Origin of the sequence: Leptothoe kymatousa TAU-MAC 1615 (assembly GCF_018739865.1) — a bacterium.
GTDB lineage: Bacteria > Cyanobacteriota > Cyanobacteriia > Phormidesmidales > Phormidesmidaceae > Leptothoe > Leptothoe kymatousa.
In genome coordinates, this window is the sequence record NZ_JADOER010000008.1 from 1 (window position 1) to 57671 (window position 57671).

Here is a 57671-nt window from a genome sequence, read left to right on the forward strand (position 1 = left end):
CCGAGTTGATTGGCACCCGTCACCCACCTTACCCAAATGGGCAGTCATCATTGGGTGACGGGTGTTTATTTATGTGCACACGCCTTAGGCTATGTTGATATCTTTGCTGATGTAGATCGTGACGGTACCTTTGACCCCATCGGCGGTCAAGCTACCATCCCAAATTCAAATGGGTCTATTGTTCTGATTGACAAAGACGAGGCTGATTTTAGCTCCGGTTCCCTAGGGCGTTGGCTATGGATTCATGAGCTAGGCCATGCCGTGGGTGGTTTTAATGACGTGACTGTGGGGATTAACGCTGACACCCGTTACCCTATTGCTAGTGAACAAAACAATCAAGGCATAGATGGCCAGGTGCTTGGCCAGTGGCAAGACAATCAACAATATACGGTGATGTCGTACAATCCCCACCCCTATATGCGTGGGGTTAGCCCCAGCACCTTGGGCCTGTACGACATTGCGGCCATTCAGGCCCTATATGGTGCCAACTGGAGCCACAATGCAGGCAACAATACCTATAGTTGGGGGCGCAATGAAACCTTTATTGAAACCATTTGGGATGGAGGGGGCAATGACACCATTAATGCCTCTAACCAAACCCGGCGTTCTATCATCAATCTGGGGGCTGGGCGTTTCAGTTCCATTGGTTCCCTCAACGGTGTCAGCAATGCGTTGAGCAATTTGGCCATTGCCTACGGAGTAACCATTGAAAATGCCTTTGGTGGCAGTGGCAGTGACAGCATCACCGGCAACAACATTGGCAATGTCCTGCTTGGTCTGGGCGGGAACGACTCAATTTTTGCCCTGGGCGGCAATGACATTATTTATGGGGGGACCGGCAATGACATTATTTATGCAGGGGCAGGTAATGACAGCGTCTATGGAGGAGCCGGTAACGACAGGGTCTATGGTGGCACTGGCAATGACTATGTGGTCGGCGATAGTGGGGATGACGTGATGGCTGGTGGTGCCGGGAGTGACATTCTGATTGGCGGCTGGGGCAACGACACGATTAATGGCACCACCTATGTCTCCCAAGGAACGGGGGAACGGGACATTTTAACGAGCGGTAGCTATGGCGATCGGGATACCTTTGTGCTGGGCCAGTATGGCCGCGTGTTCTATAACGATCGGGGCAATGCTGACTATGCCCTGATCCGAGACTTTGATGTTTACGATGTCTTTGGTGAGGCTGCAGACAAAATCCAATTGCTGGGCAGTGCCGCATCCTACAAACTCTCGAATGTATCCATCAATGGTTTGGCTGGGGCAGGTATCCACGTTGCTGGCGATCTCATTGGCCTGGTTCAAAATGTAAATGCGGCTAGCCTGAACTTGGCCAACGCATATCAGTTTACCTACGTTTAGCCGCTCAGCTGAGACGATTATTTTAAGGGGTCTGGCGAGCTGGTCTTAGCCAGATTTTAATTATCGAGCTTGCCGAAAGTTGTTTTCTGAACTGAGTGGTCTTGCATGATAAGACCACTCAGCGCTGCTGTTAATCATCGGGGGTATTGACCTGCATCAAAACGACCACAGCTCCCTGGGGATCCAAAATGGTCGTAAAGCGACCCGGTTCAATGTCCATGGGGTCCATTAAAACGCTGCCACCCAGTCGATTTACCACAGCTAACGACGCATCCAAATCTGCCACATTAAAATACACCACCCACCTAGGAGGAACATTGTCGGGCATCGGGGCTTTAGCCATATCAAACATGCCGCAGTTCATATGTCCCTTCACACTGGCGCTGATGTAGTTCGGTGGTGCTTCATCCACCTCTAGCTCCCAACCAAAAACAGATTTGTAGAATTCTGCGGCCCTCTCTGCCCCTCTGGTTTGCAACTCTGTCCAACAAAAGGTGTTGACCTCATTAACCCGTTCCGCACCAATGTGCTCCGTGGCCTGCCAGAGACTGACCACGGCCCCAGTGGGATCCTTAATTATGGCCATCCGACCCGCTTGCATAACATCAAAAGGGGCCATTTCAATGGTGGCGCCGTTCTCCTGACAGCTTTGTACGGTGGTGTCTAAATCTTTGACGGTGATGTAGCTTTGCCAGCTCGGGGGCATGTCCATGGTGGGGGGAATGGCGGAGATGGCCGCCACCGAGCGATCGCCTTTATAGGCCATGGAGTAGACGCCCCCCATATCCGTTGGCTTGTCCTTAAAGGTCCAACCAAATAGTTCTGCGTAGAACTGCTTTGCCGCTTCCTGTTCGCTGGTCATTAGGTCTACCCAGCTGAACACACCATTTTCATAGCTGTTTCGGATACCCATTGCCACTGTCTCCACATATCAAGCAATACAAATATACTAATCATGATTTTGGCAAGTGGGAAGATGTATTGTGTTAAGAAACTTGATTTGATTGTCGATATGGGGCGCGACTTTCTAGGCAGATAGCCGATTTTTTGGTGGCGGATCTCTAAAAATAGTATGGCTATTGCTCTGAAAAATCAGGAACGGTAGCGTAAGAAAATAGAAGGCATCGTAGGAACCGTAAAGATTCCATGGTGGTGTCCCACATTGCATAGGGAAACGACTATCCTATGGCAGGGTTTTAACAGCAACGCCCTAAAGGAAGTATTAAATGAGCACGATTACGACTGAAAACCAGCAGCATTTGGCCTATATTTTGGCCGATGGCGATTCTCAGGTGTCCGTAGTACCGGAACGGGGCGGTATTGTGACTAGTTGGAAGATCAATGGCAAGGAGGTGTTCTATTTAGATGCAGAACGCTTCAAGGACCCTAGTTTGTCTGTGCGTGGAGGGATTCCGCTGCTATTTCCCATCTGTGGCAACCTCGTAGACGACGCCTATAGCTTTAAGGGGGAAACCTACCCCATGAAGCAACATGGCTTTGGTCGCACCCTGCCCTGGGAAGTAACCCAGCAGTCTACTGAGGATGGCGCTAGTATTACAATTACCCTCAAGAGTAGTGAAGAGACCCGCGCCGTTTATCCCTTTGATTTTCAGCTAGATTATATATATACCCTTAAAGGTAATACCCTAGAACAGCGTTTCCGACACACCAATCTGTCGGAGAAAACCATGCCGTTTTCTACGGGTACCCATCCCTATTTTCAGGTGGCAGATAAAACGAAATTGGTGTTTGATATACCGTCTACTGACTACAAAATTAAAGGTGGAAAAGAGGTATTTGCCTTTAACGGTAAGTTTGACTTTGACCAAGAAGAAATCGATTTTGCCTTTATTAATTTGGAAGGTCAAACAGCCACGGTTAAGGATGGGGATAGCACGCTAACTATTTCCTATGACGAGAACTATTCAACGCTTGTTTTTTGGACAGTAAAAGGTAAAAACTTTTACTGCATGGAGCCCTGGAGTGGCCCTCGTAATGCGATGAATACAGGGGACTTCCTGTTGACCGCTGCGCCCCAACAAACTGTGGAAACTGTTATTTCTATGACTATGAGCTAACCACGGGCGACATCTTGTGGCGTTGGTTTTAGCCAATAGCTCCAATCAACTAGGGTCTGGTGCCCGATGTTGGTTGGAGCTATTTTGTATGGTGGCGTTCCTGCGGGATGATTTTAGTTATCACCTTGACTCTTTACACTGGAATGGGCTGGGTAAATTGGGAGAACGCTACTGTGAAAAAGGTTCGATTGCCTAAATTGACGGGGCGTCAGGTGACTGGAGCCTTGTTGCTAGCGCTTTTAGCATTGGGCTGTTTGATATACCACCACCATGGTGTGTCTACGGATGAAACCCTGGAAATTAATATGGTGATGTGGCATCTGGATGCCATTGGGAGTGCCAATCCTACTGAAGAAATTTCTTCGGATTTAGAATACTACGGTCTCTTTTTTAATTTGGTGAGCATGGGCGTTTTCCTGCTGACTCAAGTTATACAGACTGGCGTTCAGCCCGTTGAGCAATTGATTTCCCAAGGGTTAGCCAATGGGGATATTTATGTGTCTAAGCATTTGGTTACCTATGTGTTTAGTGGCCTTGCCTATGTGGGGGTGGCGTTGTTTACTAAAGACCTGCTGCGGTGGTCGTTCGCGCCTGTTGCCGTGGTCGTTTTGGCGCTGGCACCGCGCTTTTGGGGCCATTCTTTTTTTAATCCGAAGGATATTCCCTTTGCGGCTTTGTTTACGGTGGTGAGCTATGTGGGGGCTCGGTTTACGGCGGAATTGGCCGATCCCCAGCGGGACAACGCCCGTGGCGGGAGTGTTGTTTTTTTGAGAAAATCCCTGGTATTTGGTGCCTTGGCCGGATTGTTAACCTGTATTCGGGCTGGTGGCTTTGTTGTTTTAGGCTACGGGGTGTTTTGCCAGGTGATTCTTTTGGCCGTTGGCTATGGGGCCAGGACACAAGAGACATCTAGCACCCCCTCACCCATAGGGCTGGGGCGTCGTTGTTTACTGTCCTATGGGGTTGCGATCGCAGCCTGGGCCACCGTGACCACCCTCCTTAGCCCGGTTGCTTGGGGCAACCCCATGGGATGGTTTGTGGAAACAATTGCCTATTTATCTAGCCACACCTGGGAAGGGGTTACCCTCACCTTTGGCCAAAAGCTGCCGCCCCAACCCCCCTGGTTTTATCTGCCGGTGTGGTTTGGCATTACGACGCCCTTAATTACGTTGTTGTTGGCCAGTGTGGGGCTAGGGACCCAACTCCGGTCATGGTTGCGATTAACCCCATTGCAACAAAGTTTGACCATTTGGTTAATCCTGCAGCTATGGGCATTGCCCGTGGTCGGCATTGTGAAACGCTCCACCATTTACAATGCCGAACGCCAGTTTTTGTTTGTTTTACCTGCCGTTGCCGTGTTTGCGGTGCTGGGGTTGGCATGGTTTTTAAACCATATTTCCCATCGCTTTTGGCGAACGTCGTTCATCACCCTGTTGGTTATGGCCTATGGTTCGGTGACCATCGATTTAGTCCGGCTCCATCCCTACGAATATGTATATTTCAATTCCATTGCCCGCAGTGAACGGCTGGCAACAGACTTTGAGACTGATTACTGGGGGGTGAGTGTGCGAGAGGCCATTGAGTGGGTGAATGGCCAGGTGGATGAGAAAACTTTGGTGTTGTTCCATGCGCCTTCCGGTAGCATTCGCCCTTTTGCCGATGAAACCCTCGTGTTAGATCGGGGCCATAAACTCAAGGATGTGCCCTATGAGGAGATTCAAAAGCCGTTTTACTATGTGGCCTATCCCCGCAATAAGTATGGTGGCCTGCCCCATCCCCAGGATCGATTTCCACAGTGCGATCGCGTCTTCACGGTTCAACGCCCCCTCGGTTCAGTAAATATCCCCTTAACGATTGTCAAAAAATGCCAGTAAGCAAGCGTTAAACACCGACAAAAAAGCGGCCTACGGCTAATGGGGTGCAATTATTTAAGTTTTGTAACAAAATGGAGGATGAGTACGCCATGATTATTTGACCCAATGACGGCCACCCATCCCGAACGCCTAGCCAAAAGTTCTGTCCCCCTCGCAGCAGGTGGCCCCGACCCACAACGGTTTGACTGGTTTGAAGCTTGGTATCCGGTGCACTATGTCGAAGACTTAGATAAAGCTAAGCCAACCCGATTTACCCTACTGGGGCAGGATGTGGTGATTTGGTGGGAGCCCACAGCCAAGACCTGGCGGGTGCTAGCGGACCAGTGTCCCCATCGCCTGGCCCCCCTTTCGGAAGGTCGCATTAACGAAGCGGGGCAGTTAGAATGCCCATACCATGGCTGGGCATTTTCTGGAGAAGGCTTGTGTGAGCACATTCCCCAGCAGCCCCCCCAGGGAGAGGCCCATCGCTCGAATCGAGCCTGTGTGGCATCGATGCCCACGGATGTGCGCCAGGGGCTGCTATTTGTATATCCTGGCAAGCCAGAGAATGCGGCGCGGGTGGAGGTGCCCATCATTGACCCCGTGGTGGCAGAACCCGATGGCTGGGTCATGCTCAATACATTTCGAGATTTGCCCTACGATGCGCTAACGCTGTTGGAAAATGTGCTGGATGCTAGCCATATTCCCTACACACACCACAAAACGGTCGGCAAGCGAGAAAATGCAGCCCCCATGCAGATGGACGTCGTTTCATCGGGGAAGCAGGGTTTTCAAGGGGTTTGGCCAGAGGGGCCGCGCAAGGGTGCCCTAGGCACGCAGCATACGACATTTGTGGCGCCCGCTCTGATGTATCACGACCTCACATCGAAACAGTTTGGCCGAACGCTGACGGTGGTCTATGCAACGCCAATGCGAAAAGGAGAATGTCGCCTATTTGCAAGGTTTCCGTTTAAGTTTTCGTCAAAGTTGCCAGCATTTTTTATCAAACGTACCCCCCGGTGGTTTAGCCATGTTGGCAACAACCGGGTGTTGGAAGACGATCAAATCTTTTTGCATCTTCAAGAGCGATTGTTGGAGAAAGAACAACATCGACCCTATGCCCAGAGTTGTTACTTGCCCACCCAGGCAGATCGCTATGTGGTGGCATTTCGCAAGTGGATTAGCGATTTTGAGGCAAATCCGTTTGAGGGTGAGCCCCTGCCGCCAGAACAATCCATAGATATGTTGATGGACCGGTATGGGTCCCATACCAAACACTGTGGCAGCTGTGGACCAGCGTTGAAGCGGATTCAAGCGATTCGTAAGGGCGCTATCGTGTTGAGTGCTGCGATTTGGTCGTTGGTACCGTTGCTGGTGGTCAGCCCGTGGACCATACCCTGGTGGGCGGGGGCTAGTTTGACCGCAGTACCTTTGTTGGCAGGGGCGTTATGGCTATGGCTAGGAGATTTGGAACAAAAGTTGTATAAGGGTGATCCAACTCCACCGCGCAATTTGTCTTAATTGCCCCATGGGTCGATGGGATAGGTTTGGATGTCAGCCGTAAAAAAAGACAAACCACCTGGGTCTGACAGCTAAAATCATACCGAAAAGTAGTTATTCAAGAAATATTGTTTGATTGAGCTATATCAAACAACTATTTAGTAGAAACAGCGGATTTACGAAATTTAGAAGGTATTGTTTAATCCCTAAATGGCAATATCAAAAAAACTTGCAAGCCAGTGATTTGAGGCTGAATAATACGTATATTTAGCTAGCCCTAGCCTGATCTTTAAACTGCATATTTTTGAGGTTTTAAGGGTAATCTCTGGGAAAATATTCTTTTAAATGGTGATGACAATGCATTATTATTGAAAATGTTAATTCAATGGGTTAATTACTTGATCTAACGTTTTTTAGCAACGCTATTACCATTTAACAAGATTGACTGTAGAAGATTGAGCCTATTGTTGATTCGGCTTTAGGCATTATCAGCACAATCCCTGATTCTATCTGGAGACATCACTATTGTTCTAATAATAAAATCAAGTTCTTAGTGATGTATTGGTGATGTAGTTATCTATTTCGGTTGAACACACTCCCTTGACTGACACAGTTTTTTGATGTGGGTTGGGTAGAACAACGTGAAGCCCAACACTAGAAACAGTTTCATTGGGTTACGCTAGTGCTAACCAAACCTATTGCAGAACAAGGGTTTCGAGAGTTTTGTCAGTCAACCAGCCTTCAATCTAAGGCCAGTCTTTTAGATATTGCGTTTAAAGGTTGAATCTAGGGCCAGTCTTTTAGATATTGCGTTTAAAGGTTGAATCTAAGACGAGTTTTAGAACAAATTTCAGAGCTTGTAACCATTAGATATTTATCTATTTAGTGTGTCTAAATCATTCTGGATGTCTTCCAGTTAATGTCTAATGCTTTGATATCAATGGTTAGGTGATATTGGATTTTGACAACTTTTTAGTAAGTAATTTAAGTATTCTTTAGGACGATAATGGGAAAATATTCTCTAGCTACAAAAATTTCTTATGTCATCGGTCCAATTCTAATTATCGTTAGCCATGTGGGCTCGTTGCTTGTTTTTGCTACGGGCTTGAGTTTGGGCGCGATTTTATGGGCGGTTTGGCTATATCTAATTCGTATGCTGGCGACAACCGCCATCTATCATCGCTTGCTCACCCATAAAAGTTATAAAGCTCCTGCCCCTTTTCTTTGGTTGGGCTGTATTGTGGGCACAGCGGCTGGGCAAATGGGGCCAAGCTGGTGGAAGGCCCATCACCTATCTCACCACCGATATGCGGATCAAGAGTTGGATGGCCATTCTCCGTATACTCCATCCAAGGGTGCTAAAGGATTTCTGTGGTCCCAGGGCATGTGGCTGTTGTCTACTCGATTCTTTCCTGCGAAGCTGCCGCTAGATGTCGAGAAGGATATGGTGTTGCGAGTGATTGACCGTTTACATTTTGTTCCTTTGGTTTTGCTTGGCCTCATCTCCTATGGGATGGGGGGTGTCGAATATCTTGGTGCCTTTTTCCTGAGTACGACGCTGTTATTCCATGGGGTGCAAACCGTGAATTCCCTGAGTCACCTCATGGGCGATCAGCCTTTTGCCACCGGTGACCAAAGTCGAAACAATGGGCTAGTTGCCTTTCTCACCCTGGGTGAAGGTTGGCACAACATGCATCATGCGTTTCAGGTGTCCGTTCGCCATGGCATCACCCTTAAAAATGGGGCGGTGGTGAAGCTTATAGATCCTACCTTTGCGTTTATTAAAGTGCTTGAGTCCCTAAAGTTAGCGACCAATCTTAAGCTGCCGAATGAGGCTGCGTTGCTAGCAAAGGCCAATACTGTTGGCTTTGCCGATGCTAAAACAGTCGGTGATAGGGTAATGGGTAAGGTTGCTTCCTGAATAGGATAAGGCGTTTACGACAGGGGTAAAATGGCCCCTGTTAGACACCTGGCATGGCAGGATTTCAGCACCAAAATAGATCTTCAGCCCAGAAACCTTCATTGTCATGAGTTTTTGGGGGATGGCAATGGGACGACATCTGTTATTCTTTACGGCCCAATTTGTTATGCCGGCAATATATCAATTCTAGTTGATATATTGCCGGCCAGTGTGGGCATTTTGAGAAGAACGGAGGGTGTCCCTGTCTATCTAAACCCAACGGTTGGAGTTACTTGGAGTGCAAAATTACCCATGCAGCATCTGGTTTATTTTAAAGTTTTCCAAGATGATGAAGCTATTGCCTCAGGCGTGAAATTACCGTCTGGGCAGTTTGCCCTAAGTTGGTATGGTCGTTGTCATAGTCATGGTGTATTCCCTAGCTTTGACGTGTTCAAAGGGATGCAGGATCAACGTGTTGGACGCACTGTTAAACAAATGTCAGCGCCATTAACGGCAACCGGTGTGGCTAGGACTTTTTATCTTCAGCGTAATGAAGATTGGAGTGGCATTAGTGGGACTGGCGTTGTGGCCGTTGGGTTTGAATTTGACCATTGGACGGTTTTGCATTGGCTAGATGCCCAGGGGTCAACATTTTGGTACCCGAGTGTTGCCATGGTGGAACAGGTCCATGGCCATGAAGGACGCACGCTCATTGTTCGATGTGAGATGGCGTCTAGTTTGCAATATGCCTAGGGTTTGATGGTACAACGCAATCTTACCTGTGATGCTAGGGTAGGTAGGGCTTTGAGCAATAACCCATAGGCCATGGCCGATATCTACCCACCCGGGCCCTAACGCCGTAGGGGAGTCCGCTAATCGGAGAGGGGGCATAAGCACCCTAGGTCTTTTAGGAGATCGGCAATGTGAGATTCTAGAAACAGATTGCGCCTGTCGGTAGTGGTGGCTAATGGGTCTAGCAATGGATTGAAAACGACATCGCCAATGTCGATGCCCAGGGGTCTGAGGTGACCACCTGTTAAACGTTTCTGATGCTGTTCTGGAGGCTTGCCCAAGTCCTGGGTGAACCAGTGGCAGGTTTCGGACGCAATGTTGTCGGACTTGAAACAAACGAGACCTAATAGGTTGAAAAGGTTACTCTTTTTGATTAATGCATGGGTGGTGGCAGGATCTGGTTTTACCCCCAGCCCTAGCCGATCGATGAGATGGGCCAGCGCTTTGGGGCGAATGGCACTGGATGTGTCGCTGATGTCGGGGGCTAGTAAGATAGACGGCTGATTTCGGATGAAAATATTGGTAAAGTCTAATGCTGTTTCTGTGGCCTCTGAACCAGCATATTCTTGGATGTAGGCTTCGACTAGATTTTTGGCTGCGATCGCATCTTGTTTTAGCGTATCCACCAAAATGTTGATTTGTTGAATGACCCGTTGGATTTTCCTGGGAGGATACTGTTGCCTTTCGGTTGTACTTAAACTGGTGTCAGTTTGAATGCTCCTTAACAATTCACAGATAAAGGCATCACGCTGCTCTTTGTCTGTGGGCAGTGCGCTTAAGCCCTCTAGCAGAGATATATATTTGCAACCAACACTATGCCCCATCCAAACATAGTTACGTTCGTGTAGATAAACCTCATAGGGATAATTGTTCATCAGCGCCATTCTGACTAATTCAGGCAACACTCGATATTGTTCCTGGGCTAAAAAGCCAGCTTCTCGATAATGATTGAACGTAAAGGCAAAGGGTAATAATACAATTGAGTAAGACTGCTCATAAAAGTAGTTCAACAGATGACGGTAAAACACCATGGGGCCAAAGGTACCAAAGAATGCCCCGCCAACAAATTGAATGACGCCCTTTGGGTTTGGGTGTAGTGCTACCCAGCTATGGGAAACCGGTTTAAAGCGTAATGATAGGGTCATGGTCTGAGAAAAAGGATGATGGTTTAGCTACGGCTACTTTACGGGAGGTGAATCAATAGGTTAGTTATCCATAGACATGTGGACGATGCCCTCATAGTTCGAACAATGGGGTGCTACCTATACATCCCCATTGTCCGAGCTATGGTACAGCTAACCTAAGGCTTAGAAGTTGGCGGCTTAATACACCTTACGAGCATTTGCTAAGTAGATAGAACGGCCCTTGGGAGAATAGACAAAGGGCGAATTCTTAGCCGCCTGTTGGAACTGACGGGGCAACAGACTGGACACATCAGAAAAGTCAACCGTGACCTTTTGGGTCGCACCATCAACAACAATGCCCCTAGCATCTGGGCGACAATTTAGCTCGTTGATTTTCTCTAATGCTTTCATCTGAGCCTTTTTATCAACTGAGACATACACTAAATAGCCTTGATTAGAAAGTTTTTCGCCGCGATCGTTAGCTTCAGACTCACTGTCAAAAAAGGAGATTTGGGTATCTTCAATGGAAATAGGGCAGCTGCTTTCATTGGGTTTGCCTGCAACAACGGCATAGAGGATAGATGTAGCAGGTTGACCATTGACAGTTGTTAGGGGGCCACTAAACGCAATACGAGCATCTGTATTAGGAACGTTTGGAATTGAGTCGCTAAAGTCTAGGTCAGCACTTTGAAACGTGCCAGAACCTAACTGTTCGTGACTTAAATCCTTCACGTTTAAGGGTATGGAAACATCAAACCCAATGGTCTTGAGTACATCAACTTTTTGCTTTTGTTCCTCAGGATTGTCGTAAAAGCTGGTTAGGGCTACATCCAACTCTGTAGATATAGCTTGTGCCATGGCGACTTTGCAGGTACTCAATACTAAAAATGTGCATAGTAAAACCCCGAAAACTAAGCCTCGAATCTTTTGCATGATTGTAATGTGGTAGATGTTTGTAGTATTTAACGTTGTTAGGGCATAGCAGCGGCTACTGCATGCACCCAGGGCAACCCCGGCGATGACTGGTGTTGTTTGCCACTAAATTTAGTATGGAACTTAGAATGGTTGTCGCGATAGTACCCCTGTGGGTACTCTTAGCTTTTTTGATGTAAATATTGCCAGTAGTACGCTTGCTGCGAGTTCGGTTTACACAAAACCCCCCCTTAGGATTGAAGTTTAAATCATGGGGTTGCCGACATAGTGACAAATAGGGTTTGTAGTTTTGTCTAATTTATCTGTCTAAATCTGTAAAATCATCTAGAAATAATGAATATATGAACGGGTTTTTGATGGCCATGCCGTCTTTTGTTTAGGACGTTGTAGGCATCAGATTCCTTGCATCTACTTCGTAAACTCCATGGCTGACTTATTTATCTCTTACTCGCGCAAAGATACAGAGTTTGTCCGCACCCTAGATGCTGCATTAATCCGTAGCAAGTACGATACCTGGGTAGATTGGCAAAATATTCCACCGACGGCAGACTGGTGGGAAGAGATAGAGTCTGGCATTGAAGCGGCCCATAGCTTTATATTTATTTTGAGTCCCGATTCGGTGGCTTCTAAGGTATGCCGGAAGGAGGTTGATCATGCCGTTAAAAGCAACAAGCGGCTGATCCCCATTGTTCGCCGTGATGTGGAAGCAGGCAATGTACACCCTGAGTTAGCAAAAATAAACTGGATTCATTTTCGTAAGCAGGATGACTTTCGGTCTAAATTTTTCGATCTGGTAAAAAGTATCGATATTGATTTAGGGCATTGGAAGTCCCATACGACGCTGCTTACCCAGTCAGTCAGGTGGGAGAAAAGCAATCGGGATAGCGGTTTGCTCCTGCGGGGTCGTTCCTTGTCAGAAGCTGCCCAATGGTTGATTCAATCAAACGCTAACAAAGAACCCAGACCGACCCAGAGCCAGATTGATTATGTCTCTGCCTCGGTGGCAGCGCGTAGGGCAACCAATACTCGACAGCGGGTTACTATCAGCATATTGGGAACCTTGTTAGCCATGGCAATGGGGGCGGGCGGAGTGGCCTATGCCCAATATAAAAAAACAGAGAGAGCCCTGGATACGATTGGTAATTTGCAGGCCGTTGACAGGTACCAGGGGGTAACGGCCCGTTCTAGACAGCTTAAACAAAAGGAATTTGACAAGGGAACTTTATTAGCTGCGGCCACCATGAAGGGGTTGCAACGGCTAGACGCGCCTACCGGAGAGGTGAGTCAGATTGTATATGACAGTTTAGGCTTAATGCCTCCCAGCAAGTCTGTTTTTAATACTGAAGAATCGGTTCAAGAGATCAGCTTCAGTCCTGATGGTCGTTATTTAGCAACTCGTAGCTCTGACAATATGGGAAAACTATGGGATGTGACTGAAAAAAAGCTAATTGAACAATTTAGTTCCGAAAAAATCAGCTTTGGCCCTAAAAATCGGTATTTTGTTAGTCATCATAGCGATCAAGGCATTGTGATCTGGTCACTTCAGGAGAGTAAACAGGTTCAACGGTTTGACCTGCCAGGGAAAAATCTGAAAGATGTCCAATTTGGTAGCGATGGCCGGTACATGGTGGCCCATAGTGATGCGAATACGGCAACGTTGTGGGATTTAGACAGTGGGCAACAAGTGGGTGGTTTCTCTCCTGGGAATACTGTTGAAAAGGTTGTCTTTAGCCCCCAAGGTAAATATCTTGCTACTTTGCACAGCGGGAACAGAGTAACAATTTGGAATGTACAAACAGCAAAGCAAGAGCACGATCGTCCATATATAGGGACTGCCTATGATGTGCGATTCAGTCCCAATGATCGCTACTTTGCTTACCGCGTCAGTGATACTGAAATCTGGGTACAGGATTTACAGGACAGCACTAACCATTCGAGAATTAGACATATTGGGAATGTCAAGGATATTAGATTTAGTCCCAAAAGCCCCTATGTGACGAACCGTTATACTAACGAAGTTGTCAGACTGTGGGATCTGCAGGCTACGAAAAGTGTTGATCGTATTGAGCATCAAGGTTCCGTAGAAGGCGTCAGCTTTAGCCCAGATGGTCGATATTTAGCGGTGAGCGGTCAAGATAACACTGCCATTGTTTGGGATTTAGACCAGCGTAAACAGGCTATCGCAATTTTTCACGACAACAAGGTTGAAGATATTAGGTTTAGTCCAGGAAGCAAGTATCTTGCCACCCGCACTACGGGGACTCAGAGTATGCGAGTTTGGGACATTGCTAATGATATAGAGGCTGCTCGCATTGCCCATACTGGCAATGTAACAGATTTCAGCTTTAGCCCCGATGGTCGTTATATCGCCACTGGCAGTGAGGATAAAACGGTAAAGGTGTGGGATTTAGAACGCAATGAAGAGGTGGCCCGCATCTCTCATGACCGGGCAATTACTAATTTAAGCTTTAGTGCAGATGGTCAATCTTTGGCTACGGGCAGTGCGGATAAGACGGCCAGGGTATGGGATTTGAGCCTGCAATCTAATGTTACGCAAGTTGTTCATGATGTTGATTCCCTTGGCGATTCAAGCTTTAGTCTGGATGGTCGATATCTTGCGATCGCTAATGGAAACAAGATTGTCAGTGTTTGGAACCTGCAAGATGATCGGCAGATTAATCTATCCCATACAGTCGATATGACAAATGTAAATTTCAGTCCCGATGGTAGCTACCTGTCGACCTATGGTTCTGATGGGAAAGTCAGAGTTTGGAACTGGAGTAAAGACGACTCTGCACCTGCTATTACCATTGAAGCTTCAGAGATTACAGCGGTTGCATTTGATCCTAAAGGTCAGTACCTGGCCATCGGCCAGTCTGTTGTTATTGACAGTGAGGGAGATGCCGCTGACAGCAAGAAGAATATAGCTGTGATATGGGATCTCAAGAACAATCAAAAGATTGAGAGTCTGGTGCATGAGGGGGCTATTAATGATCTGAGCTTTAGCCCCGATAGTCAGTATCTGGCGACGGCTAGTGATGACAAAATTGCCAGGGTTTGGAACTTAGAGACCTATGGGCAAGAGACTCGGATGCCTCATGAGGGGGTTGTTAATGCCGTTAGCTTTAGCCAAGATGGTGCCTATTTGGCAACGGGTAGTGCAGACAAGACGGCCAGGGTTTGGGACCTCCAGCAAGAGCAGGAGCTGCCTCCGATTATTCATGATGATGAGGTGACGGCGGTAAGCTTTAGCAAGGACGGTCAATATTTAGCTACGGGCAGTGCAGACAAGATGGCGAGGGTATGGAACTTGTCCGCCTTTCAGGGACAGACCATTAGCCAAAACTTCACTGACGATGACGAGCAGGAGACGTTCCTAAGTTTTGCTGGCATTGCTAAGTATGCCGAAGGGGAAGAATGGGTGCTGCAGCAAATTGTTGAGTTTGCTCGCATTCCCCATAGGTATAGTGTGGAGGATGTGCGTTTCAGTATTGACGGGGATAAATTGCTAACCCGTAGTGGTAACAAGATACAAGTCGTATCGGTGGAGATGGACAACTTGATTGGGGAAACCTGTAAACGTTTAACCCGGAACCTGACAGAGACAGAGTGGACCCGTTTCTTTGGAGATAGGGAAGAGTACAATGCAACCTGTGCAAATCTGTCGTAACCTTTGTTTGATGTCGGAAAATGAATATTTTGAGGAGCTTGCAACAGCGGTGTAAAGTCTTACAAACCTGATGCACGGTTCCATAATACTTGCGCAACAATAAGCAATACAATCGGCGTACTTGGACCCCTTAGTGATGGCAGCTACCCCCGAGCAAATTCAAGAAGTTTTAGCTCTGCGCGATCGCAAAGTGGGGCCGAAGCAAATTGCCCGCAAACTAGGGTTACGCCCCGCCGAGGTGAACAATATTATCCATACCCAGCTCAGCGCCAATCCGGAAAAGCACAGCCAGCCCAAAAAGCCACTGAAATTAAAGGAATGTTTAATTGACGCCCAGGGGTTTGATCGCTTTTTTGGTAGCCAAATTATTCGAAAGGATCGCAAAGGATTGTTCCAGGTGATGGTGTCCCGTGTGGATGGACAACATTGTTTGGTCAGTACCTTTCTGATTGATGCCTGGTGTTTGGGGGTAAAAAACGTCATTGGACCCCGAAAGGTGAAAACCATCGACTATCCATTAATGCGAGAAAAGGCCTATGCCCAAACCATGCAGGATAGCTACAGAACAATCTCCCTAGCCCAGGCGCAATCGGTTGTCTTTGGGGCGGTGGATTATGCGAAGCGATTGGGGCTGGACCCCCATGCAGATTTTGAGCGGGCTCAGGTAAACCTGGGACCTCGCATGGATGACCTGACCCGCCATGAATTTGGCAAAAACGGTAAGCCCTATTACTTTGGTAGCCCCTATGATGACACGGACGACATTTTGGCAAAACTGCGAGCCACCGTGGGCGAGGGGAAATTTGACTACACCATTGGTATGGATCTAGGCATGGGGACGGTGCTCTAGATAATGTGCGACATACCCGCTAAATTCGATGCATCTTGTGCGTGTTGTCTGGGCGGGGGGTGTGACCACCGTCAACAACGAGGAACCAGGAGACTTGGAGCGTAATGCCGATAGCGTTACTGTAAAAAATGCCAATGGTTCAACGGCTGATGTGACTCCGTTTGCCCTGGGAGACCTGGCAGATAACGACAATAACCACGAACTTTGTTTAGATACGGCTGATATCCCAGTTTCTGTTTCATTTTCCGCGGGCTATCTCACCGATCCCAATAACGACTTAAATCCAGCCACAACCGTTGACGTCATTTAGCGTTGACCAAAACAATATTGGAATGGTGACAAAATTTATGACTGCAATGGGAACAGTTTAGATTCTGTATTGATAACTCATATTACGACTTTGCCAGACTGTATTCTATTCGCTTGAATTCCCAAAAGTTATTTGGCAGCATGATCGAATCATTCGCTGCTGAACGCCCTACCATTTACATAGACCATAGCCCTATTTCGGTTGTCCACTCGTTTCATAATCTAGCTATAGCAATAGTTTTGTGCCCCCACTGCCCACCTAAGTTCTACCGTTACCCCTATGACCTCTGACGGTATCAGACCCCAACCGCCGGTGCCCCCTGATCCCCCTGCAGACGTAGCTGTTGAGGCACCTTCCCAGCCCCCATCCAGCCCCTCCCCAGGCTGGCGTCGAAAACCGAAGAAGCCCCTCTGGCCTGCGGTGGCCTTAGTTATGCTCGTGGTGGCGGGTTGGGTCGGTGTCAAGGCCTATCGGTCTTTGACCGCGGCTCCTCCTGGCGAAGATGGCGAGGACGCCATTTTGAACCTGGCGCGGTTGCCGGTGAAGGTGCAAATCGCCCAAAAAGGTCCGATTCAGGGCTGGGTATTTGATGAGGGTTCGGTGTGGCCGGTGCGACGGCGACTGCTGAATTTTCAGGCCAGTGGCGACATTACCTATGTGGCCAAGCTCAACGGTGTGGAGCTGCGGGAAGGAGACTTTGTGGCGCGGGGGCAGTTGCTGGCGGAAATTGACGCTCGTCGGCAGGAGGCTAGCATTGACACGGCAGCAGCGGATATTCAAGTGTCTGAAACGCAGCTGAGCCAGTCGCGGGCGAGTTTTTTGCAGTCCCAGGCCAGTTTAGAACGGGCACAGTCGGACCTGGCCCTGGCTGAAACGGAGCTGCGCCGCTATGAGAATTTATTTGTCCAGGGGGCCGTTTCGGAAAGCGATCGCGATTCCTACATTAACCGGGTGGACCAAGCCGCCGCTGCCCTCAAAACCGCTGAGCAGGACGTGCGCTCTGCCGAAGACGGCATTCGGTCGGCTGAAGCCACGGTGAATGCGTCGGTTGCCCGCCTGAATGAAAGCGCCGTTGACCTGGAAGATACCCAGCTGGTGTCCCCCATTGATGGGGTGGTGGCCTACATTAATATCCGCGAAGGAGAATATTGGAGTACCCAATACCTCAACACCGCTAGTCCCCAAGATTTAATTGAATCCGCCCCAATTGTGGTGGTGGATCCCACCTCCTTTGAAGTGGAACTGGAGCTCCAGGCGGGGGACGCGGACGACATTGCCGCCGGGCAGCGGGCCTATGTCGTCCTAGAAGAGGACGTGAGTCAGGCCCAGGCGGCGGGCATCGGCTCCCAGGACCTGTTGGATATTGCTAAGCAGCGGGGTAGCGGTGGCCGGGTCTTTGCCGTTAGCCCGTCCCAAACGCCGGGCAGCCGGGGCACCGAAATTACCATTCGCGACCTCGACCGGGTGCGCAACCTGAAGGTGGGCGGTCGGGTCTATGTGTGGGTTGAAGTGGCTAGCGATCGCAATGCGGTGGTCCTCCCCATCGGGGCCGTCGTCACCAGAGGTCAGGCCTCCCATATATTTGTAGTCAATGAAGCCGATGGCACCGTCCAACAGCGTCGGGTCACCCCCGGCATTGAAGGCTTGGCCGGTGTGGAAATTCTCTCCGGCGTAGAACCCGGCGATTTAGTCGTCACCGAAGGGCAAAACCGTTTAGTAGATGGCACCCCCGTCGAGATTGTGAGTCGGAACTAGAAACCATGCAGATCGACGAGCGCGCTGTTGTTGCCCCCAACGATGAAAAAAGGGCCGAGGCACCCGCCTGGATGGAATTCTTCTTTACCCAGCAAATTTTTGCCATTCTCCTATGCTTTATGTTGTTCATGGGGGGGCTAATGGGCTACTTCTCCATGGTCAAAGAAGGAGACCCAGAGATTAAAATTGCCCGGGCCATGATCACCACCACCTGGGGCGGCACCGACGCAGAAACCATCGAAAACCAAGTTACCGACAAACTCGAAGAAGAAATCAAAAGTCTCCAGGGGCTGGACGATTTTACCAGCGCCACCTTTAACTCCTTTTCCATCATCAATGTGGCCTTCAAGGCCGAGGCCCCCGTAGCCCAGTCCATCCAGGAACTGCGGGGCAAAGTGGACGATGCCGAGTCCGAGCTGCCGGAAGAATCCACCGGTCGGGAAAAGCCCAGCTTTGAACAACTGTCCCAGCAAGACTCCCCGGTGCTTACCCTGGCCCTCACCGGAGAAGGCTTGGACATTGGTTTGCTAAGTCAGGTGTCCGAAGATTTACAAGAACGGCTAGAGTCCGTCAAAAATGTACGGGAGGTAAATCTCGGCGGCCAGCGGGATGACGTGATCCACGTGCAGATGATCCCCAGTCGCCTCACCACCCTGGGCATTTCCTCCACCCAGGTGCGCGACGCCATCCAAGGGGGCAACATCGACCGCTCCTGGGATCTGGTGCGGGATGACGAAATCGGTGCCCAGGTGAGACTCTACGGCCGCTTTCGCTCCCTCGACGATTTAGAAAATCTTCCCGTCACCCGGCTAGACGACAACCGGGTGGTGCGCCTGTCGGAGGTGGCCAATGTCTACCAGGGGTTAGAACGGGAAACCCAGCGCGCATTTCTCAGTTGGCAAGGCAGTGAGTTTAGCCCCACCATTAACCTCGAAGTGGTCAAAGTTGCCGGTAGCGACACCATCCAGGTGATTGACGATGTTTTGGCGGAAATAGAGCTAGCCAAGCAGGACCCTAACCTGTGGCTCTTTGGCATGGACTACCGCGTCATCACCAACGACGCAGGGTCCATTCGCAACGAATTATCCAACCTCGCCGTCAATGTATTTCAGGCCTCCCTGTTGGTATTTGCCATCTTGTTTGTGGCCCTCACCTGGCGAGAGGCCCTAATTGCCGGACTGGCCATTCCCATGACCTTTGCCGGGGTATTGTTTATCCTGTGGATGCTGGGCTACACCCTCAACACCATGGTCACCGTAGGCATGATCCTAGCCCTAGGTTTGCTGGTGGACGTGTTTATCCTCATGCTAGAAGGGTTGCACGACGGCATCTTTGTCCAGGGTTTGAGATTTCCCCAGGCTGCCATCAAAACCGTGCGTACCTATGCCTCCCCCGCATTTACCGGGCAGCTCACCACCATTTTAGCCATGGCCCCCCTAATGGCCATTTCCGGCACCCTAGGCAAATTTATTCGCCTGATTCCCATTAGCGCCATTACCTGTTTGGTGATGAGCTACATTTTGGCGTTGTTTGCCGTGGTGCCCCTGTCCAAGTTTCTCTTGGGCAACCAAGGGGGCCATGGCGAGTCTAAAACCTATGTAGACCGCCTAACAGAGGCCGCTTCCGAGAAATTCTCCCAATGGAGTTTGCGCATGACGGTGCCCAACCGCCATGTGGCCCGGCTGTGGACGGCGGGTGCCCTGGCCCTATTTGTCTGTGCGGCACTGTTGTTTAGCCAGCTACCCAGCTCTTTGTTTGCCGTCAGCGACGACAACAAACTCAGCCTAAATGTGGAGCTACCCCCCGCCGCCACCCTAGAAACCTCCCAAGCAGTAGCCGACCGCATGGGAGAAATCGTGCGCAACTATAGCGACCCCAATGGCAAAAAAGTATTTAACAGCGTCGTAAAGCTGGTGGGGCAGCGCAGTAACCTGGTGGCCGCCAGCGAGATTAAGCCAGGCAATGCCGATTATTTTGTTGGCCTGTCGGCAGTATTTGTGGACCGCAACCAGCGGGCCAGGGATTCCTTTGACTATGCCTATGATCTAAAGGTGCAGCTAGAAACCGAAATTATCCGCGACTATCCAGGGGCGGTATTGGCCACTGGGTTTCCCATTGCCGGTGGTGGGGCGGACCCAGTCCAAATCGAAATTTTTGGTGACGATCTACAAACCCTAAGGGAAATTTCCAGCGAAGTGCAACAGGTGTTGCGAGAGATTCCTGGCACCATGGACGTGCGGGACGACCTGGGTAACCTGCGGGAAGATTATAAACTGGTGCCCAAGCGGGAGGCCCTAAATTTCTACGGCATTAGCCAGGATGAATTGGGGCTACAGGGGCGCTATATGATGATCGACAACGATGTGGGCGACTTTGCCATCGGCAGCGGTGAAGAAGATCTCGATATTCGCCTCAGTACCCGCTGGCCCTCGCAACAGGGGCGCATTGGCGGACCTTCGCGGCTAGATGAATTTGCCACCCTCAGGTTTATCAACAACGATGGCGATGCCATCTCGCCCGATGCCCTACTGGAAGAAGTGCCGGGGGCGGTGCCCTTGGCCATTACCCATCGCGATACCCGGCGCAGTGTGACGGTGTTGGCCAAGGTGATTCCGGGGCAAGACTTTTTCGATACTGAGATTTTGGCGGAGCTAACGCCGAAGCTGGAGGCAATGCAGCACGACCCGACGGATCGGGACAATCCGGAGCGTTGGCCCCAGGGCTATTCCTACCGATTTGGGGGGGATGCGGATACCAGCAGTGAAACCTTTGGTTCGGCGGGGCAGATGCTGGTGGTGGCCATCTTCCTGGTGTTTGCGGTGTTGGTGCTCCAGTTTGGCTCCTATACCCAACCGGTGATTATTATTTTGACGATTCCCTTTGCGTTAATTGGCACGCTGTTTGGGTTCTTTGTCCTCGGCCTGTCGTTCTCGTTTCCGGCGATGATTGGTGTGATTGCGCTGGTGGGGATTGTGGTAAACGATGCCATCGTGATGGTGGAGACGATGAACGAGCGGCGCAAGGATGGGATGGATGTGCGCCATGCGGCGGCGGCGGGGGCCAGCGATCGACTGAGGCCGATTTTGACGACGTCGCTGACGACGATTATTGGGTTGTTGCCGTTGGCGTTTAGTGATGCCCAGTGGTTTCCGCTGTGTATGGCGATTATTTTTGGGTTGTTGTCGGCGACGTTGATTGCGTTACTGGTGGTGCCAGGGTTGTATTTGCAGTTGACGCCGAACAACTCAAAAGCTGTTTCGTACTCGTCTTAACATCGACCGAGATTTTGTCACCCGCGTCTGAATCGTCTGTTTCTCTGAAAATGCCATTTGGGCAAAGGCTTTTAGCGATCACCTATGGGCTGAACTATATGCGCCAAGCAATAATTTTAATTGTGCAGGGTGAAATTTTCCTTGGGACGCTTGGGTAGTTCTACCTTAATGCGAGTTCCTTTTCCCTGCTTGCTTTTGACAACAATACTGCCACCATGTAATTCCACAGCAGCTTTGACAATGTTTAGACCCAAGCCAGTTCCAGGTATTTCACCAACATTGCTACCTCGGCGAAACACTTGGAATAAATAGGGAATATCTGCTTCTGGGATGCCCATGCCTTCATCATTGATATGACAGGTGATTTGGGTGGCTTCTCCCACAATCACTAACTGAATATCGCCTCCCTCTAGGGAGTACTTAATAGCATTGGATAATAAGTTCTCAAACACTTGTTGCAAGAGTCCGAGATCGCCAACAAAATTATCGATATTTCCGAGACTGGTAAGAGAAATATGATTGTTATCCGTTTCAATGTCTTGATGTTCGTCGATCAATTTGGAAAATAAACGCTCTAAGTTAATATCCATCGGTTTTAGCTGTAGCTGGTCAAGATCTGCTTGGTTGGCTAGCAGCATATCTTTTACTAGCACAGACAGGTATTTCGCCTTATATTCAATGATGGAAAGATAGCGATCTCGATGGCTGGAATCAAGGGAATTAGAGTGGACCCGTAATGTTTCGGCAGCTGCTTTTATAGCGGTTAGGGGAGTGTTGTACTCATGGGAAATTGTGGTTAAAATTTTTGATTTAAATGCACTTAATGCCTTAGCTTTTTCTAGGGCGGTTTGAGTTTGTTCTAATAGTTGCGCTTGCTGAATGGCAATGGCAATATGCAGAGATAACATCTCTAAGAGTTTTGTTTCATCAGAAATCCATGCCCGTGGCCCCACGCATTGGTGAGCCACCAATAAGCCCCATAGGCGTGGGGGGGTCTTATGGCTGTCTTGCAGTAAAATCGGTGTGACTAAAATTGCCCGTACATTAAACTGTTCGAGTAATTTGATATGACAAGGATCTAAATTAGCTGTGTAGATATCATCTACCCATTGGATCCGGCCTTTGCAGTACTCCTGAGCGCCTTGATCTTGAAAGTACGAATCACGTACGGTTTGTCCCAGCGATGTTTGGTAGCCCGCTTGAACCGACTCAGCAATGATGGTGCCACTCATGTCAGGCGAAAATTGATAGGCGAGCACCCGATCACACCCTAATAGCTGGCGAACTCCTTCTACGGTCGTTTTAAGGGTTTCATCCAGAACGAGAGATTGTCTAATATTTAGGGTCAGTGCAGTAATCAATTCCTGACGCTTTTGATTAGCCTGAAGCTGGTTCTGAAGCTGTAGGTGTTTGATATTGCTACGAATGGTTCGCTGGATCAGCTCTGGGGATAACTGATCTGTGATCAAATAGTCGTGAGCACCGTTTTCTATGGCTCGAATCGCAAGTTGCTCATTTCTCTGACTGGCCAGCACGATGATGACTGTCCCTGGGTACTGAATCTTAAGCCGATCTAGAATTTGCAACCCATCGGTATCGGCACCCTGAAGGTCTAGCAAGATAGCATCAAACCATTCCTGGTGACAGCGCTCTTTCTCTGCAAGATCTGCTTCAATAATGCTGTAGCGACAGTGGGGACCATGTTGCAGATCCTGCAGAGAAATTTTACGCTCTGCTGTGGAGCTATGGATAATCAGAACGTTGTGATCGGTCTTTTCTTCAGCCATAGGTGAACGTTCAGCCTTGTTAGCTGTAAAAAGCAATCGCTCCTTATTATTGACACTTCCTAGTAGTTGTGACTCAAAAGTTATTTAATCTATGGAAACAGCAAATATTGTGAATGATAAGCCTTGAATCATGGGCCAAATTAGCACGCTTGATTGGGTCGATGATTTTCCATCTATCGCTAACCTGGTAAGGATAGACCACCATGATTATCACCTAATTGCTTTCTCCATAGCAGAGGGACACAGTGGACAAATACAGGTGTCTGAAGTGTTGCCAGGTCTAAAGATGAGCCTGGTTGAAGAGGCGTTGGTGCGATCGCAAACTGCAGATGATGGCGCAATAACACGATGGCTTATGCAGACGCTAGGGTAAACACAAATACCATGACTACTAGCAAAAGCCATGCCATTTCTCCGTGCAAGCAAAATGCCATAGCTGCCACAATCAGGCCACATTATAATTACATAGTAAGCGCACAGTACCTCCAAACCGAGGTTTCCCAAAGGCAAAATGGTTACAACCCTTAAACAGCCATCTTCACTAATACATGAAATCCGACTCGAACTAGTCGGTACCTGGTACTTGTTCAAATTTAGTGAAACCCTTCAGCTGCGAATGGAAAGCCTGCTGGATAAAAAGAAAGCTGACCAACTCACCCTTGAGGAAATCGCAGAACTAGATGCTATATCAGAGCTAGATCGCATTTTTACTCACATGAATGCAATGCTTGCTGCTCAGTATGCCAATTAATCCGGAAGAAGATTCTATCCGAGAAACAAGACGATTTTGGATTAAGACAGGGTTACATCCACCATAAGAACACTCAAATGCGACCACATATAGTGTTGGTGGGCTTTGCCCTACGACGACTACCTCTACCTACCAAATGTAGGATAGTTTCAGATTAAAACCGGGCAACAGGGTTTCCCCTGATAGTTGAGTCGGATTCTCCAATTTTTCAACCGGCTGGTTGGGGCGGTAAATTTCAACAAACCGTCCTTTACGATTAATTAACCAGCCAAGGCGTAGACTATTTTCCAGGTATTCGGCCATTTTTTCTTGAGCTTTGCTGAGGGCATCGCTGGGGGACATTAGCTCCACTACAAAGTCAGGACATAGGGGCACGAACTGTTCTTGTTGTTCGGGGTTGAGGGCTTGCCATCGTTCTAAAGCGACCCAGGCGGCATCGGGCGAACGGTCGGCACCATTGGGTAGTTTGAAACCAGTGGACGAGTCAAAGACAATGTCTAATTCGTTATTATCGGACCAGTTGAAAAGCTGCTGGATTAGGCGGCCATTGCGGTTACCCGTTTCTCCACCGGTCGGTGACAGGATGACTAGGTTTCCTTCGACAGTGCGTTCAAACTTTAGGTCGGGGTTCTGACGACAGAGCTGATAGAACTGCTGGTCGGTTATGGTTATGGCCGATTCAAGGTTAACGGTTAAAGCAGTCATCAGATGTGCTAGTTAATCTACTAAGTTTCTATATTTTAACAGTTGTAAAAATGAGCATAAAGACTGTAGGTGCGAATGGTGGTGAATGATGTGAACTGACAAGTTAGCACTGGCGCTATCGTGATGGTGGAGACGATGAATGAACGACGAAGGAGGGATTGGATGTGCGCCAGGCAGTGGCGGGGGCCAGCGATCGGTTAAGGCCGATTTTGACGACGTCGCTGACGACGATTATTGGTCTGTTACCATTTGCGTTTAGTGATGCGCAGTAGTTTCCGCTATGTATGGCGATTATTTTTAGGTTGTTGTCGGCGACGTTGATTGCGTTTCTGGTGGTGCCGGGGTTGTATTTGCAATTGACGCCGAATAGTTCTAAGGAGACTGTTATTAATTAAGAATTAATTCTCTTAAATTGCTTTTAAATAATCTGAGAGTGTTTGCTAATCTTCACATTGATTAACTTCTACTTTCTCACCTTTACTATCGAAAGACTTATCTCGATCAGTCGAAGCATTTACCTCAAACTCAAGAGTTACATCTCCTCTGGCACCTTTTTCAAGTTCATAATGCGAACTTTTCAAAGGTGTCTCTTCGGCATCAAGATGGTCCGAGATGATTTTTCGTAACTCCTGCGGAATTTCACGTACTGGCTCCTGTTCATATTCAATTTCAATAAGTCCTCCATCATCATTTTTAAACTCAACTTCAATTATTTGACTGCCAATAGCAAATCTAGCCTCTGCAGCATCCGAAAGATTTTCATTGTCGATCAGGCACTGTGACTTATATTGAACAGTCACCCATTCAATAGTTTCTGCATCAATATTTGAAAATCTTTCGCTCAGCGTTCTAATAGCCTGTTCACATCCTTCGAGAGACAATTGACTATTATTTTCACAATTACTTAAAGCCTCATTCGTAGGAGAATCAGCCACAGTGGGTTGTGAAACATCTCCAAATAAGGCAGCAAAAGGATCTTCAGGTGAAGAGTTATGATTCGCCTGTGGATTTTGAAGTTTTGGTGAAGCAACAGCTATGATATCTTCACTTTGAGATTGAAGATGTTCAAATATTTTAAGTGTAGAACCAACCAAGCCCAAGCCTGAGAATCCTAGTATCAAAAACAAGACACTTTTATTAATCATTGTCAGAAAACTGCATAAGCCTCTACAGTAATAATTTTTTCCTCCTTATCAATCGGTCCTATCTTTCCATAAACATTAAATTTACTGTACGAATTGATGTCGTCTTTCAACAAAGATTTTCCCGATGCAGTTAATGTATCTTTTAGAAGCTTTATCTCTACTGAGTAGTCATCATTCTGTCTTTCAGATACAAGAAATCCGTTATTACCCTCATTTCGAAAGCCAATCACCTCAAATTCATGATTCTCAATGAAGCATTCCCGAATTTTACTATGCTCATACTTTTCCTGAAGAAATCTACCTAACAACTCTCCACCTTTGCTAGATGTAGAAGAAGATTGAATAGCCTCTTTCTCTCTTTCTATGGAACCTTTATCTATGATTATATTAGGATGAGATTCCTTTAAATCTTCTAACTTACTTATAAGACTATCTTCTCGCTCCCTTTCCTTTGCACGAACAAAATCATCTTTCTCAACATAGAAATGAATTGTATCTTTTCCTAGAAGAGTTTCTAAAACTATTCCCAGCTTAGATAGATTTGAGTCTGAATAAAGAACTTTGAATTCTCCATTTGACCTTGCTCCAAATCTTACCAATTCAGCCTCAATAAACCCTTCTAGCCCTGACTGTAATGTAGCTTCTCTTATACTTGCAGGAACAATTGTATTATATTGATCGCCTATATAGTCCTCATTATACTGATAGGTGTTAGAGGGCACTACAGGGACACCATTATTATAATTACCCCTTTTGCTATGGTTAAAATCGAGCTTATTTGCAGCCTTTAAGTGTTCTGTTAATCCAAAAGCTGCATAAAAAAATGCGAAGACTGAAGATACAGCACATATAGTATAGAAGATGATCCAAACCATATAAACTCCGGGCAGGCTAGCAATAAATAAGAGCGATAGCGATAAATAATAATTAGCCTCTTATTTCAAAGACAAGAGTAATCAGTTGACTGATTACTTACGTTAATCCTAACAGGAAATCACTGCGTTACTACTACATAGAATAGTAATTAAAAGGAGATATCAGTTTTTGGTTAAGGTTTGATTAAGGACTCCGATTATAGTCAGTAGCTAGCTAGTTAGCGTGACTAACGCACCGCTTTCTTAAATCATCACTTATCCCAAGCATCATAAGCCAGGCAGGATGGAAACGGTCTATCCTAAGAATGGGTTCGTAAACTAATACTAGGCAGTCTGAGGAGTCTTCGACGTCCACCGTCGTCGATTATCGGTTAGCCGACGCAGCATTAGTCTAATCATGACCATATAGACCGATCCTTCATGGTTTTCAGGTAAAACCTCATAGTCTCGACACAGACGTCTGGCCTTATCTAACCAAGAGAATGTTCGCTCAACGACCCATCGATAAGGCATCGATAAGGAGCCGGGATAAACCCCTCGCCTAGTTTTGTTGTCACCTCTAAAATGCAGTGATGAACGTGTTTTGCAATCTCTCCTAAAGCTCCCTTGTATGCTTGGTCAGTCAACACTTTCTCAAGCCTCACATAGGTCTCTAATACAGGCCCTAACACTGCAACGGCTGCTTTAATATCCGCCATATTGGCGGCACTAACAAAACAATTTAACACCATGCCTAAGATGTCAACAACGATATGACGCTTACGTCCCTTGACACACTTATGACCATCAATTCCTTGTTCAGGTCCTTTTTTCTCTGAGGTCCTCACAGATTGACTGTCAATACTGGCCAAGCTCGGTTGCTCATCTCGTCCCTCTGCGAGTCTTACTAGCTTTACCAAGCGTTCATTGATCTGTTCCCATAAGCCTATCTTGACCCAACGACGATAATAATCATAGACAGTTGACCAGTTAGGCAGATCATGAGGCATCGCCCGCCATTTGATACCGTTATCAGCCCAATACAAAATGGCATTCACGATCTCTCGTAAGTTCACTTCTCGAGGATGACCGGCACCCTGATGGACGGGGATTAATGGCTCAACCAAGTCCCACTCATCATCGCTTAAATCTGAGGGATACGGAAGACGATTCATCCCTTCCTCCAGTTCTAACAACACTGCTGGTTATACAGGGACGAAAGGAAGGATATTCACTCGTTTACAATAATTTACGAACCCATTCTTAGAGTAAATAACGATGATCACCGCAAAAATTGCCCAATCCATAGAATCAAGTGTATTGTGCTGGCTTGCCACCGTTGCGCCTGATGGCAGCCCCAACGTATCTCCCAAAGAAGTCTTTATGCACGATGGCAACGGCAAGATCATCGTCGCCCACATCGCCTCCCTCCAAACCGTTCGCAATATCGAAAACAACCCTCGCGTGTGTCTGAGTTTCGTTAATGTGTTTACCCAAAAAGGCCATAAAGTTAGAGGAACAGCCACCATTCTCCGAGCATCCCACGAACGCTATCCACAGCAGAAAGCGAACTTAGCTCAATTAGTAGGAGACACATTCCCCATTCTCGCAGTGATTGAAGTCGAACCAACAAAAGTCGAAGAGATTATCGCCCCAAGCTACCGTATGTTTCCAAACACAACAACAAATAAGATGGTTCAACAAGCGTTAGCCACTTACAACGTTACCGAATACCAAAACGATGGCCAAGATAATTCAAACCTGGATGGAGAAGCCAGATAGGGAGAACAGTCCATATCTGGGTGTCTAATAATTCCAAAAAGTGCTCTCTAAACAGTCTTGAAGCGTCTAAACATCCATAATCTACACATCTACTAATTTCGACAATTAAAAAATTATGTCCAGCAATCTGCCTAATGGAAGTGGTGCAGTTGTTTCACTGTGGCGATATCCGGTCAAATCTATGCTGGGTGAGGAGTTGACTACCGCCGCTGTCACCGATGGCGGGCTGCTGGGCGATCGCGCCTATGGCTTGATCGATCAAGCCACGGGCAATGTGGCCAGCGCTAAGCTGCCGCGTAAATGGGGCAAACTGCTAGGCTGTCGCTCTGCCTTTGTCGAACCGCCAGTATTGGGCAAACCATTGCCCCCAGTGCAGATTACCCTTTCTGATGGCACCATTGTTACCAGTGAACACGAGCAAATCGATGTCTTCCTTTCCCAGATGCTACAACGTGACGTAACATTGGCCACCCAACGACCGAAGGAACCCAGTGTGGAACGGTTGGATGCCCTGGCAGCGGAAGAAACAATTTTGGATATTGGTGCGCTGATGATGGAGGGCCGATTTTCTGATTATGCGGCGGTTCACCTGATGACCACCGCCACCCTCGACCGCTTGAATGAGCTTTATCCCCAAGGTCGTTTTGAAGTACGGCGATTTCGGCCCAACATCGTGGTGACACCAGCCCCCGACCAAAAAGGTTTTGTGGAAAATGATTGGGTGGGTAAAACCGTGGCCATTGGGGATCAGGTGCGCTTACGCATTACCGATCCCTGTCCCCGCTGTGCCATAACGACCCTGGCCCAAAGCGATCTGCCCGAAGACTTAGGGGTGCTGCGTGCGATCGCGCAGCACAACCAACTAGGCATTCCGGCCCTCGAAGGCGAAAAACTACCCAGCGCTGGGGTGTATGCCTTTGTCCTCCAGGGCGGCACAGTCCACCAGGGAGATACGGTCAGGGTTGAACCCCCAGACCAATAACAACCAAAAGTACGGGTCGCTGGTGCGCCGTAGGCTGGGTTATCCAACCAACCCCTTTCTAGCGTTTGGTTTCACCACGTTCTATCCGGCCTATCCAATGGGCGGGGAGTTCTTACGTCTCCAGGATTGGGGATGCTTTTGTATGGGTGTCATCTTCAATAATTTTGTTGGATAATTTATTTTGCCAAAGTCATGTCACCACCATGCCACAACAAATAAAATTACGTGCCCTAGAAAAAACAGATCTGGAATTTATCCATGCATTAAACAACAACCGAAACATAATGGCCTATTGGTTTGAGGAACCCTATGAATCCTTTGATGAACTAGCAGACCTATACCAAAAGCACATTCACGACAATACAGAAAGACGCTTCATCGCCGAAGATAGCAACGAAACCGCCATCGGACTTGTCGAACTACTAGAAATTGACTACATCCATAGAACATCAGAGTTCGCCATCATTATTTCACCCGCCTACCAAGGCAAAGGGTTTGCAAGGCCACTGATTTCCCTAGCCCTAGATTATGCCTTTTCCATTCTTAACCTCAATAAGGTCTATCTTCTTGTTGCCGTGGAAAATGAAAAAGCAATTCATCTCTATAATGAGTCAGGATTTACCGAAGAAGGCCGTTTGATCCAAGAAGTTTTTACCAACGGAAAATATCGAGATGTGATCCGCATGTATATATTGCAAAGTAAATTCTTTGATGGCTAATCGCATAACAACATATTGAGCTATAGCACAACAATTTTTTAACTCAGACTCTCTCTCGATAGGCCCCATCGCCTCGATAGTGACCCCATCAATGGATGTCTGAAAACGCTGATTTGTCTATATGTAACGACACTCAAAAATGCATACTTAGCCAGATGGATCGCGAGGATGGTGCCCTTAATGTCTTGACTGCTGAACAACCTCTGACGCGGGTGAATCGCCCCTGTGCTTAGACTAGATTACCCATGGCTGGCCACCTCAAAACCACGAAACTCCTGTGTAGTAATTATTACCGCCTGGATCGGGCAACCTACTGAAGATACAGCAGAGCTGCCTAAATAGCCCTGAAGCTAGGAAAAATATTTAGAAACTTTCTAGATAACTTCTATCTGAAGGGTATTATCAGGGGGTTTGTGCATACAGAATAGTTCCCTGAAAAGGGGCATTGGGAAGGTTGTGCCATGCAAATTGAATTATCCACGCCGCTACTATTTAAGCGCCACCCTAGACCATGCCATCGGTGTATGGGAGGCCAATGCTAAATAATAGCGATGAGACCTATTTCAAATTTAGATATTGAAGAACAGACCACCGAGACGTTGCTCTACGACTTGGCCACGGGCTGGTCGAAGCCGTTTCCAAACTGGGATTCTGACAACACTCTTGTGGTTGTGTTCGCCGCCCATGAATATTGCCACTTACCGCAGCCCTTAGACGCACTCCGCAATGCTTTTCCACAATCAAAGATTATCGGTTGCAGTACGCCGGTTGTGGTCTGTGATGGTGCATTGCTCCCAGACACTATCTCTGTCGGCATCATCCGTTTTCACCATACCCAACTTCGCCTTTCCTATGCTCCAGTGCCATCATTCGAAGAATCTCGCGTGGCGGGCCAAATGTTGGGGCAACAGTTGGCCGCTGCCAACCTCAAAGGGGTGCTCATTTTTTCCGATGGTGTAACCACGGAAGCGACGGAGTTGGTGCAAGGCTTGCAAGAAATGTTGCCACCGAATGTGACCATTGCCGGCGGACTGGCAAGCGGTCACTCCCTGGATGATACCTGGATGCTGTGTGACGGTGAGCTAAAAAGATTCCATGCATGTGCCGTTGGCTTTATGGGCAATGCGGTGGAACTGACCCGGGCCACTGGCGGCGGCTGGCGATTGATTGGCGCTGAATGTAAGGCAACACGAACATCGGGGCGTACATTATTTGAACTCGATGGTGAACGGGCCAAAGACGTATACCATCGACAGGTTGGCCGCGACATTGGGTTCGGTTTGCGTGAGTCGTCGTCGCGCTACCCGCTAACGGTGCGATTGCCGGGGCTGGAAATGCAGATCGTGCGGGACGTTAATAGCGTGGATGAAGACTCTGGGGCGATTGAACTGGCTGGCGATATTCCAGAAGGGGTGATGGTGCAAGTGATGACCACCACCGAAGACGACATTCTGGACGGTGTGGATGAAGCGATTGATCGCATGCGTAGTAAGACGATTTTGCCGCAAAACAACGCCCTGGCCATTTGTGTGAGCTGTGCTGGCCGACGTGCGGTGTTGCTGGAGAAAACCTGTGAAGAAGCCGCCCTCGCCCACGATGGCCTGGGCCATGGGATTCATCAAATTGGGATGTATGCGTTTGGCGAAATCTCGACGACTTCGTCGGGGCCGCCGCAGGTGCACAATGAGACCATCACCATCGGTCTAATTCGCGAGTATTAGGGATCGACTATGTCAATCAAGCCCTTGCTCGAAAACCGTTCTTAGGGATCGACCATGTCAATCAAGCCCTTGCCCGAAAACCGTTCTTAGGGATCGACCATGTCTATTAAGCCCTTGCCCGAAAAAAGTTCTAATGAACTCACCCGCATGCTTCAACGACTGATGCGGCGGCAGGGGGTAGCCGTTGATCACGTTCCTGGTTCGGAAGGTTGGATGAATTTTGTTTTAGCTGTCGATCAAACCATTAAGGAATTTAGTACCAATCGCAAACTTTTAGAACAGTCGGTGCAGGCAACGTCGTTGAAACTAAAGCAGGCCTATGCAGATTTAAAAGCTGAATCGAGTTTGCGCCTGACCCAAGCGAAGTTGCACCAGCAGGAACTGGAGAACTTGGTAGAGGAAAGAACAACTGAACTGCGTAATGCCCAGCTGCGCCTGGAAAAAATCAATAAACAACTGGAGTACGATGCCACCCACGACGATCTAACGGGGTTGGCCAACCGCAACCAATTAATGAGGGAATTAAACGGGTGTGTGGCCAAGTTGGACACGGACTTTAGATTCTCTTTTTTCTTTATTGACTTCGACCGCTTTAAACAAATCAATGATAAGTTTGGGCACCTGATGGGAGACAAGGTGTTAGTTCAAATGGCCCAGCATTTGTCGACCCTGGTTAGCGACACCATCTGCTTTGCCCGTTTGGGCGGCGATGAGTTTGTGATGCTGATGGCTAGTTTGGATGAGTGCGAGGCTTTTGAACTCGCCCAAAAAATCAACCAGGCGTTTGCGCGGCCCCTTCGCATGAGTGATGTTGAGATTCCTGTGGCGGCAAGTGTAGGCATTGTTTTAGCGGATGCATCCTACCAATCGGCTGATGAGGTGGTGCGGGATGCCGACATTGCCATGTATCGTGCCAAGGCCATGGGCAACTGCTATCAACTTTTTGACGAGGAGATGCGGACACAGCATCTCGACAAAATTGAACTGGAAGGAGAATTGACGATCGCCGTGCGTGAACAACAGTTTCGTGTGGCCTTTGAACCCATTGTTGATATTCATGGATCTGCGATCTTTTCGGTCGAATCTTTGGTGCGATGGATGCATCCGGAAAAAGGCATGATCTCACCCAATACGTTTATTCCCCTGGCGGAAGAGCTGGGGCTGATTATAGAAATTGATCGGATCGTATTTAAGAAAACCTGTCAGCAGTTTCACCAGTGGCGAGAGAAGGGCATCATTAGTCCCAACCAGAAGTTTAATGTGAATCTTTCCTGTGCTCAGCTTCAAAGGTCCGATATTATTCCTTTTTTGCTGAGCACCGTGGATGGGTTAGATATTGGCCCCCATGATATTGTGCTCGAAATCACGGAGAGTTATTTGCTGGCCGACTCTGGGCTAGTGATGAAAAATCTGAACGAAATGAACCAGCTAGGATTCAGCATTTTTGTGGATGATTTTGGCACAGGCTACTCGTCGCTGAGTTATCTGGCTAAGTATCCAATCCATGGGATTAAAATTGATCGTAGTTTTGTGAGAGATTTGGAAAAAAGTGTGGAAAGTAAGGAGTTAATTCGCTCAATTATTGCGATGGCTGACGCTTTGAAGCTAAAGGTTGTTACGGAAGGTGTGGAAACCGTAGAGCAGCTGCAGGTGATGACGGAACTCGGTTGCCGCTATATTCAAGGCTTCTTATTTACGCGGCCCATGACTTCTACCCAGGCCCAAACGTTTTTTGTGGATAGTCCATATCGTGAGTGGCTTAATCAAACCCCTGTTGATCATGGTGGGGCGTCAATTTAATCCGAAAAGGCTTGTTAGGCCATGATTTCAAGGAGCAAGACCGTGATTTTGATTTTTGACAAACCCTCAGTCAGTGAGGAGCAAGACCGTGATTTTGATTTTTGACAAACCCTCAGTCAGTGAGGAGCAAGACCATGATTTTGATTTGTAATAAGCCCTTAGTCAGTTATGTCGACAGAGACCTAGATTGATGGCGCCAACCCCACCAAAGCTAAATCCGTCTGGCCCCGGCATTGGGCTGCTCAATGAAAAACCGCTCCACGCCTCCCTCAAACAGTGGTATGGCCAGCCTGGAGATTGCTTTGAGGTGCCCGTGGATGGTTTTGTGATCGACATTGTGCGCGGTGATCGGCTGTTAGAAATTCAGACCGCCAATTTCTCTGCCATGAAGTCGAAGTTAACCAAACTGGTGCAGTCCCATCCCGTTCGCGTTATCTATCCCATCGCCCAGGAGAAATGGCTGGTCAAACTCTCTACGGATGGGGATAAGGCCAATACCCGCCGCAAGTCCCCTAAAAAAGGACGGGTGGAAGATGTCTTTTGGGAAATGGTTAGAATCTCCCATCTGATTCCCAACCCGAATTTCTCCCTGGAAGTGTTGCTGATTCAGGAAGAGGAAGTGAGGCGCTTTGAGGCAAAGCGACGATGGCGCAGAAACGGCTGGTGTACGGAAGAGCGTCGATTGCTGGCGGTGGTGGCCCGACACCTGCTGCAAACCCCGGCAGACTGGCTGGCCTTTTTGCCCCAGGGGGTGGATGCTTTTACCACGAAGGATATTGCTGATGCCATGGGGATTAGGAGAGAACTGGCCCAGAAAATAGCCTATGCCCTACGCACGGCGAAACTAATTGAGCTGATTGGTAAGCGGGGGCGGGGAAATTTGTATCGAGTTGCGGTTTAGGTGGCGTGCTGGTCTTTGTTGTGGTCTTGCTAAAAATCGATGATGTGCTAGGGTAGTAGACCGCAACCGACTCCCGGTCTATCGTTGCAGCCTTGGAGCTTGAACATCCAACGCAAACCATAAAACTATTGCTCTTAAGACTGGTCCCAGCATTACATTTGGGGTAGGGGCACATTTCGGAGCCACCAAAAACCCATGAAATTTGATACCTTAGGCCTCGCAGCCCCGATTTTACGGGCTGTGACTGAATCTGGCTATACGGCTGCCACGCCGATTCAGCAGCAGGCAATTCCCCCCGTTTTAGAAGGCAAGGATGTGCTAGCCAGTGCCCAGACGGGCACTGGTAAAACCGCCGGGTTTACCTTGCCCTTGCTGCATCGCCTTAGCGAAGGGCAGCCCTCCTATTCCACGCGTTCCCCCCGTGCCCTGATCCTGACGCCCACCCGTGAGCTAGCCGACCAGGTGAACAATAGCGTCAGTACCTACAGTAAGTATCTGCCGATTAAATCGGTGGTGGTGTTTGGCGGTGTTAGCATTGGCCGTCAAATTAAGGCATTGCGGAACGGCTGTGACATTGTGGTGGCCACCCCCGGTCGCCTGCTGGACCACGTTGGTCAGAGAACCATTGACCTATCCCAGATTGAGGTGCTGGTGCTGGATGAGTGCGATCGCATGCTAGACATGGGCTTTATCCACGACATTCGCAAGGTGCTGGCGGTTGTCCCAGAATCCCGCCAGACCCTGATGTTTTCCGCCACCTTTTCCAGCGGTATCCGCAAACTGGCCCGCACGCTGCTTTACAATCCGGTGCAGATCGAAGTAGCCCCCCGCAATACCGCCGCCGAGCAGGTAGAACAACACATCTATCGCGTTGATGCCTCCCGTAAGCGAGAGCTGCTCTCCTATCTAATCGGCTTTCAAAATTGGCAGCAGGTGCTGGTGTTTACCCGCACCAAACATGGCGCCAATCGCCTGGCCGACCAACTGGCAAAGGATGGTTTAAAAACGGCCGCCATTCACGGCAACAAAAGCCAGGCCGCCCGGACACGAGCCCTCCGAGACTTTAAGCAGGGGCGAGTGCGGGTGCTGGTGGCCACCGACGTTGCCTCCCGCGGTCTAGACATTGACCAGCTGCCCTACGTCGTCAACTTTGAATTGCCCAACGTCCCCGAAGACTACGTCCACCGCATTGGCCGCACCGGCCGCGCTGGCAACGAGGGGCAGGCCATATCCCTGGTCTCCAACGACGAACAGTCCCTCTTAAAGGGCATCGAAAAGCTGCTTAAGCGCAGGTTTAAGCAGGCGGTGCTTCCCGGTTACGAACCCACCCCCGGTGCTGACCAGGGGGCAAAATCCAAGCGCCGTCGCCCCCAGCCCCGTCGCGGTTCATCTGCCGCCCCCTCCCGCCCTGTGGGTAAAAAATCCCCCCGCCCCGGTAATCGCCGCAGACGGAATGCGTCATCGGCTAAATCGTCGTCATAGCCACTGTCGAACTGCCTAGGCGGTTGTTATGGTAGATAACGGTAGTTTCCAGATAGAAATAGAATGCTCCCAATGACCTTGGGCCGAACCCTATCCGCCTGTTCGCTGGTGCTCTTTCTGGGCGGATGCACGTCTCTAACTGCGGCCGATCAGGATTCGGTGGCGAACCCTGATGCTCTCCCCGCCGCGGCCGATCAGGATTCGGTGGCGAACCCTGATGCTCTCCCCGCCGGGGCCGATCCGAATTTAGCCACAGTCGAGGTTGAATTTGTTGAGGGCGCCCCCAAGGATCGCTTCGTGATTCAAAATACGGGGGCCTGTGGCCTAGAAGACCTCACGGTTGCCCTCGATTTATCATCCAGTGCAGGTGGGCTAATATTTGACACCTCTGCCACGGGGGCCGGTGTGGAGGTGTTTCAGCCGTTTGAGGTAGAGGAGGGCGACATCGCCCAGCTGGTGGCCAACCGGGTTGAAGATGGTGATACCGAACTGGCGTTGCGCATTGCGACTTTAGGGGCCGGCGACCGGGCCAGCTTTACCATCGATGTGGACGATACCCTGCCCCAGGGAGAATTAGGCCAAATTCGAGTGGCGGATTCAGAGATTAGCGGCGCTCGGGTAACCATTACCGCTGGGGATTCAGCCGTAACCGCCGCTGAGTTTAGCAACGGCAGCATCGCCCGGGCACAACTGTCCCCATGCCCCTCCGCCTAGGTTCCGAGGGAGGGGCCATGACCTACGATGAATTTAATGATTTTTGTAGTGCGTTACCGGCCACATCCTATGGCATGCAGTGGGGAAATTCCCACGTGTGGAAAGTGGGGGGCAAAGTGTTTGCCATCGGTGGCTGGGCCAAAGACGAGGGGCCAGCCTTCACCTTTAAGGTCTCCGAGCTAACCTTCGAACTGCTGCGGGAAGAACCCGGCTTTCGACCCGCCCCCTACATGGCCTCCCGGGGGCTGAAGTGGATACAACAATATGAAGATCTCGACGATGAACAGCTTAGGGCCTACCTGCAAGAGTCACACCACATTGTGTCGTTGGGGCTAACCAAAAAGAAACAAAAAGAGCTGGGGCTTAACCAATAGCCATGGCGCCTGAAAATTATTACGGCAGAACCACATCCACCTAAGATACATACACGTACTATATTGCGTGTAGCTGCCTTTTTTGGGTGCCAAGCCTATGGCTTCTGACGGTCCTAAACGTCAAACTTCAGATTGGGAAAATGAAACAGATGAAGCCCTGGTGTTGTCTTTGCGCCAGGGGAATAAGGCCGCATTAGCAATTTTGTACGATCGCTACTCGCGGCTGGTGTATTCCATTGCCTTTCGGGTCCTTAATAATGGACCCGAGACTGAAGATTTAACCCAAGATATTTTTCTCAATCTCTGGCAAAAACAAACCTACGATCCTAGCCGCAGTTCCCTGAGCCGATTTTTAAGCACCGTTACCCGCAATCGTGCCATCGATCGGGTGCGGTCTCGCAGCAATCGCCGCCGCATCCTAAAGGGGGTGGCCGCCCCCCAAACAATACCGCTGGAGACGTTTTCGTTACCCGAAGCCAACGCCTCCTTGGGGGAACGCTCTGAACGGGTGCGCCAGGCTTTGCTGACGTTACCTGAAAAGCAGCGGCAGCTACTCTGGCTGGCTTATTACCATGGATTCACCCAATCCGAAATTGCTGGTCACACGAATATTCCTTTAGGGACTGTCAAGTCACGGATGCGCCAGGGCTTGCTCAAGCTTAGGGGAACGCTGCAAGATTTGGCTGATTAAGTAGACTTTGCCCTGACGATTGACCCCATACTTCTGTCCTATGGCTGCTGAACGAAAATTAGATGAATTAGCCGCTGACTATGTTGTTGGCAACCTCTCGGCCGCAGAGGCGGACGAATTTGCCCGGTTGATGGTCGAAAATCCTGAGCTTCGGTCGGAGGTAGACCGGCTGGAAAAAACGGTGGGGTTAATGCTCAATGAACTGCCGATGATGGCCCCCCCCAGCTCCCTGCGCGACACGGTTCTGGCCGGGGCCGAAGACGTATCTGCCGATGTGCCGTTGGCGTCATCACCTCCCCTGGCCCGGCGCACCTGGGTCTTAGGGGCTGTGGCCGCCGGGGCAACGCTGCTGTCGCTGGTCCTGGGGGTGAATAACTATCGTCTGCGGCTGGCCAACCAGGGGCTGCAGACCGAGCTATTGGCGGCCGGTCCGGCCCAACAGGCCCAGCTGATTTTGCAACAGCCCGCCACCCGGTTCTATGATTTTGCTGGGACCGATCAGGCGAAAAATGCCGTTGGCAATATGATTGTGGATACGGATGGGTTGGAGGCTGCGATCGCATTTAAAGACCTTGCCCCCCTATCCACCGACCAAACCTATGCCCTCTGGGTCAGCTACCAGGGGCAATATATTCCCTGCGGCGATTTTCAACCCGGTCAAAACGGCACCGTCTTTGCCACCTTAGAGATGCCAGCCGTCTATCAATCGAGACCCTGGGTAAAAGACGTCATCGTCACGGTGGAATCCACCGACTTACCCCCCCAACCCACCGGCCCGATTGTGGCTCAAACCATATAGACGCCAAGGGTTCCAATAAAAATCAAAAAAACTCATCCAATTCCCACCCCCATTCGTATTGATAGTCAAACAGATAAATAGTTGTTGATATGAGCCTAAGGGCTTGTTAAAAACTACTTCACGGTCTTGTTCCTTAAAACCATGGCTTAACAAGCTTGTTCGGATTAACCCGTCAGTAGTTTCTTGAGAGATCCTAAGTTGAATCTCCCGGTGCACCAAGGTGCATCAGGAGATTCTCAGGAGATTTTTTTATTGTGGTTTGCTAATTCCTGATCCGACTCAATGTCGGATCAGGCAACCAGGATTAGGTTCGAGCAGGTCTCAAAAAAAGTCTCAAAAAATCTCATCCAATATCAACCACTATTCGTATCTATAACTGAATGCCAATTCTGTTCTTCTAAAGATTGAACAGTCACCGCATATCTGTTTATACGTTCTTCTCTCGTTAAAAATATCTGCCGCAAACGCCTGGATCCATAGCCAGGGCCGTTTCACCATGCTGAATTTTTCGAGAATGCTTGTTTTTGCCCATCTACATTCATAGGGAACTCCAATGAACACGTTTCTAACGCTTCTAGTTAACCAAATTGTTGACACATTATTTGAAAATGCTCCCAACGTTGAAGATCTCGGCGATCTTTTTGTGGGCAACAATGGCGATGACGCCTTCCAGGGGGGCGATCAAGATGATATTTTTATCACCGGCGATGGGGATGACGTCGTTCGCGGTGGTGCTGGCACCGATGTGGTGTTTGCTGGCCAAGGTGAGGATACGGTTGTTGGCCAGACCGGCAATGATGTTGCCTTTCTAGGCTCCGGCGATGACCGCTTTATTTGGAATAATGGGGACGGGAGCGACTTTATTGATGGGGGTTCCGGCTACGATACTACCCAGGTAAATGGTGCCGATGGCCCTGGCGATGAGTTTGACCTCAAGGCAGAAAATGGCCAGGCCCTCTTTAACCGTCTGAATCTGGGCCCATTTACCCTAACCAACGAAAGTATTGAGCAGTTTGAGATCAACGGCCAAGGTGGGGATGATGTTTTAACCGTGGGCGACTTGGCTGGCAGCGATGTTAAAAAAGTTGTTTTCTCGGGCGGTGCTGGCAATGACGTTTTAGACGCCCGGGAAAGCTCCACCACCATTGAAGCTTTAGGCGGCGACGGCCACGACCTATTGCAGGGCGGTGCGGCCGAAGATACCTTCTTTGCCGGAGCCGGTGATGACATCGTTGTGGGCCAGCGCGGCAATGACACCGCCGACCTGGGCTACGGCGACGACCGGTTTATCTGGAACAATGGCGACGGTAGTGATTTTATTAACGGGGGTGATGGGTTTGACGTCACCCAGGTGAACGGAGCCGATGGCCCCGGAGACGAATTTGACTTGAGCCAAACAGGTGGTCAGGCCATTTTCAATCGTCTGAACCTGGGGCTATTTACCCTAACCAACGAAAGTATTGAACAGTTTGAGATCAATGGTCAAGGTGGGGCGGATTCACTCACCATCAACGACCTCACCGGTAGTGCCGTGCAATCTGTTATCTTCTCAGGCGGTGATGGTAACGACTTTTTAAATGGGAGTGGGACATCGACCCCGATAACGGCCGATGGTGGCGATGGCGACGATATTCTTATTGGGGGGGCCGGTAACGACATTTTGATTGGTGGCGATGGCGCCGACTTGCTGATTGGGGGAGGCGGTAACGATATCTTGATTGGTGGCGATGGCGCCGACTTCTTTGGTTTCGACACCGGCGCCGCCTTTAATGCGGCTGATATGGGCACCAATCAAATCCAAAACTTTGAAGCTATCGATAGCATTGTGCTGGATGTCACTGTCTTTACTCAGCTGACCGTTGGCGCCCTGTCCGCCAGTGAGTTTGCCGTGGTCAATAGTGCAGAAGCCGCGGCCCTCAGCGATGCGGTCATTGTCTACGGTGCCAACACTGGCAACCTGTACTACAACCCCAATGGGGCAGACACTGGCTTTGGTAACGGCGCCCAGTTTGCCACCATTGAGGGGGCGCCTGCCTTGGATGCCAATAGCTTTGTCGTTCAGGCTTAGTGATCTGTCAAGACTAAGATTTTGGATCAAGGCAGCATCCAATTGTCAGCTTTGACGCGAAGCTATTGCCGTGCTTGCAAAGCGTAAATCAATTAAGCGCTTGAAGAAATTGTCATACTTTCTTCAAGCGCTGCATTACTGAATGGATGGTAAGGGCGTCCCTGCGAGATTAGCAGGGGCGTCTATTGCGTTAAGCCTGCAATTGGGGGGCATGACTTTCCGATGCCCATCGGTTGCGGCCACTTTCTTTCGCTGCATAGAGGGCCATATCCGCTGTTTTTACCAACTCTTCAGGGGAAGATTTCGAGTTGGGAATACAGCAGGCCACCCCTAGACTTAGGGTGACGCAGTCGCTGGTTTTAGAACTCCTATGGGGGATGTTTAGCCCCTGCACCTGGAGCCGTATTTGTTCGGCCACGTGCTGAGCGCCCTCTAGAGGGGTGTTGGGTAAAACAATAACAAACTCCTCGCCCCCATATCTAGCGGTCTCATCGGCCGGCCGCTTAACCGGTTGTTTGAGCGCTTGGGCCACAGCCTTTAAGCAATCGTCCCCCGCTTGGTGTCCGTAGGTGTCGTTATATAGCTTAAAGTGGTCAACATCACACAAAATTACGGACAGGGGCTGTTGTTCCCGCTGTAGTCGTTTCCATTCTTTGGCCAAACAGTGACTAAAATGACGCCGATTCGATAGCTGTGTGAGTTCATCGGTGTTTGCCTGGTTCAGCAGTTTTTGATTGGCAATTTCTAGTTGAGAGTAAAGTACGGCCTGTTGGATTGCCAGTCCGATTTGGGCTGTAATTTGTTCAAATAGTTTAATCTCTGACCGTTCCCAGCGGCGGGGTTCTTCCTGGCTTAGGAGCAGTAATCCCCAAAGATTTTGTTTGACCAGGATGGGCGCAATTAAAACAGAACGAATGCCATGGGCTGCTAGAAATCGCGTCTTTTGGGAGGAGCGATCATCGGCTTCTAGATCCGGTACGGAATGGACCCTGCCGCTGGCATAGAAATCCATATCCAGCTGGGCTAGGGCCGGACCTAGCGGCGATGCCGTTGGAGCCCCATTGCCGGCCACCGCGGAGCCGGCTTCGGCAATGATTTCCCCCGCCGGTCTCTCCTCATCCACAATTCGATAAATTAATGTTCTACCGGCCTGAAAGAACGCGCTGACCTCATCAACAGCGGTGGTCAAAATCGAGGTGAGTTCTAGGGATTGGCGAATATTTTGTGTAATGCGATTGACCAGGCGTTCTCGGGCGATTTGTTGTTGTAGGGCTGCCTTAGCGCGCTTTCGTTCTTGAATAGTGCGCTCTAACTTTTGGTTGGCCTGGCTCAGATCGACAGTATGCTCATCAATGATATTGGTCAGTGTCTTGAGGGTAAGCTGGGCTTCATCGGGTTCTACCGATTGAAACAAGCTACTTTGGGTCACAACCCCGGCTAGAAAGCCATCGGTACCTACCACCACTAACCGTCGGGTCCCATCGGTGGTCATTAGTTTATGGGCATACCACAGGGAATCTGTGGTGAGAATGCACCGAAACGATCCGTTGATCAGGTCCTGGGCTTGGGTATGGTCAAAGTTGGCCCCTTGCATCCATAGGTGGATAATATGGGGCTCAGTGACCACACCAATGGGGCGAATACAGCCCAGCATCGGTGATGCTTCGCCAATGACGATACAGCTAACCCGATGGGAGGCCATCAAATTGCTCAATTCTGTTAAGGAGGTGTGGGGTGGTGCCCAAATCACCTGCGATGTCATTACTTCTTCGACGTGGCGCAATCGCAGTAAATCAATCGGGTTGAGCAGACGACTGAGGTTGTCGTAGGTGATCACCCCCTCAATACAGCCCTGGTCGCTGACCAAGGGGAGGTGGCGGATTTTGTGCTGACGCAATAGGAGTCTGGCGGTTAGCAGGTCTGTAATTTGGTCGATGTGGCTGGTGATGACCTCAGCTGGCATGACTGCAGCTAGGGAGATATCGGATGAGTGTCGACTGTTAACGATGATATTTAGTAGATCGCGTTCTGTTAATAGGCTGGCGAATTTGTTGCCCGCCTGTGCTACTAAGATATAGCTGCTGGCCGCTGTCTGCATCTGGATCAGCGCACTCTTGATAGACTCGCCTGGTGTTGTGATGGGGGGATGGCGATCAATAGCTCGTTCTAAGGCGAAGCTGGAAACGGTAGACATATGCCCCTATTTGTAGTCTGCTGCACAAATGTAGGGTACCCAAGTATAGAAACAGAGCTCTACCGACTGTGGGGCGATACGGTGATGTTAATGGGGATTGGCGATGGCCAGATATTTTTCGGCGGCGGCGGCGGGTAAGGGTTTGGAAAATAAATAGCCTTGGCTGGCATCGCAGGCAAGGGTTTGCAATTCTGTTAGTTGTTCGTGGGTTTCTACCCCTTCGGCAATGGTTCTAAACCCTAAGGCTTTGGCTAAATTGATGATCGCACTGGTAATTCTAAGGTTGCGATCGCTATTATTCAATCTATGCACAAAAGAACGGTCAACCTTAATGGTGCTGATGGGAAATTGTTGTAAATATCGCAGGGAAGAAAACCCCGTGCCAAAATCATCTAGACTCAGCTCAATCCCCCGGCTACGAATCAGTTCCATGATTTCCGTGGCCGCCTGGATGTTGTGAATCAAACTACTTTCGGTGATTTCTAATTTCAGACACCGTGGATCTAATTGAGTCTCCTCCAAAATAGTATCCAGCACATCGAGCAACGAAGGATCTCGAAACTGTTGCCCAGACAGATTTACACTAAGGTATAAATCCGTTGTCACTTTCCCTTCCATCTGCCAAGTTTTTAATTGCTCACAGGCATTGCGTAACACCCAATCGCCAATGCTGTTAATCTGTCTAGTTTCCTCAGCAATGGGAATAAATTCCGAGGCCGGTATCAGTCCCTTTTCTGGTTGATGCCAGCGCAATAACACCTCAAACCCCTCCAGGGTATGGGGGGGATGCAGATGCACAAGGGGTTGATAGTACAGGCGAAACTCTCGTTTTTTAACCGCCTGCCGCAGTGCCGTTTCGGTGTCTACTAAATGCAGGGTTTGCAGATACATGGTTTGGTCAAATACGGCATATCCCGCTTTCCCCTGGCTTTTGGCCCGATACATGGCAATATCGGCATCGCGGATAATCTCATCCACTGACTGATACGATAGATTAGAAAAAACAACACCAATGCTGGCACTGGTGAAAATCTCCCGCCCCTCTAGGTAAAAGGGCTTTTGCAACTCATTTTGTAGACGATAGGCTGTCTTTAGGGCATCGTTGAGACTTTCTAGCTTCTCTAGCAGAATAAGAAACTCATCCCCCCCTAGGCGCGCCACGCCATCGATCTCTCTGACGATTGCCTTTAGCCTTTGGGAAACTTGAATCAGCAGCTGATCGCCCGCTAAATGGCCAAGGCTATCATTGATATGCTTAAAGTTATCGAGATCCACAAACAAAACGGAAAAGTGTTCATGGGAGTTGCGTTTCTGTTGCTCGATGGCCAGTTCCAAACGGTTTAAACAACACACTCGATTATCCAAGCCGGTGAGGCTATCGTGCAATGCTTCGTAGGTTAAGCGGGCCTCTGAAGCCCTACGCTGGGAAATGTCGCGCCCACTACCATACAGCAAGTTTTCTTGGGGAAATGGCACTAGATTCCAGGCTATCCACTGATAGCCTCCATCTCTTGACCGCATTTTTAGTTCTAACCCATTGATTTCTTTTCCCTGGGCTAGGGTCTCCCGTAACTCCTGCATACTATTGTTATCTTCTGGCACCATGAACTGCCAGAAAGGCTGGCCCAATAAATCGTCAGCCGTATGGCCAAAGGTGTTAGACCAGGAGGGGTTGACGCGCCTAAATGTACCGTCTGTGTCGGCAATAAATAATAGATCAATAGCGAGGTTGAAAAAGCGATCGCGTTCTATTTCCGCTTGCTTCCGCTCAGTAATATCGTGAATCATGCCAAACCGTAGGGTTTGGTGTTGGGCTTTTACCCACGATTCGGATAGCAACACGGTGCGATCTTTGCCGATGGAAGATTCTAAAGACAGTTCGGTTTTTAGAATCCGAGACGGTTGCTTTTGCCTGCTTTGGCGTTGGGTTCCCTGGGACAGAAGCTTTTGCAATATTGGGTAGTCATGTAGGGCGGGTATTTTCCCCAAGCTGGGCTTAGGCGGACAGGCACACAAATGCCTAAGGGATTGGTTCAGAAACAGCACCTCCCCCGCTTCAGTGGCCATATAGATCCCATCATGGATACTTTGGAGCACATGGGTTAATAGCCGAATTTCTGCGGCGGCCTGGGTTCGTTCTATGGCATGGAGAATGGAACGCTCGAGCAGTGGCCCGGTCAACAGTTTACCTTTGACTAAATAATCGGAAGCGCCTATGGCCATACATTGGCGATCGATGTCATAGTTGCCAAAACCCGTCAACAGAATAATGGGTTTGCGTAGACCAGACTCCACCGCCGCTTGTAGTAGATCTAGTCCCGTTTCTGCCCCCAGGTGGTAGTCCAATAGGTAAACATCATGACGGTCGGCATACAGGGCTTCTAACCCCGCCTGGTAAGTGTCTATCCAGGTCAACTCAAACGATGCCTGTTCTGCCTCTTCGAGTAAGTCACGGGTAACAATATAGTCATCGCTATCGTCATCGATTAGCAAGACTTTGTATACCAAATTGCTCATTTGCATTAGTCTCCCTTTTATTTATGGGAATAAAGCCTACTTTGGGGGGCTACGCAAACAGAAAGTCCTAGGTGATGCAGGACAGTGGGCAGTGGTGGGTCCTATTGAGATATAAATGCCTTTGTGTCTTTAACTTAGACTGACTTCATCGGGCAAATCTACGATGTCAAACCAGTATGTCCCCAGGGTCTCCATAATACTAACCATAGATTGGAAGTTCACAGGTTTTGTAATAAAAGAATTTACTCCTAGTTCGTAGGTTCGTAGGATATCTTCTTCGGCTTTGGAGGTGGTTAATACCACAACTGGAATACTGCGCAGGGTAGGATCACTTTTTATCTCTGCTAGGGCTTCTCGACCGTCTTTTCGAGGCATGTTCAAATCTAATAAAATTAGCGTAGGTCGGGGCGCCATGCCTGGCTCTCCATAGTCTCCTCGTTGATATAGATAATCCATCAAGGCTTCCCCATCTTCAACAAAATACAGACTATTAACCGCCTGATTCTCTGCTAAAGCTTCCTGGGTGAAAAGGCGATCGTCTTCATCATCCTCAGCCATGAGAATAATGATAGGTTTACTCCGCTGGTAAGACATTTGTTTCCTCTTGGGACTGATGAACCGGCAAGGTGACAATAAATGTGGACCCTGCTCCAGGCTGGCTTTCGGCCCGAAGACTTCCGCCGTGGCGTCGAATGACTTTGCGGCAAATCGCTAGGCCAATGCCGCTGCCCTCATAGGTTTTGCGCCCATGCAGCCGCTGGAATGGTTGGAAAATGCGATCGCAATACTTAACATCAAACCCTATGCCATTATCGATCACCCGCAATTCACAAACTTCTTTTTCCCCCATGCCACAATGGTTCACCCGCACCTGAATCTGGGGTGCTACACCGGGTTTATGAAACTTTAGGGCATTGCTCAAAAGGTTTTGAAAGACCTGTTGCATTTGCGTCCGGTCCGCATCAATGGTTGGTAATGGAGCCAAATTTATAATAGCGCCAGTTTGCTCAATGCGGACTTCCAAATCCGACAAAACCCCAGCCATAACGTGAGATAAATCAGTGGGGTTAAACGGTTTGGCCTGGGTCGTCACCCTCGAAAAGCTCAGCAAATCATTAATCAATACCTGGGCCCGCATCGCCGCATTTAGCATCCGTGCCAAATAATCTTGCCCTTTGTCAGAAAGGCCATCCTGGCAGGTGTGGCCTAAGCGATCTCCAAAGGCCTGCACTTTGCGCAAGGGCTCCTGGAGATCATGGGAGGCCACATAGGCAAAGTCCTGGAGTTCCTGATTACTTTCCTCCAATCGTTTTGCAGTGCGCTGTAGGGTCTTAATCAACTGCTGACGCACCCTAATTTCATTATTAAGCTTTTGCTCGGCCAGCTTGCGCGCCGAAATATCCCGCATAATTGTTGAGCTGCCAATAACCAGCCCCACCCGATCCCTCAGGGGGGAAATGGTCAGCGAAACGTCTAAAAGCGCACCGTCTTTATGGCAGCGAACGGTTTCAAACTGATCAATGCTCTTACCTTGCTTGAGCTGTTCCAACGTTTTACTCACTTCAGCCATCCGATCCGTCGGGAAAAGCATCGTCACCGGTTGTCCAATCGCGTCCACCTCCGAATACCCCAAAAGTTTTTCTGCGCCTGTATTCCAACTGGTAATACAACCATCGACTGTCTCCGTAATCACGGCATCATCGGTGGACTCAACAACGGCCGCCAGCAAACGCACCGTTTGCAGCGATCGATAATGCTGCACCGTGCGCCAAACCAAATTGAAAATCAACTGCACCGTCTCAATATCCATGTCGGTGTAGTTGCTGCCCTTATTACCCACCCCGGTCAGCATCACCACCTTGCCATTTTCAATTACAGGAACACTCAAGAGGCGATTCAGCCGCTCATGCTCTTCCAGTAGTCCTTGCTTTTTCAACACTGCTTGCTCATGTAAAGAGGGGCCACAGGCTCTATTGCAAATGACGGGCTGACGCTGGTGCAAAACATCGGCCAACATGCCGGCCTGATCAATGGGCAGGTGGTTCTCAGCGGCAACATGACCAAAATCAGTCCACGCTTCCTGGGTCCGATTCATCAGCTCAAAGGTCGCTTGCTCCTCATGGACAAGGTAAAGAAACGACATCTGACTGCCCGTTAAACTCTCGGCAATGTCCTGGGCCTGCTGCATAAAATCATGTTCATTCAATTGCTCAGCTAGCAGGGGTAGCTCTAACAACGCTTCTGCTCGATGCGCCTGGTGGGTTAGGGCAACTTCAGCCGCATGGATGGCTGAGATATCTCGCACACTGACCACCGCCCCCGTAATCGTTCCATCCACTTCTCGATAAGGGGTATAGGTGACATCTAAATATTGCCGTAGCTCCTCTGCCATGGCAAAGAAACTCTGATAGTGAACTTCTTCCCCCGCAAAGGTGCGATCCAGATTAGGTTTTACCGTTTGGAGAAACGTTTCCTCCCCCAGCAGCTCTGCTACCGAATGCCCGACAATCTCGGATTTGGATTTACCAAACTTCTCAGCGTAGACGTCATTAACCATGGAATAGACATAATTTCGATCCACAAACGACATGTGGTCAGGTGTAGTACAGATGGCTCGCTCATAGAGGCGCAGCATCTCTTCCGTTTTTTTCCGTGCATTGATATCTTCAATCACACCAATAAAGTAATCCGGGTCGCCATTGGGCTGGCGTACTAGGGCCCCGGTTAGATTGGCCCAGGTTACGGTGCCATCCTTTCGGAGATAGCGTTTTTCCATGCGGTAGGTTCTGATCTGGCCCGCCAGAGCCTGCTGGCAATAGGCCGAATTAGCATCTACATCATCTGGATGCGTAATCACCTGAAATTCGAGGTTTAGCAGGTCTGTTTTAGGGTGGCCAACAATGTCACAATAGCGCTGGTTGACGCGCATAATTTGGCCTGTGGGAGAAATATGGACAATCCCCACGGCCGCTTGCTCAAACGTGTTGCGGAACAGGGCCTCTTTCCGGGCAGTTTCGTCTTGAGCCGCTTTCAGTCGTAGTTCTGTCTGTTTACGCTCGGTAATATCGGTGAGGCATCCCACATAGCCGACCACCTGATTGGCATGGTCAAATTCTGGGACCGCTTTTTCATACACCCAAGTCACCGGCCCCGACGGACGGCCAAATCGATATTCCAAGACAAACGGCAGGTTCTCGCTGGTGGATTGATGCCATTCCGCCAAAACGGCGTCCCTATCCCCTGGATAGAGTGCCTGAACCCAGCCTGTTCCTAACATTTGTGCAAGGGGTAACTGGGCAATATTGCACAAATGTTGATTAGCGTAGATGCAATTGCCCTCAACATCTGTACGAAAAATGCCCACCGGGGCGGCCGCCGCAAGGCTGGCAAAGCGTTCTTCACTCTCCTTCAGCAAGTGTTCGGCTTCCTTCCGGGCAGTGATGTCGTAATTGGTGCCAATCATACGAATGGGCGCTGCTTTGTCATCACGTTGAATCAGACCATTGGCTTTCATATACCGCACTGTGCCATCGGCATGAATGACCCGAAATTCAATGTCATAGGCGGCCTCATTGCTTAGCGCGCGCTGCATAGCCGCTTCCGCCGCCGGTCGATCCTGCGGGTAGATATGGCTGGCCCAGGCTTCGTAATTTCTCTCAAAGGCGGCGGGCGTTGTGCCATAGAGTTCATGGAAACGATCGTCCCAGGTCAATGTGTTGTGGGTAATGTCCCAATCCCAAATGCCAATGCCCACCGCCTCCAGGGCTAAGTTCAGCCGGGTTGATAACTCTCTTAGCTCAGCTTCGGCCTGTCGCCGTTCAGCCACTTCCTGCTGCAATTGATGGTTCAAGGCATCTAGCTCAGCTGGGCTGCGCAAGTCTAAGGCCTTCGGGATTACGGGGATGATGGCCATCGCCGTGTACGTAGAAATGAAAGCCGTCATTGCCTTCAGGCTGCCAGACACCCAATAGTCCGAATACCACAGGGTCCAAACATTTGCTAAGTGGGTGGTCCCACAAAAAATAATAAACGCAGCAAAAAGCAGGAAAATATTGTGAAAAGGCAAATCCCGACGCTTTCTAAGGAAATATAACAGCGTGATGGGAATAGAATAATAAGCTAGACCAATTAAAACGTCCGATACTAAATGCAAGCCGACTAGACCGGGTCTCCACAAATAACAATAGCCATGGGGCATGTACTGGCCAAGTAATGGCATATTCAACATGTTGGAGAAGGATCCTCGGATTTCTCAAATCAAGCTCGATGCACCCCTACATTATCAATTGAATTTGATAATGATTTCCATTTATAGATAGCCCTAAGTCGATGAGATTTATCTCATCACAATTCAATCTGTTCGCTCAAAGAATAGGATTCGCCAGGTTTTCAAGGGGTAAGGGAGCGCTGCCTGCCTTGCATAAACATAAAGTTAAATAAGTTTAACAAAGTTTTCGATTTATACAAGCCTAATCAAGAGCCATTGCTGATTTATGGGATGCATCAGTCTATGGGACCTGCGACTGGGCACACTTGGCCAGTAAAAGATCCTGGGAATCAGCAACACCAAAAAGAATAGGGACTTAGGGGCGATAGGCCGCTACTACAAAAGTTGCAACGTCCTAAAATAAGGCAGAGTAAGGGCTGGTTAAAAAATAAAACCATGGCCTTTTGGGGTTAATTCATGGCTTAACAAGCCTTTCAGACTTACCCCATGAATTAATTTCTTAACAGCTCCTAAGTGGGATAATCCTATCTTACTTATCTTTTGAAAATTAGCACTGCTGATGTGGTGCAAGCTGTCTCGTAATGATCAAGTTAGGCGTTGTTAAGAAATAAGCTTGCGATTTTAGCGAAAGTAATTCTACACCCGTCGTCATACAACATCACAGCTGCTCCAAGGTCCGTGCCCCATGAAGACGTTGTTTAAGCGACTTGTTTCAATGTGGTTATCAGTTCTTGTAAATGAATTGGCTTACTAATGTAGCTATCCATACCGGCAGCTAAAAACTTCTCACGGTCACCGTGCATGGCATTAGCCGTAAGGGCAATGATCTGGGGGCGCTGTGGTGGCGACCATTGCTCATGGATTTTCGCCGTTGCCGTTAGACCATCCATATTGGGCATCTGGATATCCATCAAAATCACATCATAATGTTGTTTTTTCAATGCTTCGATCGCTTTATCGCCATCCCCAACGATATCGGGTTGGTATCCTAACTTGTTGAGATATTGTTTGGCCAGTTGCTGATTTACCAGATTATCTTCTGCAACTAAAATCTTTAGCGGATGGGTTTGACCGAGGGTGGGTTCTAAAAATTGGATTTTGCTAGGCTCAGGTGTTGTTGCAGGCAGGGCTTGGCTGCTCAGCACTTGGGTCAACACCTCGTGCAAGCGCGATTGCCGCATGGGCTTATTGAGAAATGCCGCAAATTTAATCGCCTTAATCTTGTGCTCTGGCAGCTCCGGTCGCCCGATGGAGGTGAGCATAATGAGCGGTACTTTTTGCCCATAGTTGCCCTGTAAGCGAATGTTGTTCGCCAAGACTAACCCATCCATGTTGGGCATTTGCATATCGAGGATAATCGCATCAAAATCAGACTGGCAGCTTAAAATGCCTAATGCTTCGTAGCCGGACTGTGCCGCCAGTGAGTCTATGCCCCAAGACTTTGCGTGTAATGTGAGAATATCCCGATTAGTGGCATTGTCATCCACAATCAGTATGCGTTTACCCTGTAACGGATTCGGATGCCCCAGTTTTGGCTGGACAGGTTGGTCGGGCAAAACTGGGGTGGAAATCGAGAAGGAGAAACAGGTCCCTTCCCCCAAGACGCTGTTTACTGAAATTGAACCTCCCATTAGCTCACAGAGCTTTTTACTAATGGCCAGCCCCAAGCCAGTGCCGCCATATTTGCGGGTTGAGGAAGAGTCTACTTGGCTAAATGACTTAAACAGGGTGTCAATTTTATCGGCAGGAATACCAATGCCAGTATCTTGCACTGAAAAATGAACGCTCAGACATTGTTCATCAGCGGCATGATTGACTGATTCGCCTGGTGTTGCGTGAACTTTAACCACGACCTCACCTGTCTGGGTGAATTTAATTGCATTGCCCAACAGGTTAATTAAAATCTGTCGCAGTCTAGTAACATCGCCGACTAGGGTATTTGGTATCTTTTCATCCACCACACAGCAAAGTTCTAAACCTTTCTCTGCCGCTTGAGGTGCTAACAACTCTAACGATTCTTCAACACACACACGTAAGTTAAATGGGGCATGTTCTAAATCCAGCTTATTGGATTCAATTTTAGAGAAATCTAAAATATCGTTGATAATCGTGAGTAGGGAACTACTGCATGTTTGAACTGTTTCTGTAAAATCACGTTGTTCAGCATCTAAGTCTGTATCCAGCAAGAGTTCGGTCATCCCAATAATGCCGTTCATGGGTGTGCGAATCTCGTGGCTCATGGTCGCTAGAAATTCACTTTTAGCCCTTTCTGCGGCGAGGGCCTCATCGCGGGCAACGGCAAGCTGTACCAAGTTTTCCTGGAGCTGGGTTGTGCGCTCTGCCACCCGTTGTTCCAGGTGTTCATTGAGATTTTTAATCTCAGCTTGGGCCGCTGTCAGGGCCAGGTGGGTTTTTATTCGGGCCAGTACCTCATCAATCTGAAAAGGTTTGGTGACATAGTCAACACCGCCCACCTCAAACGCTTTTATCTTGTCGATGGTTTCCCCTAAGGCGCTGATAAAAATAACTGGAATTTGTTGAAATCGCTCATTACTTTTGAGGGTTTGGCACACCCTGTAGCCATCCATGTCGGGCATATTAATGTCCAGCAAGATTAGGTCCGGCGGTGCAGCGTCAATTGTTTTAAGGGCTAAGGGGCCGCTGATGGCGCAGCGTACCTTATAGCCTTGACCCAGGAGGACCTCAAGCAATAGCTCTAAGTTTTGAGGGGTGTCATCAACCAACAGAATGTTACTAGCCATACCTATTTATTGGAGTCAAAAAATGAGTGTTTGCAAAACCTCAGGTGATCTAAATATGGGCGCCTTCTAAGATATCGCTCGTATAGTCGGTAATCTTGTCAAACCTGAAACTATTGGCCCAGGTTTGTAACTGTGCGGCCAAGTCACTGTGCTCATCTACCACTTGTTGCAGCAAATTAGAGACGGCTTCCCGGTCGAGTTCTATGGAGGCTGCATGGAGTTGTTCTAGCCAGTCCCTAGGCATGGCGGCTATTTGTGTCTCCATGGTTTCATGGGTAATCACGCCTTTTTCAACACTCTTGGTCGACGCTTCGGTTGGTTCTATCTGTTCTCCTTCATACAAATACCGAACGTCCAGATGTTGCTCTAGCTTTTCGAACAGATCCTGTTCGCGAAATGGTTTGCGCACATAGTCGTCGCATCCGGCCTCAAGGGCCATGGTTCGATGTTCTTCAAAGGCAAACGCTGTCAATGCAATGATAATGGTCGACTGTTGTTCTTTCTTGATTTGGTTTTTTTCAAGATCTCGAATGCATCGGGTTGCCTCAAATCCATCCATAACGGGCATGCGCATATCCATCCACACGAGGTGGGGGTGCCACGCTTTCCAACATTCCAAACCTTCTAAACCATTGGCTGCTGTTTTTACCTCAAATCCGGTTAATTCCAGTATTCTGGTCAACAGCTGTCGATTTTCTTCCACGTCTTCCACGATTAATAGGCGGTAGGTGTTTTGCTCGGGGGCTAGGCCAATGATGCGCTTGGTCTCATGGGTCTCAAGTTTTACGTCAACGGCTGCCGCCAGTTGTATCGGCAGCGCAAACTGAAACGTTGATCCTTGGCCTACCTGGCTGGATACGGTGAGGTCTCCGCCCATTAGCCGCACATAGCGACGGCTGATGGCTAAACCCAGACCGGTGCCTTTTTGGCTATTGCGGCCTAGGTCTGTTTGTTCAAATGGTTCAAAGATCGCGGCAAGATTTTCGTTGGCAATGCCCGGTCCAGTATCTTCTACCGCAAATGACACGCGCTGGATCTGGGGTTGTGACGGATCTACAAAGGTTTCGACTTGCAGGGTGATGCAGCCTGCTTGGGTGAATTTGACGGCGTTGCTTAATAAATTTAAGAGCACCTGTCTGAGTTTTCGTTCGTCGGCTTTTACATATTGGGGTAGGTCCGATCGGTAGTTAAAGACGAGGTGTAGGTTTTGGGCCTGTGCTCTGACCCTCAGCATGTCATAGAGGGTTTGCAAAAAGTAGGGTAAATCGAAGGCCACTGGCTCAATTAACGTTTGCCCCGATTCTATTTTTGCCATTTCTAGAACATCGTTAATCAGGGCGAGTAAATGCTCTCCGCTACGATTAATTGTCTCCAGGGTCCGCTTCTGATTGGGGGTGGTGTCCTGCTCGCGAGTCATTAGCTCACTGAAGCCTAAAATAGCGTTTAGCGGTGTGCGCAATTCATGGCTCATGTTGGCTAAAAATTCGCTTTTTGCCTTATTCGCAGCAATGGCTTCATCCCGTGCTTTTGCTAAGCCAACGAGGTTCTCTTGGAGCTGATCGGCCATGCGATTTAGGGCACTGCCAACTTGACCAATTTCGTCCCCATAGCCAATTTGAATTCGCTGGCTCAGGTTGCCTTCTTCAAACCCACGGGCAAATTTTCGCAGCGCCTTTAAGGGCATATATACTTGGCGGTTAAATAGAACAATGGTCAGCGCTGCTAAGAGTAAGCTGACCAGGAAAGCCCTAATAATGCTATTTAATGCCGCAATCACACTCTCGGAGCGCACCCGCTGGGTTGAGTAGCCCAAGCGAATTTGTCCTAGGGGTTCACCAAAGGGTTCAATCGGTAATAGCACTTGGTGCATGTAGGGCTGTTGATCCACTTTGGCCAATACATCCAACAAATTCTCTGGTTGTGTGTCGGGGGCGGCAATAACGGATTTGACCACGAGCTGGTCACGATTGAGATATTTGGTCAGCAGTTCGCCGTCGTGGCTGATGATGACGCTGTAAACAATGTCGCTATCTTCGGTAGCTTGCTGCATCATTGTTTCCAGATACAGAAAGTCAAGGTCAAATATAGCTTCTGGGGCAACGCCTCGTAGAAAGGCAGCTTTGGTCTTGACGCGATCGTGCAGATTGTTCATCTGCTGTGTCTGGCTACGGTGAATTTGCAATAGGCTAAATACTAGCTGCACTGACAACACAAATGAGCTGGCAATCGTTAAGTAACGCAATGCCACACTATTTTGAAATTGAAGCGCTAAAAACTTTCGTAAGTTTTGCATGGGGAGCAAGTTGTTCAATAGTGCATAGAATGCTCAAGTAGCGTGTGTTTTAAGTGCATTTTTTTACCTATGGTGTAGACCCACCCGCCAGAGGCTGTGTCATTTATAGTGCCTTGTGGGTTTTATAAACTAACAGCTGCCGTACATCCAAACGAAACTAGACCCTGCTTACGTAGGTATATGGTTGCTGCCGTTGGCGCCGGAGCAACCGGGCCTAGGTACTATTGCTGGGCAGGGGACTGTACAAAAATAATGGGCCAGGTAAGGGCTTGTTGAAAACTAAAATTATGGTCTTGTGCCTTGAAATCGTGGCTTAACAAGCCTTGTTTGATTTTGCACCCTATTGCCCATCAATGCGCATTGATAGGCGCTGGCTGGTCCCAGATAATGTAGCGATCGCGGCCCTGTTCTTTTGCCTGATATAGGGCTTGGTCGGCGGCATGAATAAGTTGTTCCCAGGTTTGTTCCCTAGAGGGAATAACCGTGGCAATGCCGATGCTAATGGTGACGTAGGGTTTGATTTTCGACTTGGCATGGGGCACCTTCACTTCGTGGAGGCGCCGTTGAATCAGTTGGGCCACCTTCACCGCATCATTGGTATCGTTCCCAGGCAAGATAATGCCAAACTCCTCGCCGCCGTAGCGGGCTACCACCTCCCCTGCGCGTTTGGCACTAGTACTCAACGCTTGGGACACCGTCTTGAGGCAGTCGTCCCCAGCCTGGTGGCCATAGGTATCGTTATAGGGTTTAAAGAAATCAACGTCACACAGCAACAACGATAGCGGTAGTTGTGGGCGAATTGCCCGTCGCCATTCTTCGTCTAAACGTTGGTCAAAGTAGCGTCGATTTGCAATTTGGGTCAAACCATCTAGATTCGCCAACCGATTGAGCTCTGCCGTTCGGTCGGCCACTTTCTTTTCGAGTTCAACATTGATGAACCGGAAACGACTAATCACCAAGCTGAGGCCAATTACCGCCAGCAGGCTAAGCACAATCAGAATCATATAGTGATTGCGCAGACCTTCCTGGGCCATGAGGAGAATCTCGTCTAGGGGCTGGGTGATGGCAATAACGCCTCTGACATCACCCACTTTCCAGTCTTTCTTAGGGCTGGAATATAACTTGTTATGGCATTCGACGCAGCTCGCTTTCATTTGCACCGCTTCGGCATAGCGAAAGGAGACCTGATCGTTGATTTTTTCTTTGCGGAAAAACGATGCCGTAGGATTTTTGCGTAGATAGGCTAGGGCATCTTGTTCAAAGCTATCTTGGGGACCGCCTGTTGCTTGACGGTTAGGAAACGGATAGTCGCTGTATAGTCTAAAAATAGAGCCCTTGGCCAGGTCGGTGATATTCTCACTGAGCTCGATGGAAAATGTTGCTGGCACTGGAATTGCACCATCCGTAGAATGGTATTCGGGCGTTAGGGTGACCCCTTCAACGGACCTGAGGCGCTGGGCCACATTTTCGCTATAGAGCACCCGGGTTTTGTTGAGAGTGTCAATGCTGATGCGGGCATATTGTTGGGCCTGGGCCTCCACCAATTTGACGGATAGGTTATAGCTGCCGGCTAAGCCAATGCCCAATCCTAAGCATAGCAACAGCACTAGGATTAATGTGATATGTTCGCAGAGGAGCTGATACCCTTTTTTGAACCGACGGATGATGCGGGAAAAAATCATAAAAATTGGATAGATATATGTGCCAGTGGCCCGTTAACGCTTAGGAACTGTTGTTGATATATCAACCAAAAGATATGTTGATCGCTGGGTTGGCAGTTATCAAGTTTTGCAGGTACGTCATCGTTGTCTTTTGTCCTAATCGGTGCACACTCCGCAATCAATCCATGCACAGTTGTGCCTTTTCGTTCATTTTTCCCATCCAGTTGGCTTCAATCTCTGCCTGCCTAGGTGGAACCTGTAGGGCTAGGTTTTTATTAAGATTGGGTCTGGGTCAAATGGCTTTATAGTACACTAGTACTTAATTGAATTTCATGCCCTGTGCATCCTATGGAAATAGGGTGCAAGTGCTACGTTTAATGGAGTGACCTATGACTATTGCTAAATCCCCCCCATCCACTGAAACTGCGACTATTGCCACCGCTGACGCGGTGAACGAACATCGTATTGCCCTGGAAAGTAAGCTGAGTAATTTGGCCAGTTATGCCACCCATGGGGCCTTGAGTCTATGGCACCAGTACCGGCCTGTGACCAATGATAAAACCCAGGCTGTTTGGCAGTTGCTGCGCACTACTCAGCCGGTTCATCTGTTGTTGGCGGCGGCTTTGGCAGTACTTGCGATCGCACTCATCACCCTAGTCACCGTATTCAATGGCCTCATTATTTTGTTGCTTAAAATCGCCGCTTTGGGGCTAGCGGCTGTTGCCGTGGGGCAATGGGTCGTGCGTGGGTTTGATTGGGCCGATGGCCAACTGCCCTCCACCCTCGATGGGCAGGAATAGTTACTATTCTCTTTAAAATAAGCGCCTGTGGGGGTGAGATTTTTAGAAAGAAAAATCTCATCCCCACTGTTTTTTATTGCAGTCCATGAAAAAAGCTGGCCCATGGAGAGGAACCAGCTTAAATATGCGTGGGAACGCGTATGGGAAGCAGTAACCTTCTTTCTACTGAAGGACGAGCTTCACGTTAGCATTCTGAAGACCAGGACGCTTAACTTCTGCTAAAGTCCGGTTAACCGCATACTTTTGGTTAATGGAGTTGATTAGCTCAGTTTGGTTGTGCTTTTTAGCAACGCCCCAAAGGTCAGCAATCAGATCAAAGGAACCATCTGTGTTGCGAGCCCAGCCTAGATCATACTCGCCTTCTAGAACGGCTACGATGTCAGCACGTACACGCTGGCCGTTATAACCGCGAACATCAGCTTCGGTTTTAACGGAGATGCCCAAGTCTTTCAGAGAAGACTTAAGGATTTCAGCTTCAGTGATCTTCGTGCGTAGAGTACTAAAGTGAGACATTGTGTTTCCTCCAGTAGGAAAAT

At 49.0% G+C, this 57671-nt stretch carries 43 protein-coding genes and 1 pseudogene; 27 read left to right on the plus strand and 17 right to left on the minus strand.

The window, feature by feature from the left end; all coding sequences use genetic code 11:
* The first annotated feature begins 36 nt into the window (after window positions 1-36).
* Window positions 37-1368, plus strand: a complete 1332-nt coding sequence (locus tag IXB28_RS09270) for a M10 family metallopeptidase C-terminal domain-containing protein (RefSeq protein ID WP_215618298.1) — start codon at window positions 37-39, stop codon at window positions 1366-1368.
* A 130-nt stretch (window positions 1369-1498) separates the two neighbouring features.
* On the opposite strand, the gene IXB28_RS09275 is transcribed toward IXB28_RS09270, so the two are convergent.
* The gene (locus IXB28_RS09275) at window positions 1499-2281 is read right to left on the minus strand and encodes a VOC family protein (protein WP_215618299.1); all 783 of its coding nucleotides are present in this window, start codon (window positions 2279-2281) and stop codon (window positions 1499-1501) included.
* A gap of 313 nt (window positions 2282-2594) precedes the next feature.
* On the opposite strand from IXB28_RS09275, the gene IXB28_RS09280 reads away from it, so the two are divergent.
* From IXB28_RS09280 to IXB28_RS09300, 5 genes are all read left to right on the plus strand, one after another.
* Window positions 2595-3446: an aldose epimerase family protein gene (locus IXB28_RS09280; protein ID WP_215618300.1), complete on the plus strand. Its 852-nt coding sequence runs from the start codon at window positions 2595-2597 to the stop codon at window positions 3444-3446.
* 173 nt (window positions 3447-3619) lie between these two features.
* Window positions 3620-5320: a hypothetical protein gene (locus IXB28_RS09285; RefSeq protein ID WP_215618301.1), complete on the plus strand. Its 1701-nt coding sequence runs from the start codon at window positions 3620-3622 to the stop codon at window positions 5318-5320.
* Between the two features lie 105 nt (window positions 5321-5425).
* Window positions 5426-6820 carry an aromatic ring-hydroxylating dioxygenase subunit alpha gene (locus tag IXB28_RS09290; RefSeq protein WP_215618302.1) on the plus strand — a complete coding sequence of 465 codons (1395 nt, stop codon included), beginning with the start codon at window positions 5426-5428 and terminating at the stop codon, window positions 6818-6820.
* A gap of 985 nt (window positions 6821-7805) precedes the next feature.
* Entirely contained in the window at window positions 7806-8720 is a 915-nt protein-coding gene (locus IXB28_RS09295) for an acyl-CoA desaturase (RefSeq protein WP_215618303.1), read from the plus strand.
* A 291-nt stretch (window positions 8721-9011) separates the two neighbouring features.
* Window positions 9012-9452: a hypothetical protein gene (locus IXB28_RS09300; RefSeq protein ID WP_215618304.1), complete on the plus strand. Its 441-nt coding sequence runs from the start codon at window positions 9012-9014 to the stop codon at window positions 9450-9452.
* Window positions 9453-9571: 119 nt separating this feature from the next.
* Here the strand turns inward: IXB28_RS09300 and IXB28_RS09305 are convergent, their stop codons facing one another.
* Entirely contained in the window at window positions 9572-10636 is a 1065-nt protein-coding gene (locus tag IXB28_RS09305; RefSeq protein ID WP_215618305.1) for a DUF1350 family protein, read from the minus strand.
* Window positions 10637-10813: 177 nt separating this feature from the next.
* Window positions 10814-11473: a hypothetical protein gene (locus tag IXB28_RS09310; protein WP_215618306.1), complete on the minus strand. Its 660-nt coding sequence runs from the start codon at window positions 11471-11473 to the stop codon at window positions 10814-10816.
* A gap of 499 nt (window positions 11474-11972) precedes the next feature.
* On the opposite strand from IXB28_RS09310, the gene IXB28_RS09315 reads away from it, so the two are divergent.
* The 5 genes from IXB28_RS09315 (at window position 11973) to IXB28_RS09335 (ending at window position 21405) form a co-directional block, all read left to right on the plus strand.
* Window positions 11973-15218, plus strand: a complete 3246-nt coding sequence (locus IXB28_RS09315) for a toll/interleukin-1 receptor domain-containing protein (protein WP_215618307.1) — start codon at window positions 11973-11975, stop codon at window positions 15216-15218.
* A gap of 136 nt (window positions 15219-15354) precedes the next feature.
* Entirely contained in the window at window positions 15355-16068 is a 714-nt protein-coding gene (locus IXB28_RS09320; protein WP_215618308.1) for a hypothetical protein, read from the plus strand.
* 37 nt (window positions 16069-16105) lie between these two features.
* Window positions 16106-16378 carry a hypothetical protein gene (locus tag IXB28_RS09325; protein ID WP_215618309.1) on the plus strand — a complete coding sequence of 91 codons (273 nt, stop codon included), beginning with the start codon at window positions 16106-16108 and terminating at the stop codon, window positions 16376-16378.
* A 279-nt stretch (window positions 16379-16657) separates the two neighbouring features.
* Window positions 16658-18133 (plus strand): efflux RND transporter periplasmic adaptor subunit, encoded by a 1476-nt coding sequence (locus IXB28_RS09330; RefSeq protein ID WP_215618310.1) that lies wholly within the window; start codon window positions 16658-16660, stop codon window positions 18131-18133.
* Window positions 18134-18138: 5 nt separating this feature from the next.
* Complete coding sequence (locus IXB28_RS09335) at window positions 18139-21405, plus strand: efflux RND transporter permease subunit (RefSeq protein ID WP_215618311.1); 3267 nt, start codon at window positions 18139-18141, stop codon at window positions 21403-21405.
* Between the two features lie 116 nt (window positions 21406-21521).
* On the opposite strand, the gene IXB28_RS09340 is transcribed toward IXB28_RS09335, so the two are convergent.
* On the minus strand, window positions 21522-23192 hold the full coding sequence (locus IXB28_RS09340; RefSeq protein WP_215618312.1) for a sensor histidine kinase: 1671 nt from the start codon (window positions 23190-23192) through the stop codon (window positions 21522-21524).
* Between the two features lie 130 nt (window positions 23193-23322).
* On the opposite strand from IXB28_RS09340, the gene IXB28_RS09345 reads away from it, so the two are divergent.
* On the plus strand, window positions 23323-23565 hold the full coding sequence (locus tag IXB28_RS09345; RefSeq protein ID WP_215618313.1) for a hypothetical protein: 243 nt from the start codon (window positions 23323-23325) through the stop codon (window positions 23563-23565).
* Between the two features lie 138 nt (window positions 23566-23703).
* On the plus strand, window positions 23704-23943 hold the full coding sequence (locus IXB28_RS09350) for a hypothetical protein (protein ID WP_215618314.1): 240 nt from the start codon (window positions 23704-23706) through the stop codon (window positions 23941-23943).
* Window positions 23944-24072: 129 nt separating this feature from the next.
* Here the strand turns inward: IXB28_RS09350 and IXB28_RS09355 are convergent, their stop codons facing one another.
* On the minus strand, window positions 24073-24648 hold the full coding sequence (locus tag IXB28_RS09355) for a Uma2 family endonuclease (protein WP_215618315.1): 576 nt from the start codon (window positions 24646-24648) through the stop codon (window positions 24073-24075).
* Window positions 24649-24750: 102 nt separating this feature from the next.
* On the opposite strand from IXB28_RS09355, the pseudogene IXB28_RS17050 reads away from it, so the two are divergent.
* Window positions 24751-25043: pseudogene (locus IXB28_RS17050) on the plus strand (efflux RND transporter permease subunit); the annotation flags it as partial.
* Between the two features lie 45 nt (window positions 25044-25088).
* Here IXB28_RS17050 and IXB28_RS09365 read toward each other — a convergent pair.
* From IXB28_RS09365 to IXB28_RS09380, 4 genes are all read right to left on the minus strand, one after another.
* The gene (locus IXB28_RS09365) at window positions 25089-25793 is read right to left on the minus strand and encodes a hypothetical protein (RefSeq protein WP_215618317.1); all 705 of its coding nucleotides are present in this window, start codon (window positions 25791-25793) and stop codon (window positions 25089-25091) included.
* A gap of 2 nt (window positions 25794-25795) precedes the next feature.
* Window positions 25796-26668: a hypothetical protein gene (locus tag IXB28_RS09370; protein WP_215618318.1), complete on the minus strand. Its 873-nt coding sequence runs from the start codon at window positions 26666-26668 to the stop codon at window positions 25796-25798.
* Between the two features lie 324 nt (window positions 26669-26992).
* Entirely contained in the window at window positions 26993-27181 is a 189-nt protein-coding gene (locus tag IXB28_RS09375) for a transposase (protein WP_215618319.1), read from the minus strand.
* Window positions 27139-27822: an IS5 family transposase gene (locus tag IXB28_RS09380; protein ID WP_215618320.1), complete on the minus strand. Its 684-nt coding sequence runs from the start codon at window positions 27820-27822 to the stop codon at window positions 27139-27141. The genes IXB28_RS09375 and IXB28_RS09380 overlap by 43 nt, the downstream gene beginning before the upstream one ends.
* 103 nt (window positions 27823-27925) lie before the next feature.
* Here IXB28_RS09380 and IXB28_RS09385 point away from each other — a divergent pair, with 103 nt between their 5' ends.
* From IXB28_RS09385 to IXB28_RS16770, 12 genes are all read left to right on the plus strand, one after another.
* Entirely contained in the window at window positions 27926-28429 is a 504-nt protein-coding gene (locus IXB28_RS09385; RefSeq protein ID WP_215618321.1) for a pyridoxamine 5'-phosphate oxidase family protein, read from the plus strand.
* 115 nt (window positions 28430-28544) lie between these two features.
* Entirely contained in the window at window positions 28545-29411 is an 867-nt protein-coding gene (locus IXB28_RS09390; protein WP_215618322.1) for an MOSC domain-containing protein, read from the plus strand.
* Window positions 29412-29614: 203 nt separating this feature from the next.
* Window positions 29615-30130 carry a spermidine N1-acetyltransferase gene (gene speG / locus IXB28_RS09395; RefSeq protein WP_216863007.1) on the plus strand — a complete coding sequence of 172 codons (516 nt, stop codon included), beginning with the start codon at window positions 29615-29617 and terminating at the stop codon, window positions 30128-30130.
* Window positions 30131-30681: 551 nt separating this feature from the next.
* Complete coding sequence (locus IXB28_RS09400) at window positions 30682-31851, plus strand: FIST signal transduction protein (RefSeq protein WP_215618323.1); 1170 nt, start codon at window positions 30682-30684, stop codon at window positions 31849-31851.
* A 99-nt stretch (window positions 31852-31950) separates the two neighbouring features.
* Window positions 31951-33651 carry a putative bifunctional diguanylate cyclase/phosphodiesterase gene (locus IXB28_RS09405; RefSeq protein ID WP_246559719.1) on the plus strand — a complete coding sequence of 567 codons (1701 nt, stop codon included), beginning with the start codon at window positions 31951-31953 and terminating at the stop codon, window positions 33649-33651.
* 190 nt (window positions 33652-33841) lie between these two features.
* Window positions 33842-34552, plus strand: a complete 711-nt coding sequence (locus tag IXB28_RS09410) for a hypothetical protein (RefSeq protein WP_215618324.1) — start codon at window positions 33842-33844, stop codon at window positions 34550-34552.
* A 195-nt stretch (window positions 34553-34747) separates the two neighbouring features.
* Window positions 34748-36034, plus strand: coding sequence for a DEAD/DEAH box helicase (locus IXB28_RS09415; protein ID WP_215618325.1), 1287 nt, complete (start codon window positions 34748-34750; stop codon window positions 36032-36034).
* A gap of 63 nt (window positions 36035-36097) precedes the next feature.
* A complete protein-coding gene (locus IXB28_RS09420; protein WP_215618326.1) occupies window positions 36098-36748 on the plus strand; it encodes a hypothetical protein in 651 nt (216 codons plus the stop codon).
* Window positions 36749-36765: 17 nt separating this feature from the next.
* Window positions 36766-37122: an MmcQ/YjbR family DNA-binding protein gene (locus IXB28_RS09425; RefSeq protein ID WP_407659189.1), complete on the plus strand. Its 357-nt coding sequence runs from the start codon at window positions 36766-36768 to the stop codon at window positions 37120-37122.
* A 97-nt stretch (window positions 37123-37219) separates the two neighbouring features.
* Window positions 37220-37813: a sigma-70 family RNA polymerase sigma factor gene (locus tag IXB28_RS09430; protein WP_215618328.1), complete on the plus strand. Its 594-nt coding sequence runs from the start codon at window positions 37220-37222 to the stop codon at window positions 37811-37813.
* A gap of 40 nt (window positions 37814-37853) precedes the next feature.
* Complete coding sequence (locus IXB28_RS09435; RefSeq protein WP_215618329.1) at window positions 37854-38612, plus strand: anti-sigma factor domain-containing protein; 759 nt, start codon at window positions 37854-37856, stop codon at window positions 38610-38612.
* Between the two features lie 553 nt (window positions 38613-39165).
* Window positions 39166-40680, plus strand: coding sequence for a calcium-binding protein (locus IXB28_RS16770; RefSeq protein WP_215618330.1), 1515 nt, complete (start codon window positions 39166-39168; stop codon window positions 40678-40680).
* Window positions 40681-40870: 190 nt separating this feature from the next.
* On the opposite strand, the gene IXB28_RS09445 is transcribed toward IXB28_RS16770, so the two are convergent.
* From IXB28_RS09445 to IXB28_RS09475, 7 genes are all read right to left on the minus strand, one after another.
* Window positions 40871-42874 (minus strand): diguanylate cyclase domain-containing protein, encoded by a 2004-nt coding sequence (locus IXB28_RS09445; protein ID WP_215618331.1) that lies wholly within the window; start codon window positions 42872-42874, stop codon window positions 40871-40873.
* Between the two features lie 87 nt (window positions 42875-42961).
* The gene (locus IXB28_RS09450) at window positions 42962-45391 is read right to left on the minus strand and encodes an EAL domain-containing protein (protein WP_215618332.1); all 2430 of its coding nucleotides are present in this window, start codon (window positions 45389-45391) and stop codon (window positions 42962-42964) included.
* A 129-nt stretch (window positions 45392-45520) separates the two neighbouring features.
* Window positions 45521-45985, minus strand: coding sequence for a response regulator (locus IXB28_RS09455; protein ID WP_215618333.1), 465 nt, complete (start codon window positions 45983-45985; stop codon window positions 45521-45523).
* On the minus strand, window positions 45966-49619 hold the full coding sequence (locus IXB28_RS09460) for a PAS domain S-box protein (RefSeq protein ID WP_456085724.1): 3654 nt from the start codon (window positions 49617-49619) through the stop codon (window positions 45966-45968). Before IXB28_RS09460 ends, IXB28_RS09455 begins: the two co-directional genes overlap by 20 nt.
* 698 nt (window positions 49620-50317) lie before the next feature.
* On the minus strand, window positions 50318-52381 hold the full coding sequence (locus IXB28_RS09465) for a response regulator (protein ID WP_215618335.1): 2064 nt from the start codon (window positions 52379-52381) through the stop codon (window positions 50318-50320).
* A gap of 49 nt (window positions 52382-52430) precedes the next feature.
* Window positions 52431-54674, minus strand: coding sequence for an ATP-binding protein (locus tag IXB28_RS09470; RefSeq protein WP_215618336.1), 2244 nt, complete (start codon window positions 54672-54674; stop codon window positions 52431-52433).
* Window positions 54675-55024: 350 nt separating this feature from the next.
* On the minus strand, window positions 55025-56356 hold the full coding sequence (locus IXB28_RS09475; protein WP_215618337.1) for a diguanylate cyclase domain-containing protein: 1332 nt from the start codon (window positions 56354-56356) through the stop codon (window positions 55025-55027).
* Window positions 56357-56724: 368 nt separating this feature from the next.
* Here IXB28_RS09475 and IXB28_RS09480 point away from each other — a divergent pair, with 368 nt between their 5' ends.
* The gene (locus tag IXB28_RS09480; RefSeq protein WP_215618338.1) at window positions 56725-57135 is read left to right on the plus strand and encodes a hypothetical protein; all 411 of its coding nucleotides are present in this window, start codon (window positions 56725-56727) and stop codon (window positions 57133-57135) included.
* A 162-nt stretch (window positions 57136-57297) separates the two neighbouring features.
* Here IXB28_RS09480 and IXB28_RS09485 read toward each other — a convergent pair whose 3' ends face one another.
* Window positions 57298-57648 (minus strand): DUF1257 domain-containing protein, encoded by a 351-nt coding sequence (locus tag IXB28_RS09485; RefSeq protein WP_215618339.1) that lies wholly within the window; start codon window positions 57646-57648, stop codon window positions 57298-57300.
* Window positions 57649-57671 lie beyond the last annotated feature (23 nt).

Excerpts from the sequence above, each read along its gene's own strand:
- IXB28_RS09270 (WP_215618298.1), top strand. The coding sequence starts at position 37 with ATGGGCAGTCATCATTGGGTGACGGGTGTTTATTTATGTGCACACGCC.
- IXB28_RS09275 (WP_215618299.1), bottom strand. The coding sequence starts at position 2,281 with ATGGGTATCCGAAACAGCTATGAAAATGGTGTGTTCAGCTGGGTAGAC.
- IXB28_RS09280 (WP_215618300.1), top strand. The coding sequence starts at position 2,595 with ATGAGCACGATTACGACTGAAAACCAGCAGCATTTGGCCTATATTTTG.
- IXB28_RS09290 (WP_215618302.1), top strand. The coding sequence starts at position 5,426 with ATGACGGCCACCCATCCCGAACGCCTAGCCAAAAGTTCTGTCCCCCTC.
- IXB28_RS09295 (WP_215618303.1), top strand. The coding sequence starts at position 7,806 with ATGGGAAAATATTCTCTAGCTACAAAAATTTCTTATGTCATCGGTCCA.
- IXB28_RS09300 (WP_215618304.1), top strand. The coding sequence starts at position 9,012 with ATGCAGCATCTGGTTTATTTTAAAGTTTTCCAAGATGATGAAGCTATT.
- IXB28_RS09305 (WP_215618305.1), bottom strand. The coding sequence starts at position 10,636 with ATGACCCTATCATTACGCTTTAAACCGGTTTCCCATAGCTGGGTAGCA.
- IXB28_RS09310 (WP_215618306.1), bottom strand. The coding sequence starts at position 11,473 with ATGGCACAAGCTATATCTACAGAGTTGGATGTAGCCCTAACCAGCTTT.
- IXB28_RS09315 (WP_215618307.1), top strand. The coding sequence starts at position 11,973 with ATGGCTGACTTATTTATCTCTTACTCGCGCAAAGATACAGAGTTTGTC.
- IXB28_RS09320 (WP_215618308.1), top strand. The coding sequence starts at position 15,355 with ATGGCAGCTACCCCCGAGCAAATTCAAGAAGTTTTAGCTCTGCGCGAT.
- IXB28_RS09330 (WP_215618310.1), top strand. The coding sequence starts at position 16,658 with ATGACCTCTGACGGTATCAGACCCCAACCGCCGGTGCCCCCTGATCCC.
- IXB28_RS09335 (WP_215618311.1), top strand. The coding sequence starts at position 18,139 with ATGCAGATCGACGAGCGCGCTGTTGTTGCCCCCAACGATGAAAAAAGG.
- IXB28_RS09340 (WP_215618312.1), bottom strand. The coding sequence starts at position 23,192 with ATGGCTGAAGAAAAGACCGATCACAACGTTCTGATTATCCATAGCTCC.
- IXB28_RS09345 (WP_215618313.1), top strand. The coding sequence starts at position 23,323 with ATGGGCCAAATTAGCACGCTTGATTGGGTCGATGATTTTCCATCTATC.
- IXB28_RS09350 (WP_215618314.1), top strand. The coding sequence starts at position 23,704 with ATGGTTACAACCCTTAAACAGCCATCTTCACTAATACATGAAATCCGA.
- IXB28_RS09355 (WP_215618315.1), bottom strand. The coding sequence starts at position 24,648 with ATGACTGCTTTAACCGTTAACCTTGAATCGGCCATAACCATAACCGAC.
- IXB28_RS09365 (WP_215618317.1), bottom strand. The coding sequence starts at position 25,793 with ATGATTAATAAAAGTGTCTTGTTTTTGATACTAGGATTCTCAGGCTTG.
- IXB28_RS09370 (WP_215618318.1), bottom strand. The coding sequence starts at position 26,668 with ATGGTTTGGATCATCTTCTATACTATATGTGCTGTATCTTCAGTCTTC.
- IXB28_RS09375 (WP_215618319.1), bottom strand. The coding sequence starts at position 27,181 with ATGCCTTATCGATGGGTCGTTGAGCGAACATTCTCTTGGTTAGATAAG.
- IXB28_RS09380 (WP_215618320.1), bottom strand. The coding sequence starts at position 27,822 with ATGAATCGTCTTCCGTATCCCTCAGATTTAAGCGATGATGAGTGGGAC.
- IXB28_RS09385 (WP_215618321.1), top strand. The coding sequence starts at position 27,926 with ATGATCACCGCAAAAATTGCCCAATCCATAGAATCAAGTGTATTGTGC.
- IXB28_RS09390 (WP_215618322.1), top strand. The coding sequence starts at position 28,545 with ATGTCCAGCAATCTGCCTAATGGAAGTGGTGCAGTTGTTTCACTGTGG.
- speG (WP_216863007.1), top strand. The coding sequence starts at position 29,615 with ATGCCACAACAAATAAAATTACGTGCCCTAGAAAAAACAGATCTGGAA.
- IXB28_RS09400 (WP_215618323.1), top strand. The coding sequence starts at position 30,682 with ATGAGACCTATTTCAAATTTAGATATTGAAGAACAGACCACCGAGACG.
- IXB28_RS09405 (WP_246559719.1), top strand. The coding sequence starts at position 31,951 with ATGTCTATTAAGCCCTTGCCCGAAAAAAGTTCTAATGAACTCACCCGC.
- IXB28_RS09410 (WP_215618324.1), top strand. The coding sequence starts at position 33,842 with ATGGCGCCAACCCCACCAAAGCTAAATCCGTCTGGCCCCGGCATTGGG.
- IXB28_RS09415 (WP_215618325.1), top strand. The coding sequence starts at position 34,748 with ATGAAATTTGATACCTTAGGCCTCGCAGCCCCGATTTTACGGGCTGTG.
- IXB28_RS09420 (WP_215618326.1), top strand. The coding sequence starts at position 36,098 with ATGCTCCCAATGACCTTGGGCCGAACCCTATCCGCCTGTTCGCTGGTG.
- IXB28_RS09425 (WP_407659189.1), top strand. The coding sequence starts at position 36,766 with ATGACCTACGATGAATTTAATGATTTTTGTAGTGCGTTACCGGCCACA.
- IXB28_RS09430 (WP_215618328.1), top strand. The coding sequence starts at position 37,220 with ATGGCTTCTGACGGTCCTAAACGTCAAACTTCAGATTGGGAAAATGAA.
- IXB28_RS09435 (WP_215618329.1), top strand. The coding sequence starts at position 37,854 with ATGGCTGCTGAACGAAAATTAGATGAATTAGCCGCTGACTATGTTGTT.
- IXB28_RS16770 (WP_215618330.1), top strand. The coding sequence starts at position 39,166 with ATGAACACGTTTCTAACGCTTCTAGTTAACCAAATTGTTGACACATTA.
- IXB28_RS09445 (WP_215618331.1), bottom strand. The coding sequence starts at position 42,874 with ATGTCTACCGTTTCCAGCTTCGCCTTAGAACGAGCTATTGATCGCCAT.
- IXB28_RS09450 (WP_215618332.1), bottom strand. The coding sequence starts at position 45,391 with ATGAGCAATTTGGTATACAAAGTCTTGCTAATCGATGACGATAGCGAT.
- IXB28_RS09455 (WP_215618333.1), bottom strand. The coding sequence starts at position 45,985 with ATGTCTTACCAGCGGAGTAAACCTATCATTATTCTCATGGCTGAGGAT.
- IXB28_RS09460 (WP_456085724.1), bottom strand. The coding sequence starts at position 49,619 with ATGTTGAATATGCCATTACTTGGCCAGTACATGCCCCATGGCTATTGT.
- IXB28_RS09465 (WP_215618335.1), bottom strand. The coding sequence starts at position 52,381 with ATGGCTAGTAACATTCTGTTGGTTGATGACACCCCTCAAAACTTAGAG.
- IXB28_RS09470 (WP_215618336.1), bottom strand. The coding sequence starts at position 54,674 with ATGCAAAACTTACGAAAGTTTTTAGCGCTTCAATTTCAAAATAGTGTG.
- IXB28_RS09475 (WP_215618337.1), bottom strand. The coding sequence starts at position 56,356 with ATGATTTTTTCCCGCATCATCCGTCGGTTCAAAAAAGGGTATCAGCTC.
- IXB28_RS09480 (WP_215618338.1), top strand. The coding sequence starts at position 56,725 with ATGACTATTGCTAAATCCCCCCCATCCACTGAAACTGCGACTATTGCC.
- IXB28_RS09485 (WP_215618339.1), bottom strand. The coding sequence starts at position 57,648 with ATGTCTCACTTTAGTACTCTACGCACGAAGATCACTGAAGCTGAAATC.